This is a genomic window from Marinobacter algicola DG893 (assembly GCF_000170835.1).
Classification (GTDB): domain Bacteria; phylum Pseudomonadota; class Gammaproteobacteria; order Pseudomonadales; family Oleiphilaceae; genus Marinobacter; species Marinobacter algicola.
In genome coordinates this window covers 1-57,671 of record NZ_ABCP01000006.1, presented here as the reverse complement: position 1 = coordinate 57,671, position 57,671 = coordinate 1, and the positions used below count along the sequence as shown (strand labels likewise).

Sequence of the window (57,671 nt, the reverse complement as noted above, 5' to 3'; positions counted from 1 at the left end):
GGGTTTATGAAAGCTGCAGTACCCGGCGCATTCTTACCATGGAGCGCTTCCACGGCGTACCTCTGACGGATCTCGAAAGCATCCGGGGTTACGCGCGGGATCCGGAGCGCACGCTGATTACCGCGATGAACACCTGGTTTTCCAGTCTTACCCAGTGTGAGTTTTTCCACGCCGACGTGCATGCGGGCAATCTGATGGTGTTGAAAGATGGCCGGGTTGGTTTTATTGATTTCGGTATTGTGGGACGGATCCGTCCGGATACCTGGCAGGCCGTCAGTGATTTTATATCAACGGTCATGGTAGGCAATTTTGAAGGCATGGCCGACGCCATGATTCGTATCGGTATCACCCACCAAAAGGTTCAGGTTGCGGAGCTGGCAGCCGACTTGCGACGCCTTTATCAGCAAATGGATACCATGGTGCCGGATGAAGCTCCCTATCAGGCGGAACAAGCCGAGGATGATGTGAACAACATCCTGATGGATATGGTACGAATTGGTGAGGGCCACGGGCTGCATTTTCCAAGGGAATTCGCGCTGTTGCTCAAGCAGTTCCTGTACTTTGATCGCTACGTTCACATATTGGCACCGGAGATGGATGTATTTATGGATGAGCGCCTCAACATGTTGCATTAATCGCGTTCACCCACAAGGTTTTGTACACTGGGGCAGCGTTGTCGATATGGGCACGCTGCCTTTTTTGTTTCCCGTCCCTTGCAGGTTGAAAACCTATCGTGACCTATGGCGCTCGTTAAACTTCAATCGGAAAATTTCCGCAATCTCTCCCCTGCGCCGGTCAGTTTCTCACCTTCCATAAACTTGTTGTATGGCGCCAACGGCAGCGGAAAAACCAGTGTGCTGGAAGCCATTGGTTATCTCGGGCTTGGCCGTTCATTCCGAGTGAGTCGTCATCAAGCAGTCGTCAGTCACGGTCAACACAAGTTGACGGTATTCGGCGGTCTGGATCAGGGAATGTCCGGAGCGGAACAAAAACCATCATCCGGGGAGCTGAATCATCGCGTCGGTATCTCCAGGGATGTGACCGCTAAGGAAACCACTCTCCGGGTCGACGGTGAAGCGGTTCGCAACCTGTCTTCTCTCGCCCGGCATCTTCCCGTATCGGTTATTGACCCTGGTGTGTTTGATATTGTTGCGGGCGGGCCCGGCAAACGCAGGCAGTTTCTCGATTGGGCAGTGTTCCACGTGGAACCTTCATTTGCGTCGGTGTGGCAGCAGTGTCAAAGAGTGACGTCACAGCGGAATCAGATCCTGAGAAATGGTAGAATAGACGACGCTCTGATGAAGGTCTGGGATTCTCAGTACACGGAGTTGGCGGAGCGCCTGACGCAAGCCCGGAACGAAACCTTTCGGCTCTTTACCAAGGCTTTCCACAGTTTACTCGGTGAGATCGACGCGCCCTGGGTTGATGGATTAAAGCTCGACTATTATGTCGGCTGGGACGCCAGCCAATCCCTGGTTGAGGTGCTGCGCTCGCACCGGGAGCAGGAACAGAAAATGGGCCATACCCTGTACGGACCCAATCGGGCGGACATCCGCTTGCGATACCAGGGAAGGCCGGTGGCAGAAACCTTCTCCCGGGGCCAGCAAAAGACTCTGGTCATTTTGATGAAGATCGCACAAGGCATGGTACTAAGCGATCTGGGAAAGCAGGTTACGTTTTTGCTGGACGATATCAATGCGGAGTTGGATGTGGTCCATAGGGCCATGCTGGCCCAAAAGCTTCATGAATTACGGTGTCAGGTGTTTGTAACATCGATAGAGGCACCCAGACCGGATGAATTATGGCGGCACACCATGCCGGAATACAGATTGTTCCACGTGGAACATGGCAAATTGACGGAAGAACAGGAACCCGGATGATCCACTTTCATCGTGCTGTATTAGCAGCGGCAATGGCGTCACGCCGGGAAATCACCCTTCAGGAGTACCCTAATGAGTGAATCGAACTACAACTCCTCAAGCATCAAGGTATTGAAAGGACTGGATGCCGTTCGAAAGCGGCCCGGTATGTACATCGGTGACACTGACGATGGCACCGGCCTGCATCACATGGTCTTCGAGTTGGTGGACAACTCCATTGACGAGGCGTTGGCAGGGCACTGTTCTGAAATTGGTGTGATCATTCATCCGGATGAATCGGTTACGGTCAGGGATAATGGCCGTGGCATTCCGGTCGACCTTCACAAGGAGGAAGGTGTCTCCGCAGCGGAAGTCATCATGACGGTTCTCCATGCCGGCGGTAAGTTTGATGACAACAGCTATAAGGTCTCCGGTGGGCTTCACGGCGTTGGGGTGTCGGTGGTCAATGCCCTCTCCTCCTCACTTACGTTGACCATTCGACGTGATGGCAAGGTTTATGAGCAAACCTACAACAACGGCGTGCCAAAAGCGCCGCTCGACGTGGTTGGCGACACCGACGCCAGTGGTACGAAGGTTCACTTCATTCCTTCCCCGGAGACGTTTACCAGCATTGAGTTTCACTGGGATATTCTGGCCAAGCGCCTGCGGGAACTGGCGTTCCTGAACAGCGGTGTACGTATCCGCCTGCAGGATGAGCGTAGTGGCAAGGAAGAGGTGTTTGAATACGAGGGCGGCCTACGTGCCTTTGTTGAGCACCTGAACTCCAACAAGACACCGATCAACCGTGTGTTCCATTTCATCAAGGAACGTGAAGACGGTATCGCGGTGGAAGTGGCCATGCAGTGGAACGATGCTTTCCAGGAAAACATCTACACCTTTACCAACAATATCCCGCAGCGCGACGGTGGTACCCACCTTGCTGGTTTCCGTGCGGCCCTGACCCGTTCGCTCAACAACTATATTGAGCATGAAGGCCTGGGCAAAAAGGCCAAGGTCAGCACGTCCGGCGACGACGCCCGGGAAGGTCTGACGGCTATTATCAGCGTGAAGGTTCCTGACCCAAAGTTCTCGTCCCAGACTAAGGACAAGTTGGTTTCTTCCGAGGTCAAAACCGCGGTTGAGCAGGAGCTGTATCAATCCTTTGCGGACTTCCTGCAGGAGCAACCCAGCGAGGCTAAGTTGATCGTCAACAAGATGATTGAAGCCGCCCGCGCTCGTGAAGCAGCTCGCAAGGCCCGTGACATGACGCGCCGCAAGGGAGCACTGGATATCGCCGGTCTGCCGGGTAAGTTGGCGGACTGTCAGGAAAAAGATCCCGCGCTTTCCGAACTGTTCATTGTGGAGGGTGATTCCGCTGGCGGGAGTGCCAAACAGGGGCGTGACCGGAAGACACAGGCCATCCTGCCCCTCAAAGGTAAGATCCTGAACGTGGAGAAGGCCCGCTTCGACAAGATGTTGTCCTCGGCGGAAGTGGGTACGCTCATTACTGCGCTGGGCTGCGGCATCGGGCGAGAGGAATTCAATCCGGAAAAACTCCGCTACCACTCCCTGATTATCATGACCGATGCGGACGTGGACGGTTCTCACATCCGTACGCTGCTACTCACCTTCCTGTTCCGTCAGATGCGTGAAATCATTGAGCGTGGCCATGTGTTCATTGCCATGCCGCCGCTGTACAAGGTCAAGCGTGGCAAGCAGGAGCAGTACCTGAAAGATGAAAAAGCCAAGGAAGCCTACCTGACACAGACCGCCCTGGAAGGCGCTCAACTCTATGTCAATCCGGAAGCGCCGGCTATCAAGGATTCCGCTCTGGAAACCATGGTGAAGGACTACCAGGCGGTGATGGCGATGATTGATCGTCTGTCCCGCGCCTACCCGGCCAAGGTACTCCAGCAAATGTTGGACAACGTGACCCTGAAACCAGAGCACCTGAAGGAAGAGGCGGAAGTGGCTCGCTGGGTTGCCCGCCTGGGTGACGGTTTGCAGCTGGATACCCGCACCGGCACCAAGTACACCTTCTCGGTGGAAAAGGACACTGAACGCAATCTCTACCTGCCGAAGGTAGTGATTTACGTGCACGGTATTCCCCATGACCACGTGTTCAGCCATGAGTTTTTCGAGTCGTCCTCCTACGCGGCCATCGCGAGAATGGGTGAGACGCTGGACGGTTTGATCGAAGACGGTGCTTACATCCAGCGTGGCGAGCGTAAGCAAGCCGTGCTGTCGTACGAGGGCGCTCTGGACTGGCTGATGAAGGAAGCTCAGCGTGGCCTGAACATCCAGCGCTATAAGGGGCTGGGCGAAATGAATCCGGAGCAGTTGTGGGAAACCACCATGGATCCGGAGACTCGCCGCATGATGAAGGTCACCATCGAGGACGCCATTGCGGCAGACCAGATCTTCACCACCCTGATGGGCGATGACGTCGAACCACGGCGCTTGTTTATCCAGAGTAACGCGCTTGAAGTGACTAACCTGGACGTGTGATCGCGGCGGGTTTGTGATCGGCCCCGAGGTTTATCCGGGGACATGAAAAAGGCGACCTTGTGGTCGCCTTTTTTCTTTGTAATTCAGATATTTAAATGGATTTTCCAGGGCTGTCCGGAGTCAGCCACCGTTACCCGTGGATGTGTCAGAAGACTTGCCGTCGTGCTGGGCCGCAAGGTGTGGCGCCATGACATCTTCAAGGGTATAGCCGGTCAGTCGGCGAATGGAGCGCCAAAGGTAGTAGAAGATGGCGATCATCATGATCATCGAGGGAATAGCGATCATGGGATAACTCACCAGAGTCATCCTGCCCAGTTCCTCATTGAACGCCTGGGTTCCGGACGGGCTGGTGACAATCCACTTGGCCAACACGAAATTCATGATGGAGGAGAACAGAAAGGTCAGGCTGAAGAAATAGCTGGCCTTGAGAAGGCGGGCTTCGAATTCTCCTTCACTTCCGTTTTCCTTCAGCACCGCCTGAATCTTGTCGACGTTCAGTACGGACGGGTTGTACAGCAGTGTTCTAACCAGTGGATAGCGTGTACGGGTTGAAACGAGCACGGCAATACCGATGACGGCGGGAACCGCAGCTTCCTTGATTGCCAGCCAGCCGGCATCCAGTTCCATCAGGCCGATACCTCCGGTCAGGCCTACGCTGACAATGCCGAGCACGGCTATAAAGTTGTACTTGCGATAGCGCACCAACTCGAACAGTCCCCATCCGAGGGGGAACGCAAGACCAATGACCAGGGCCATGACACTGCCCAGATATTCATCCCCGCTCAACTTCATCAGAATGACGGAGGGAATGATGATACTGACGAGTAGATCAACCCAGGGCCTTGGCTTGTGGGTCGGTGGTGATTGGGTTTCCGGGTCGGTCATAAATCAGCCTGATCGTTCGGGGAAGTGATGCCGGTGGAATCCAGCATACCGAATAAGTCGTCAGGCAGTATACGATGAAACCGTGAGTGTGAGTAACCGAGGTCGGCGATACCGACCCGCTGACGCGGGCCGGTTGTCAGTGGGTGGTAGTGGCAGGTCCGTTCTAGAACGAACCGGAAGTGGAACTGCTGGTGCCCTCTCCTCCGGTCTGGACCTGGTTATTGCCACCTGACTGCCACTGTTGCTGCGCGCCGGGATCGGTTTCGCTGCGCTTGAGGCATTTCCACTCGATGGAGGTCTGCGCTGGCAGATCGATAGACCCAGTCCAGGTTGGGTAGGCTGTTGGATCCAGTTTTACCGCATCGGCGGGCGACCAGTTCCCCAGTGCGCTATCGTTGCCGGTGACGTACACGCTTTGCCCCATGGTGGTAGTGCCGTTCTGGCACTGGAAGGTGACGGTTGCCGTTCCTGCCGTTGGCGGGTTGGGATCGCCTCCATCACAGGGGGCTCCGGTATGAAGTGCGGCCGCTTCCATCGACGGTACCGTCAATGCCACCTGGCCATTCCGCACCGTCACGCAGGCACCGTTGCCAGCCACATTGCGATAGTCACCATCGGCCAGTCCGGTGTTAAAGGTCCGCGACAGAGCGCCCCCTTCACGATTGATGGCGACGAACCCCTTGTTGCCACGACTGAACGCAATCTGGTTATTGCCGTTGTCCCACCAGTTGTTCACGCCCTGGCCGTCGGTCTCGGCCCGGAAGGCAACCATGTTGGCAATAGAGTCCCAGCGATGTTCGCATACCCAGGCGGAGCCGCACTGAGCAGTCCCGTTCTGGTAGACGTTTTGGGCTGGAGGGCCCTGGTCACCGTTGGAAAATGCGTAACTCGACATTACCTTGGGGTAGCCATAGGGCCAGCCCAGCATGAACACGTTGGCCAGGTTGTAAAGAGCACCATCTTTGTAGGTCAACACATTGCTGCCACCGGCTCCATGGCCACGCTGGTTGTCATGGTTGTCGGTGAATACCACGGCATCACCGCCGGACAGGAATCCCCAGCTCTCGCCAAAGGCGTTGAGATTGGCCAGTTGTTGGTTCTTGAAGACGTTGCCAATGGACGCGCTGTAGCGGAACTCGGTGACGTCTGACGTCCCGGTGTATTCGGTGGCACTGACGGCTTCACCACCCAGGTCGATCACCTCCTGGAATACGTACAGTGGGCCGTTGGCCTGATTGATGATGGCGCCGATATCACCGGGTGACATATGTTTGGCGGCATCCACCCGAATACCCTTTACACCCAGCGAAGTGAGTTGATTGAGGTAGCCGGCCAGAGTGTTGCGCACATAGCTGCTTCCGGTATCCAGATCCGGTAAGCCGACGAGGCGGCAATTGCGCACGCGCCAGGCATCCGAACTGTAATCCGAGCCGTTGATACTGCATTCGGCGTGGAAATCGTTGCCACTGTAGATGGGATACGTCAGGGAATCGCTACTGTAAGAGGACCCAGCCGTACCGGTTCCCGTACCATTGGCGGTATGGTTGATCACCGCATCGACATAAACATCGACCCCGGCCGTGTTGCAGCGCGACACCATGTCGGCGAACTGGCTGGCGTTGCCACTGCGGCTCTGGAGCTGGTAGCTGACCGGTTGGTAGCGCGTCCACCAGGCGCCGCCCTGAATGTGTTCCTGGGGCGGTGACACCTGTACGGCGCTGTAACCCTTGGGACCAAGAAACTGTTCACATTCGGTAGCGACATCGCTCCACTTCCATTCGAACAGATGGACAAAGGTACCGGCATGGGCAGTATTGATGGGCAACGCAAGTGTCAGGCCGAGACTGACACCGGTTACCAGGCGTTGTATGGAGATCATTGTGTGCTCCTGTGTTGTATTTGTTGTGGAGACGATCCAATGGCCAATGCCGCCTGTTGACGGCAGTTGTGGATGTCCATTATCAACATGAAGTGTTCAATCGTTAGCCAAAACATCCTTTCAGGCAGTTTGCGGGGAGTAGTCAGGGGGAGGAGTTGCGAAATTTACGTAGCTTCCGGATACGTGTCACTAAACTGAAACACACCTGCCAGAGGGATCGGTTAAGCTTGCAGCCGGTGTTTTGACGGGGCTTTAGGAGGAAGCATGAAGATCATTGCGTTTTACAGTCTTAAAGGCGGTGTCGGTAAAACCGCTGCGGCTGTAAACATCGCCTACCTGGCCAGCCAGGCTGGCATTCCCACCCTGTTGTGGGATCTCGACCCTCAGGGGGCGGCCAGCTGGTACCTGTCGGGAACCGACGAGATTAAGGGTCGGAAACTGGCCGCACTGATGGATGGCAAGACCCCCATCGGCAAATTTATTCGTGCCAGTGCCTACCCTGACCTCGATTTTATTCCGGCCCATAACAGTTTTCGCAATCTTGATGTTCGGCTGGACAAGGACGACAGCGCCAATACCCTCAAAAACTGGCTGGCGCCGCTATCGGAGGAAACCAGCCTGGTCGTACTGGATTGCCCGCCCTCGATGTCGCGGTTGTCCGAGCAGGTGTTGAAAACCGCTGATGGCGTGTTTGTGCCGGTGGTTCCGACCTGGCTTGCCCTGAATAGCTGGCAACAGCTCCAGGCATTCGCCAGGGACAAGAAGCTCAAACCCGGTCGTTTGCACCCGTTTTTCTCCATCGTGGACCGCCGCAAGAATCTGCATCGCGAGATGGTGATCCATCGCAAACAGCGCCTCGAGAGTGGGCTGAACGCACTGATTCCCAATGCCAGTGTGGTGGAGAAGATGGGCGAGAGTGGCCAGCCGGTGGAATTGATGGACCGGTCATCCGCGGCTGCCGATGCCTACCGGCGCTTGTGGAAGGAAATCAGGAAGTTGATCTAGAACGGTTAGAACCCATAAAAAAACGCTGGTCAGCTTCTCACTGACCAGCGTTCCGGCACATAGGGGCAGGTGTGTTAATGACCCTGCCTGAGGGCGTTTCAGCCCACCTCTTTCAGTGCCTGCTCAACGATCGCCAGGCCTTCCTCAAGAATATTATCCTCGATGGTGACCGGCATCAGGAAACGCAAGGTATTGCCGTACATGCCGCAGCTAAGCAGGATCAGGCCATTTTCCTTGGCTTTCTTGGTAACGGCCGCCGCCAGGTCTGCCCTGGGTTCTTTGCTGGTCTTGTCGGTGACCAGTTCAATGGCTGCCATGGGCCCGAGGTTACGCACGTTGTCCACGTGGGGGAACTGTTCCTGCCACTGATCAAAACGTTTGCGCAGCGTGTCACCCAGGCGCTGACTCTTACCCAGAATGTCTTCTTCCTTGAACACGTCAAATACTGCCAGGGCTGCCGCACAGGCCGTCGGGCTGCCAGTGTAGGTGCCGCCGAGGGAGTTCGGGCCGGACGAGTCCATAACCTTGTCGGTACCGACAATGGCTGAGATCGGCATGCCATCGGCCATACTCTTGGCCATGGTCATCATGTCAGGCTCGACACCACTGTGCTCGATGGCGAACATCTTACCGGTCCGGCCAAAGCCGCTCTGAACCTCATCCGCGATCATCAGGATGCCGTTTTCATCGCAGATCTTGCGAATCTCTTTGAGGAAGCTGGCTGGTGCGGCGTAGAAACCGCCCTCACCCAATACCGGCTCTATCACGATGGCGGCGGTGTCACTGGCGGGTGAATCAGCTTTCATGGCCATCTTCAGGCCACGGAGCGCTTCGTCTTCACTGACGCCGTGATAGGGAACTGGATAGGGTGCGCGGAAAACGGTACCCGGCATCGGGCCGAAATCGGTCTGGTAAGGCGCGGCTTTGCCGTTCATGGCCATGGTGTAGAAGGTACGGCCGTGATAACCGCCGTCAAAGCAGATCACGTTGGTTTTTCCGGTCGCCGCGCGGGCGATTTTCATGGCGTTTTCCAGAGCTTCTGCGCCGGAGTTGGCCAGCATGACCTTGGCGTGGCCCTTGACCGGAACCACTTCACTGAGCTTCTGTGCCAGCTTCACATAGCCCTCGTAGGGCATGACGGTCTGGCAGGTATGCATCAGCTTGTCCAACTGCGCCTTCACCGCTTCAACCACTTTGGGGTGACGATGGCCGATATTCAGTACACCAATGCCGCCGGCGAAGTCGATCATACGCTTGCCATCGGCATCCCAGAGCTCGGCATTGGTCGCATGGTCGGCAAACTGCTCGTTGGGGCTGGCAGCACCGGCCGCGACATAACGTTCTTTGAGTGCCTGCAATTCTTTGTTCGTCACTTTGCCTCTCCTCGAATTCGGTTTGGTACTGTCAGCATACACGAAATGATGGCCCGGTTTGAAAACCCGGCCCTGTTGTTTCTACGTACTGCGGCCGCCAATGTCTTCCCGGAACTGAAGTTCCGAAAGTCTCCGGTACAGCGGATTCCGTTCGACAAGTTCATCGTGGTTGCCGATATCCTGAATAATTCCGGCGTCCATCACAATGATACGATTGGCGTGCCTGACGGTGGCCAGCCGGTGTGCGATGACCAATGTCGTGCGGTTGGACATCAGCCCCGGCATGGCTTGTTGGATCAGGTGTTCGCTTTCTGCATCCAGTGCGCTGGTGGCCTCATCCAATAACAGTATAGGCGCATCCGCAAGCAGTGCGCGGGCAATCGCCAACCGCTGTTTCTGCCCACCTGATAGCCCGAGACCCGTATCGCCCAGTGGCGTTTCATATCCCTTTGGCAGTTTGCGGATAAACTCATCGGCATGGGCAATCCTGGCGGCCTCCACCATGGCAGTGTCGCTGGCCTCAGGTCGGGCGTAGCGGATGTTATCGGCAATGGTGCCGTGAAACAGCGCGGGATTTTGTGGCACCAGCGCAAAGCATTGGCGCAGGTCTGTGAGCACTAACTTACGACTATCAATGCCGTCGATGAGGATCTGCCCCGTATCTGGGTCATAGAACCTCAAGAGCAGGTCGAACAGCGTAGACTTCCCGGCACCAGAGGGACCAACCAGGGCCACGGTTTCGCCTGCCTGGATGCGAAGTGAAAGGCTTTGCAGAACCTTGATATCGCGACGAGCCGGATAAGAAAAGGTTAAATGGCGGATCTCGATATCGCCGCGAAGCGTGTCGGGCAGAGCCTGGGTCGCGTTTGCCTCACTGTGGATTTCACTGGGTGTCTGCAGCAGCTCGAAAATCCGCGCCGCTGCCCCGGCTGCGCGCTGCAACTCACCAATTACCTCACTAATGGCCCCGGCGGCGAGTCCCACCAGCAGGCTGTAGAACACAAATGCCGCCAGCTCGCCCGGGCTGGTACGACCAGAGATCACATCCAGCCCGCCTATCCAGATAACGACGCCAATGGCTCCCATGACCAGGGTAATGGCGATGGTGGTCAGCCAGGCCCGCTGGCGAATCCTCACACGGGCAATCTCGAAGGCATTCTCCGCCACCTGTGAGAAAAACCGGCGGTCATGGGGCTGATGGTTGAACGCCTGCACCGTCTTGATCTGGGTGAGGTTCTCTCCCACGTAACTGCCCACTTCCGCGACCCGGTCCTGGCTCAGCCTGGACAGCTGGCGGACGCGGCGCCCGTAAACCAGGATGGGAATAATCACCAGCGGAAAGCCGAGGATGATGATGCTGGCAAGTTTGGCATTGGTCACGAACAGCAGGATCAGCCCGCCCACCAGCATCAGGGTGTTGCGCAGCGCGATGGAGACGGTGGAGCCAATGACGGATTGCAGTACGGTGGTATCGGCGGTGAACCGCGACTGTATTTCCAGGCTTCGGTTTTTCTCGTAGAAGCCAGGGTGAAGGTCGATCAGATGGTTAAACACCTGCTTTCGAATATCGGCCACCACCCGTTCGCCAATCCAGGATACGAGATAGAAACGGGCAAAAGAGCCGATGGCCAGGCCGATTACCAGTACAAAAAACAGCCCTACCGCTTTGGACAACATCGCGGGAGACTGCGTGGCGAGGCCCTGGTCCACCAGAATTCGTAGGCCCTGACCAAGTGCAAGCGTGATGCCGGCGGTAATAACAAGAGCCACGAGAGCGCCGGCAACGGCTCTTTTGTAGGGGCTGATGAAATCGACAACCAGCTTCAGGGCTTTTCGATGACGGGTGTTAATGATGTGCCTCCTGACTTCGGGGTGCTGTAAACTCTGGCAACAATACGGTTTCTACTCCTAACAGGACCTATCATACATGCGGGCAGAGCACGCGTGGGTGGCAGGGTCTTCCGGGACACGCTGTAAATACGTCCCTGTACGCTCGACAAAAGCCATCCCTGGCTTTTGACGGTCCCGGAAGACCCTGCCACCCACGCGCGCTCCCTAACCTTGGAGTTATTTTCGACAGTGAGAGCCTACGCCGATAACGATTACCCCGCTGATCACAAACCGGATTGGAAAGTCATTGCTGGCCTATGGCCCTATCTGGCCGAATTTCGTGGTCGAGTCATGCTGGCACTGGGATTTCTGGTTTTCTCCAAACTGGCAACGGTCGCCACACCTTTCGCTCTGAAATACATCGTCGATTACCTGGACCAGAACCGAAGTGGTGACATTCTGACTTGGATTCCAGTGCTTCTGGTCGTTGCCTATGGCCTGCTTCGTTTTGGCAGCACGCTGTTCAGTGAACTGCGGGACGCGGTGTTCGCCCGAGTTGCGGAACGGGCAATGCGACGCGTGTCGCTGCGGGTTTTCGAACATCTGCACAACCGGGAGCTGGCTTTCCACCTGGACCGGAAAACCGGCGGACTGGCCCGGGACATTGAACGGGGCACCAACGGTATCAGCTTTCTGCTGCGCTTCACCCTCTTCAACATTGTACCCACCCTCCTCGAAATCCTGCTGGTGGCCGGCATTCTCTTCGTGGTGTTCAACGTGGGTTATGTGCTGGCGATTTTGGTGGCGGTGGTGGTGTATGTGGTGTTTTCCATCAAGGTCACCGAGTGGCGCACGAAATACGTGCGGGAAGCCAATGCCCGCGACAACCAGTCCAATTCCCGGGCGGTGGACAGCCTGCTCAACTACGAGACCGTAAAGTATTTCAATAACGAACGCTTCGAAGCAGAGCTCTACGACCAGGACCTGGATGATTGGGAACAGGCACGGCTCAAAAACCGGCTGTCGCTGGCCGCCCTGAACTCGGGCCAGGCCCTGATTATCGGCGCGGCGATGATCGTCATCATGGCTATGGCAGTGCAGGAAGTGGCCAGTGGTGAGATTACCCTGGGGGATTTCACCATGATCAACGCCTACCTGCTGCAGCTGTTTATCCCTCTGAACGCCCTGGGGTTTGTTTACCGCGAAATCCGTCAGGCGCTGGTGAATGTGGAGAGGCTGTTCGGTTTGCTCGGCGACGAACCGGTCATCGAGGACGCACCGAGCGCCAAAGCGCTGGTGGTGGAGAAAGGCGACGTTCGTTTCGATCATGTTCACTTTGGCTATCGCCCGAACCGACAGATTCTCCGGAACGTGAGTTTCTCTATTCCCGCAGGGCACACCGTCGCCGTCGTGGGCGCCAGTGGTGCGGGGAAGTCGACGCTCGCCCGCCTGCTTTTCCGGTTCTACGATGTGAATCAGGGCAGTATCACGATTGATGGTCAGGATATCCGTGAGGTTACCCAGGATAGCCTGCGGTCTGCCATTGGCGTGGTGCCCCAGGATACGGTGCTGTTTAACGATACGCTTTTTCGCAACCTGGCCTACGGTCGGCCTGATGCCAGTGAGGAAGAGGTATACCAGGCGGCCCGAATGGCGCACCTGGAACAGTTTATCCACAGCCTGCCCGATGGCTACAACACACAGGTCGGTGAACGGGGATTGAAACTTTCCGGCGGCGAGAAACAGCGGGTGGCGATTGCCCGGGTGATTCTCAAGAATCCACCGCTGCTGATTCTGGATGAAGCCACTTCATCCCTGGATTCGCTGTCTGAACAGGCGATCCTGGGGGCCTTGAAGGAAGTCAGCCGCCAGCGCACCTCCCTGGTTATCGCTCATCGGCTGTCGACGACGCGGGATGCGGATACCATTCTGGTGATGGAAGGCGGCCGTATTGTTGAGAGTGGCAACCATGTCGAGCTGCTGGGCCAGAAGGGGCATTACGCCAGGCTCTGGGAACAGCAGCATCGGATTGGTGATGATGTTGTCAGGCAAGCCCCTGATCACGGGCCATGGCCATAGCCGCTTTTGGCCCTGTCCAAAGGGATGGCAGTATGACAAAGGAGACCGGTATGGCGGTTATCACAATGAACTGCTGAAGCACGCCAATCTGGCCTGAACCCATATACAACAGAATCGCGGCCATCAGGGCCATGGCGCCGCCCCAGAATACCCGGATCCAAGGATTTGGCTCATCATGGCCCGCGCCCACCATGGCGATGGAATAACTCATGGAGTCACCGGTGGTGGCGACAAAAATGGTAGTGAGCAGCAGTATCGCGGCGGCCATCCAGGTACCCCCTGGCAGCGCCTGGGCCACGGTCAGTGTGGCGACGTCAAAACGGAAATTGTTCAACGCTTCGGTCAGGTCAAAGGTGCCGGCCAGCTGATGATAGATCCCCGAGCCACCCAACAGCGTAAACCAGATTGTGGTGGCAATGGGTGCCAGTACGGCAACCGCGAGGATCATTTCACGAACCGTGCGTCCGCGGGAAATTCGCGAAACAAACACTGCCATCAATGGTGTGTAACCGATAAACCAGGCAAAGAAAAACACCGTCCACCATTTCATCCACCAGTCCGGTGCCGTTTCAGCGGTCATCGTCGACATCGCCATGAAAGACGTCAGGTACTCGCCGAACGACTGAGTAAAGGTGTTGGTTAGAAACAGTGTGGGACCGAACAGGAAAATCACCGCGGCGATGGCCAGGGCGAGGAGCACGTTGAACCGGCTGAGCAGCTGAATGCCTTTGTGCAGGCCGGTCATGGCGGAGGTCATGTACACCCCGGCCAGAATGATCAGTACTGCGAGCTGGGTGCCATAGCCATCGGTGGTGCCAAACAGCTCATGCAAGCCAAAACTCACCTGGGTGGCCAGGAAACCAATAGGGCCCACAGTACCTGCCACTACGGCAATGACACAGAGGGCATCAATCACTCCACCGAGCTTGCCTCGAACAGCGTTCTCACCAAACACCGGGTACAACAGGGTTCGCGGCTGCAGCGGTTTGCCCTGATCATAGTGAGCCCTGCTGAGAACCAGTGCGGTCAGCGAGCCGAGAACGGCCCAGGCAAGGAAGCCCCAGTGAGTGAACGACTGCGCCATGGCGGGAGCAGTGGCCGCAGCAGTCCCGGCTTCGGTATCAAACGCCGGTGGTGTTACCACGAAGTGATAGACCGGTTCCCCAGCGGCGAAAAACACCCCTCCTCCGGCCAGCAGCGTACACATGATCATTGAAAGCCAACGAAAACGGCTGATTTCCGGCTCGTCCAGGCCACCAATCCTTGCATTGCCCGCCTTGCTGACTGCTGTTCCGAGTGAGATGAAAAAAGTTGCCAGCAGGAGTAATTGGAAGAACGACCCCAGGTACTTTGCCGTCCAGGTGAATCCGGCGCCAATCGCTGTAGCGACGGCGCTGCTGTCAATAATGGAAGCGCCAACGAACAGCAGGATGAAGCCAATCGTAAGAGTCAGAACGATCGGGTCGCTATCGGAGAAAGCGCCCGACCGTTCAGAGGTAGCCAGGGAGTCTGTCTGGGAGGTCATGGTTGTTCCTTTCGCGAAGAGCCGCGCAGGGTACAGAAAAGTTCAGACCTCTGCATTCCTTTGTGGAGGTAGCCGCCCTCCCAGGCATTGGTAAGCTCGTCAGGATTCCGGAAATGCCGTCCAGTCGTCCAGCCAGGTTGATGTGGCCCTGGGGTTGATTGCGCCCTGGTACATCGCCGACTCATCAAAGAATTCGGCTTTCGGAGGCCGTTTGGCGGTCATGGCGCGCACTGAGCTTCTGGGGCGGAAATGCGGCGAAGACTCACTGGTGACAGAAGGCTGCAAGCCGGTTTCAACCTGAACGGTGTTCTGCAGTTCGGGGCTTCGTATCCACAGTTCTTCGTTGAACCCGAAGTCATCGTCGTCCGACTCGTTGACAATGTTGAGGTTGCCCAGCCTACCGTTGTTGGCAAGCAGGTTGTGGCTGAACGTCAGGGCTTTCATGCCGACCAGCGCGGTCACTTCGTCCCGTGTATCCAAGGCTTCAATAGCGTAACTGTCGATGATCATATTGTGGAAGTGGCCGCCGGAGCCTTCCCTCAGCAGAATGGCCCGATGTTCCTTCGCGGAACGGCCGCTGCCATAAAGGGTGACGTTATAGAACGTGGGTTCGGACTGCGGCTGGGCCGAGTGGCTGGAGCCATTGTTGTCGCCCTCAAAGGCGTTGTCGCCAACGCCCCGGTACTGCTGGACAATGGCAAACTGTACCCGGCCTCGCCAGCCCCAGTCCCAGTCGATGCTGTCATCGGCAGCGCCGGTCACCAGGATGTTTTTCAGGTCGACGGTGCCACCGAACATTTCGATGCCGTCGTCCAGCGCGCGGTGAACCTGAACATTCTGGATAATGGTGTTGGAGCCACAGCCACCCAGGGTTAAGCCGTTCAGTTCGTTGTTCTGGTAGACCTCGAAACCGGCGAACTCGATGCGGGTGTATTGCACCACGCCGCAGCTGTGTTGCGTGTCGCTGCCACCGAATTGCCCACGGGTGTCGTTTTCCGGTACGCCTTCAATTCGCGCATTCAGCTCGTTCACGGGCGCCTTTCCAAGAAGCACAACGCCACCCCAGTCCCCGCGAGCCCGTTGCCCCGGTTCCTTACTGCTGGTGAAGACCACCGGTTGGTTCCGGCTGCCACGGGCAAACAGTTTGGCACTGGGCGTTACGATCAGTGCGGAACCGGGTTCACCCTCGACGGTTACGCCGGGTTCGATGGTCAGGTTCGCGCCCTCCACAAAGACGGTGTTCTCAAGGGTGTATCGATGCCCGCTTTCCCAGACGGTGTCTGTGGTAATGTCATCGCTGATGCGTACGTTGCGATTCTCAAATGCGGTAAAGCCGGCGACCGTGGCGACAACAGCGCCAATTACGGGCACCAGCACCAGTGCGTGACGGGCAAACCAACTGCGTGTCTTTTGGGGGGTGACGGGATTGGCTTGAAGTTTCTGGTTCGACGATTTAGCCATCAGCGGACGGCCATCATCATTGGCCATGATCTCGCGCGCCAGCGCCTGAAGTTCAGGTGTGCCATTGGCTTCCACGCGCATCAGAACGTCATTGCGATAGTTGGGCTCTCTCAGCAAGACGTTGAGATGGACAAAGTCGACGCTCGGGCACTGGCCCTTATCGATACGGCGTTTGAGGCGCCAGAGCTTCTCTACCAAAAGGGAGGATTGGTCGGACATTACTGCTGCTCCGTTGGGATGAGAGCACCGTTGTACCTGTCCTTTGTTAAAGCTTTATGTCAATTGCAGGAAAACTATCGGGTATCCAGGGAAATTGTTGCGAGGAAAGGGTGTAAAAGGCGGGAAAATGGTCGGCGTGGCAGGATTCGAACCTGCGACCCCTTCGTCCCGAACGAAGTGCGCTACCAAGCTGCGCCACACGCCGATCAACGGCCGGTATTATACGGATTGGCTGGTTATTTACCAGCCCCCGTATGATTTTCACTGCCCACTGGCAGTGGGCAAAACCGAGATATCCGCCACCCGCAGGAACAGGTTTCTCAGCAGGTTGAGCATGGCCAGGCGGTTATTGCGAACGGCCTCGTCGTCGGCCATCACCATGACCTCATCAAAGAAGTTATCCACCGGCTCCCGCAGGCTGGCCAGGGAACTCAGGGCGGTGGCGTAATCGCCTTTCTCGAACAGCGGCAATGCCTTATCGGCCTGCTGGCGGATTTGGTCGGCCAGTGTTATTTCAGCCTTGTCCTGTAACAATTCGCTGTCGATGCTTTCACCAATGCTGTCGCCACCCTGTTTGGTAAGGATGTTCGACACCCGCTTGTTGGCGCCGGCCAGGGCGAGGGCTTCCGGCAGCTGGCGGAAGGCTTCCACGGCTTTCACCCGGCGGTCAAAGTCCAGCGGGCGTGTGGGACGGCGGGCGTGCACGGCGAGGTAGACTTCGGCACTGATGCCCTGCTCTTCATAATGCGCGCGGAAACGCTCGAGCATGTAGTCCACCACCGTGTTGGCCACTTTCGGTTCGGTGAAGCTGTTGTGTTGCTCCACCGCCCATTCGCACAGGGTTTGCAGGTCCAGCGGCAGCTCCCGCTCGATGATGATGCGCAATACGCCCAGTGAAGCTCGACGCAGCCCAAACGGGTCACGGGTACCGGACGGTGGCTGGTTGATACCGAACAGCCCCACCAGGGAATCGATGCGGTCGGCAATAGCCACGGCGCAGCCCGTCAGGGTTGCGGGCAGGTCGTCACCGGCAAAGCGGGGCATGTACTGCTCGTTCAGGGCGCTGGCCACGTCTTCGTTTTCGCCGTCGTTGGCGGCGTAGTACTGGCCCATGATGCCCTGCAGGTCAGTGAACTCCAGCACCATCTCGGTGACCAGGTCGGTCTTGGCGAGCATGGCGGCGCGCTCGGCCAGAACGGGGTCGCTGCCAATGGCGTCGGCGATCTTCTTCGCCAGTGCGGCCACCCGCACGGACTTGTCGTAAATGCTGCCCAACTTGTCCTGGAACACGATCGGCTTGAGTTGGTCGATGCGGTCTTCCAGCCGGGTTTTGCGGTCAGTGTCATAGAAGAACGCCGCATCGGACAGGCGTGGGCGAATGACCTTTTCGTTGCCGGAAATGACCTGCTGCGGGTCCTTGCTTTCCAGGTTGGCGACGGTGATGAAAAGCGGCAGCATCCGGCCGTCGGCGGAAACCACGTGAAAGTACTTCTGGTGTTCCTTCATGGAGGAAATCAGTGCCTCGGCGGGAACTTCCAGGAAACGTTCCTCGAAACGGCCCATGAGCGGAACGGGCCACTCGTTGAGGGCGGTGACTTCGTCCAGCAGGTCTTCATCGATAACCGCCTGGCCGCCTGCTTCCTTCTTGGCGATGGCGGTGACGCCATCACGGATCTGCTCGCGGCGTTCGGCGAAGTCAGCGATCACATACCCTTCCTGGCGCAGCACCACTTCGTAGTCGCCGGGCGTGGGCACGATCAACGATTTCGGGCAGTGGAACCGGTGGCCACGGGTTTTGTTGCCCGGGGTCAGCCCCATAATCGGGGTGTCGATCACCTTGTTGCCGAACAGGAGGATGGCCCAGTGTACTGGACGTACGAACTCGGTTCTGTGCGCGCCCCAGCGCATGCGCTTGGGGATGGGCAGTGCGGCCAGGGACTGATCCACCAGTTCCGGCATCAGTTCAACGGTGGGACGGCCTTTCTCGATGGTGCGATAGACCACCCAGGCGCCCTTGTCGGTTTCCAGGGTGTCGAGCTGGTCTGGTGTCACGCCCAGGGAAGTGGCGAAGCCGGTCAGTGCCCGGGTGGGGTTGCCGGAATCGTCGAACGCAGCTTTCACGGCCGGGCCGCGTTTTTCCACCGGTTTGTCCGGTTGAGCGTCTTCCAGGTCCCTTACCCTGACGGCAAGCCGGCGTGGAGCGGCAAACGCTTCCACCTTGCCGAATTGAATGCCGGCCTCTTCCAGGCCATGGGTAATGCCACGGGTAAACGCGTCCGACAGTGGCTTGAGGGCCTTGGGAGGCAGCTCTTCAGTGCCCAGTTCGACCAGAAAATCCTGTGTTGCCATGATTATGCGTTCCCCTGTTCCTGCTGAGCCTTGTTCGCTTTCTTTCCCTTCTTGCCATTCGCCTTTTCGGCGGCGGCCTCGGTGGCAGCCAATACCTCTTTGCGCAGGGCGTCCGGTGCCAGCGGGAAGCCAAGCTTGCGGCGGCTGTCGAAATACGCCTGGGCAACGGCCCGGGCCAGGGTGCGAACCCGCAGGATAAAACGTTGGCGCTCGGTCACGGAGATGGCGTGCCGGGCGTCAAGCAGATTGAAAGTGTGTGATGCCTTGAGCACTTGCTCATAAGCGGGCAATGCCAGGCCTGCTTCGATCAGGCGCGCGCTTTCGCGTTCGTGCACGTCGAAGCTGTGAAACAGGAACTCGGTGTCGGCATGCTCGAAGTTGTAGGTGGACATCTCCACCTCCTGCTGGTGGAACACGTCGCCGTAGGTGACCACACCATCCGGGCCTTCGGTCCACACCAGATCGTAGACACTGTCCACGCCCTGCAGGTACATGGCAATGCGCTCAAGCCCGTAGGTGAGCTCGCCAGTGACCGGGTAGCATTCGAGGCCGCCCACTTGCTGGAAGTAGGTGAACTGGGTCACTTCCATGCCGTTCAGCCAGATTTCCCAACCCAGGCCCCAGGCGCCGAGGGTGGGTGATTCCCAGTTGTCCTCGACAAAACGGATGTCGTGTACCAGCGGGTCCAGCCCAAGAGCCTTCAGGGAATCCAGGTACAACTCCTGAATGTTGTCCGGAGACGGTTTCAGCACCACCTGGAACTGGTAGTAGTGTTGCAGGCGGTTGGGGTTCTCACCGTAGCGGCCATCGGTGGGGCGACGGCTGGGCTGAACGTAGGCGGCGTTCCAGGTTTCCGGGCCGATGGAGCGCAGGAAGGTGGCCGGGTGGAAGGTGCCGGCACCCACTTCCATATCCAGGGGCTGAAGGACTACGCAGCCGTGCTGCGCCCAGAAATTCTGCAGGGCGAGAATCAGGCCCTGGAAGGTTTTGATATCCGGCGTGTTTGCGGAAGTTGCCTTGTCTGTCACGACGTTTGCCTGCTGGTCAGTCTGTGTGTGGCGCCCGGGCATTCGGCCGGGGCACTCCGAAAAAAGGGGCATTATACGCCTGCCAATCGCGTATTTCTAAGTTAGGTTCAGACGATTGATTTTGCGCTAGAAGAACGTCAGTCCCACCTGGAACAGTTTCTCCACATCGCGTACCCGCGACTTGTCCACCAGGAACAGGATAACGTGGTCATCCGGTTGTACCCGCAGGTGGTCGTGGGCGATGAGGACCTCGCTGTGGCGGACAATAGCGCCGATGGTGGTGCCTTCCGGCAGGTTGATTTCGTCAAGCCGCTTACCCACTACCCGGGAGGACCGGTGGTCGCCATGAGCAATGGCCTCAATGGCTTCGGCAGCGCCCCTACGGAGTGAGTGAACGTTTACTACGTCCCCGCGGCGGATGTGGGTAAGCAGGCTGCCAATGGTGGTTTGCTGGGGCGAAATAGCGACATCAATGTCGCCGCCCTGGATCAGGTCAACATAGTCCGGGTTGTTGATCAGGGTCAGTACCTTGCGGGCGCCCAGGCGTTTGGCCAGCAGTGACGCCATGATGTTGGCTTCGTCATCGTTGGTGACCGCACAGAAGACATCGGTATTTTCGATGTTCTCTTCCAGCAGAATGTCCTTGTTGGCGGCGTTGCCCTCCAGCACCACGGTTTTGCGAAGGTTTTCCGACAGCATGACGCACCGTTCGTGATCCCGTTCCAGAAGTTTCACCTGGTAGCGGGATTCGAGGGTATGGGCCAGGCGTTGGCCAATGTTGCCACCGCCACAGATGAAGATTCGCTTGTAGGGTTTCTCCAGCGGCTGCAACTCGCTCATCACCGAGCGAATATGGTCGGAGGCAGCGATGAAGAAAACCTCGTCGCCGTCTTCGATCACCGTATCCCCCTGAGGCATAATCGCCCGATCCTTCCGGAAAATGGCGGCGACCCGTGTTTCGATTTTGGGCATATGGCTGCGCAGGTACGACAACTCATGGCCAACCAGTGGGCCGCCTTCCGTCGCCCGGATGGCGACCAGCTGCACAAGGCCCTTGGAAAACTCCAGTACCTGCAGGGCGCCGGGGTATTCGATCAGTCGAGTAATGTGCTTGGTGACCAGGTGCTCCGGGCTGATCAGAACATCTATCGGGAAGCCCCGCAGGCTGTCCAGATCCTTTTTCTGATCCCGCTGGTAGAACAGTTCTGGTTTTGCCAGATAGGCGTTGGCCCTGACCCGGCAGATGGTTGTCGGGGTCTTGTACAACAGCTTGGCGACCTGACAGGCCACCATGTTGACCTCATCACTGTTGGTCACGGCGATGACCATGTCGCCATCTTCAGCGCCCGCCTGACGCAGAACCGTGGGGAAGGAGGCCATGCCCTGGACCGTCCGAATATCCAGGCGATCCTGAAGCTCCCGCAGGCGGGTACTGTCACTGTCGATCACGGTGATGTCGTTGGCTTCGTTGGCAAGGTTTTCTGCCAGGGTCCCGCCCACCTGGCCGGCACCGAGAATCAGGATTTTCATGGTTCGGGTTTCTCCAGTACAGCGTAGAAAAATCCATCGTGGCTTTCGGGAACGGGCAGCATCTGGCGGCCGGTTTCCATATCGCGCCCCCAAAGGACGTCAGGTTCCACCAGCGCAGCGTTGTCCTGCTGTTTCAGGAATCGACGAATTATACGGTGATTCTCCTGCGGAAACACCGAACAGGTGGCATAGACCAGGCGCCCTCCGGGCGCGAGCACTTGCCACATCGACTCCAGCAGGCCCAACTGAATGCTGGCGAGCGGGACAATGTCCGATTCCCGGCGCAGCAGCTTGATGTCCGGATGGCGGCGAATCACACCGGTGGCGCTGCAGGGCACGTCGAGCAGGATGCGATCGAACGGCTTCCGGTCCCACCACTGATCAATATCTGCGGCATCGGCCTGTTTCAGTGTCGCCATCAGGTCCAGCCGTTCCAGGTTTTCCTGCACCCGTGGCAGTCGATCAGCGGATTCGTCGATAGCGACCACTTCTTCAAGTTCCCCGCAGCTTTCAAGGATAGCGCAGGTTTTTCCTCCTGGTGCGGCGCAGGCATCCAGTACCCGCTGGCCGGGCGCCAGGTCCATCAGGGTGGTACAGAGCTGGGCTGCTTCATCCTGCACACTGACCGCGCCTTCGGAAAACCAGGGCAGGAGGTCTACCGGCACCGGGGCGGTCAGTTGGATGCCGTGGGGCGCAAACAGGGTGGCTTTGGCGTCGATGCCGGCATCGGACAGCAGCTGCAGGTAGTCGTCGCGGCTGAAGCGCAGGGCGTTCACCCGCAGGGTCATGGGGGCCTGGGTGTTATTGGTTTCGAGAATGGCCTGCCAGTCGTGGGGCCAGTTATGGCGCAGCTTTTCAAGCATCCAGAGGGGATGGCTGAAACGACCCGCTTCGTCGGCAAGGGGCGGCTCCCCTTCCCGCTCCGCAGCCCGCAGAACGCCGTTCACCAGCCCTGTCAGATGCGGTTTGTCGAGGGCGCGGCAGGCTTCCACGGTTTCATTCAGAATCGCGTAGGTGGCCTGCTGGCTGAAGCGAAGCTGGAACAGTGCCACCAGCATCAGGTGATGGACCACCCGGTTGGATTTGCGCAGCGGTTTATTCAGGCGCGCCTGTAGTTCGCCATCAAGCCGGTGAAACCAGCGGCAGGTTCCATAACACAGTGCCTGTAGTGGTGGTCGTTCGTTGTCTGCCACATCACCCATGGCGTGGGGCAGGCATTGGGACAGCGACTGGCCGTTCTCAACGGATTGCATAACTCGGGCAGCAACCGCCCGCAGTGGCTGGCCCAGCTGGCTCATTCAGTTCAGCTCCTGGCCGGGCATCAGTATGTCCTTGCCGCCGTTGATCAGGTCGTTCACCGATTGTGGCCGCGAGCCGGACAACTGCAAACGGGTGATCCTCAGGGATTCCAGGCCGCAGGCAATGTCGATCCCTGTACGATCACGGCGGATCACCGTACCCGGGTGTTTATCGCTGGTGTCGTCCAGAATCTCCGCCTGATGAATGCGGATGCGCAGATCCTCCAGATCGGTGTAGGTGCCCGGCCAGGGATTAAAGGCACGAATCAGCCGGCTGATGGCGGGGGCGTCCCGGGTCCAGTCGATGTGCCCTTCTTCCTTGCTGAGTTTACGGGCATAGCAGGCCCGGGCCTCGTCCTGGATCTCGCCCTGCAGCTCGCCTTTCTCAAGCTGTTCCAGTGCTTTAACGATGGCTTCGCCACCGAGGCCTGCCAGGCGGTCATGAAGGCTGCCGCCGGTGTCGGCCTCTTCGATCGGGGTAATGGCTTTCAGCAACATTGCGCCGGTGTCCAGGCCAGCGTCCATCTGCATGATGGTAATGCCGGTTTCCCGGTCACCCGCCGCAATCGCGCGCTGAATAGGAGCGGCACCGCGCCAGCGAGGCAGCAACGAGGCATGGATGTTCAGGCAGCCGTGACGAGGAAGGTCCAGCACCACCTGCGGCAGAATCAGGCCGTAGGCCGCGACGATCATCACGTCTGCGTTAAGGCTGCGGAGCTCGTCTTGTGCTTCGGGCGATTTCAGGGACTCTGGTTGGAACACAGGAATGCCCGCCTCAACAGCAACCTGTTTGACCGGGCTGGGTGTCAGTTTGCGGCCACGGCCTGCGGGTCGGTCGGGTTGGGAGTACACGCCAACCACATGGTGATGGGTCGTGAGCAGTGATTTCAGCGCGGTGGCTGCAAATTCCGGGGTGCCGGCAAAAACAAGTCGCACGGGTATCGCTTCCTGGTCCGTTGAATACGAAAAGACCGGGTTTTCACCCGGTCCCGATTTACGCTGTTTTGGCGGCTTCAGGCGCTTTTCTTGTGAAGCTTTTCCAGTTTCTTGCGAATACGGGTGCGCTTCAGTGAACTCAGGTAGTCCACAAACAGCTTGCCGTTGAGGTGATCCATCTCATGTTGGATACACACCGCCAACAGGCCACGAGCCTCGATTTCAAACGGCTTGCCGTCACGGCCAATGGCCCTGATCATGCAGTGTTCAATACGGGAGACGTCCTCGTAGAAACCCGGTACCGACAGGCAGCCTTCCTGCATCTCCTCAAGCTCACCCTCAAGCACTTCCACTTCCGGGTTGATGAATACCCGCGGTTCACTTTTGTCCTCGGACAGATCCATAACGATGATTTGCTTGTGCACGTTGACCTGGGTGGCGGCGAGGCCAATGCCGGGCGCATCGTACATGGTCTCGAACATGTCGTCGATCAGCTTGCGGGTCTCGTCTGTCACCTCGTCCACGGGCTTGGCAATGGTGCGCAAGCGGGGATCCGGGTATTCGAGAATATCTAGTATCATGGCGCTCGTACTTTTGGTGTCTGAATCTGGCTTTCACCGTTATCTTTTGTAACGGTGTGAATACTGTCTCCGAAATGCGACAGCGTACTGCGCATTTTTCCATCCCGTGACTATTATGATCGGGATGAAAGAGCCGGTTTCAACGGGTTGTTGCCGTTTATGGTGCTATTATCCCTCAACTCGCTCATTGAGTACAAACTGATCAGTTGATAGTCAAAAGCTTTCGGCTCTAGCGTAGAATTTACTGGAAGAACAAAAGATAACATCACAATTTGCGAGACATCTTCTATAGTAGTGGTATAAAAGGCAGAGTACCGGCTGCATACCAAGAACAGAATCTATCGATTCAAGGCACGCGATCAAGGACTTAAACAATGAGGAAACTGCTGTACGCTCTGGCAGCAAGCATGCTGCTGCTAACCTCCTGGGCCCACGCCGCCCCGGAACTGAGGTCCGATCATCCCGAGCGTTACACTGTCGTGAAGGGTGACACCCTGTGGGATATTTCCGCCCGCTTCCTGAATAACCCCTGGTACTGGCCGGAAATCTGGCACGTGAATCCACAGGTTGCAAACCCGCACCTTATCTATCCGGGTGACGAGCTGGCACTGGTCTATATCGACGGTAAGCCCCGTGTTACCAAGGTTTCCAGTGACCGGGTGGTGAAGCTGTCACCAAAAGTGCGTTCTGAGCCCATCGACACGCCGATTCCCGCCATTCCCCTGGATGCGATCAGCAGTTTCCTGACCGAAACCCGTATTGTTGACGTTGAAGAGCTCAATGGAGCGCCTTACGTGCTGGAGGGTGAGGACGGCCGGATTATTACCGGCGCGGGTGATCGAATCTACGCTCGCGGTGAGAAGCCGGCCGACAATGTGGGCGTATTCCGCCGCAGCAAGGAATTCCGTGACCCGGAAACCGGTGAATTCCTCGGTCTTGAAGCCCGAAGTATCGCCCGTGGTGAAGTCATTGCCGAGAATAAAGACGTTCTGACACTCCGACTGAAGCAATCCAACGAGGAAGTTCGCATCGGGGACCGTCTGTTGGTTGGCGAAGAGCGTCGCATCACCACCAGTTTTGTGCCCAGCTCTCCCGACAGTGACATCGAGGCCCAGATGATTTCGGTCGATGGTGGTGTCAGCCAGATCGGGCAGTTCGACGTGGTGGCCATCAACCGCGGTGAGCGGGAAGGACTGAAGCCGGGTAATGTCATGGCGGTGCTGAAAAGTGGCAACCTGGTTCGGGACCCGATCACCAATGAAACCATTGAACTGCCCTCCGAGCGCGCCGGGCTGATGATGGTGTTCCAGACCTACGAGAAAATGAGCTATGGCCTGATCCTGCAGGCTACCCGTCCGTTGTCGGTGGGTGACAAGGTCACCAACCCCTGAGCTGATAACAACGTAAAAAGGTCCGTAGAAAAGGAGCCCATCGCCGGCTCCTTTTTTTATGGCATAATTCACCTGCGGCCTGCCAGGATGGCAAGCCCCGATACCCAACCCTGATCCACGGAAGGATGCCATGCCTCTCTCTACCGACCCCCTGTCTGTCCCGAACCTGTACCAGTCGGAACACGGATTCTGGATATTCCTGTCCTGTCTGCCGAAATTCGGAGCCCGTCGTCAGCAAGCGATCCTCGAACAACTTCCGGAGTTCGAGCAACTACTGATCCACAATGCAGCCACGCTGAAAGCACTGGGTTTGGCGGCGGAAACGATCGATGCTCTTGAGGCATGGCGCCGCCAGGATAGCGCTCACCCTGTGGTCGCCAGCGCCGATGGCATATACCGGAATTGCCTGAGGACCGGCACGGCCATCGTGACTATGGCCGATGCCGACTACCCCGAGCCCCTCAGGCATATTCACGACGGGCCACTGGTGCTCTATGTGCGCGGCGATCGCTCCCTGCTGGGGCGCGAGCAGATCGGTATTGTGGGTAGCCGCAATGCCACCCGGGCCGGGTTGGAGCACGCCCGTTGCTTTGCTGCGGCGCTGGGTCAGAAAGGCTTGTTGGTAACCAGCGGGTTGGCTCTGGGGGTGGACGGCGCCGCCCATGCCGGCGCCCTGGATGCCGGCTTCCCGACCGTTGCGGTAATTGGCAACGGTGTTGATAAGCCCTACCCCTATCGTCATCGCACGCTCAGTGAGCGTATTGCCGGTGAGGGGGTGATTGTGTCCGAATACCCGCCGGGCACGTCCGCCAAGGCGGGCCACTTCCCCCGCCGAAACCGGATTATCAGCGGCCTTAGTCGCGGTATCCTGGTGGTAGAGGCGGGACTGAAAAGCGGTTCCCTTATCACCGCCCGCCTGGCGCTGGAGCAGGGGCGGGAGGTGTTTGCCATTCCTGGCTCGGTCCACAATCCCCTGGCCCGTGGTTGCCATCACCTGATACGCCAGGGTGCGAAGCTGGTGGAAACCGTGGACGATATCTGTGAGGAACTGGGCGGCTGGTGGACGGGCCAGAACGAGGGCGATCCCTCTTCGGTGGTCATGAAAAGGCCAGCGATCGAAGGCCTGGACTCTCGGGAAATCGCGGTGCTGGAGGCTTTAGGGTATGATCCGCAATCAACCGATGATCTGTGTTCAGTGACCGGCCTTCCCGCCGATCAGTTGATGCAGTCGCTGCTTCTCCTGGAGTTACAGGGGTTGGTGGATTCTGCACCGGGAGGGTTTCAACGGATTGGCTGAGCCACGTATAAAGACTTGAAGACTTCATGAAATCACCACAACAACCTTTGTCTGACTGGCACCTTCATTGCGCCCGCCGCACCGTTTTGGGTGGCGGTGTTATTGCCTATCCCACGGAAGCCGTTTGGGGGCTGGGTTGTGATCCCTGGGATCAGGAAGCCGTTGAACGAGTCCTGTCGCTCAAGCAGCGTCCGATGGAGAAAGGACTGATCCTTGTGGCGGCGTCTGTCGATCAGATACGGTTCCTGCTCGACCCGTTGCCGAAGGAGCAACAGCGCCAGGCGATGAGTCATTGGCCCGGCCCGGTTACCTGTCTTCTGCCGGATGTTCGCCAGCAAATCCCACAACAGGTTCGGGGGCGTCACAGCTCCATTGCCGTCAGGGTCAGTGACCATCCGGTTGTGCGCGCCCTGTGCGAGGCGGCCGGCTTTCCCCTGGTCTCAACCTCCTGTAATCCGGCAGGACGCCAGCCGGCCCGGACTTCCTGGCAGGTGCGTCGTTACTTCGAGGGCGAACTGGACTGGTTGGTGCCGGGAGAACTGGGCGGTAACCGTCAACCCAGCCGTATCATCGATATCGTCAGCGGAAAGCAACTGCGCTAGGAGTTCCCATGTCTCAACATCCTATTCAGCACCCCGAACCCCATGCCGTGAAGCAGTACCTGCTTGGCCTGCAGGATCGGATCTGCGAACGGCTGGCAGCGGTCGATGGCAGGGGCGTTTTTGAAACCGATACCTGGGACCGGCCCGAAGGCGGGGGCGGCATCAGCCGGGTGATCAGCGACGGTGGGGTGTTCGAGAAAGGCGGTGTAAACTTCTCCCATGTGATGGGCGAGACCATGCCCGCGTCAGCCACCGCGCATCGGCCCCACCTGGCGGGTGCGCCCTGGCAAGCCATGGGGGTGTCTTTGGTTATGCACCCTTCGAACCCCTACGTACCCACGTCCCACGCCAACGTCCGTTTCTTCGTTGCGACCCCCGAGGATGCAGAGCCGGTCTATTGGTTTGGCGGGGGCTATGATCTTACGCCCTATTACGGCTTCGACGAGGATTGCGTCCATTGGCACCGGGTCGCGAAAGCCGCCTGTGATCCTTTCGGCGACCAACTCTATCGTGAGTACAAGCACTGGTGTGACAACTATTTTTACCTCAAACACCGGGACGAGCCCCGGGGCGTGGGAGGGTTGTTCTTTGACGACCACAATACCGGGGACTTTGGTCGTGATTTTGCCTTGATGCAGTCCGTTGGCGACAGCTTCATCGAGGCCTATGAGCCCATTGTCGCGCGCCGAAAAGCGATGGACTGGGGCGAGCGTGAGCGTGATTTCCAGCTATATCGCCGCGGCCGTTACGTGGAGTTCAACCTGGTGTACGACCGGGGCACCCTGTTTGGCCTGCAGTCCGGTGGCCGTACCGAATCCATCCTGATGTCGCTGCCTCCGCTGGTGCGCTGGGAGTATGCCTTCGTGCCTGAGACTGGCTCGGAAGAGGCCCGGCTGACGGACTATTTTCTTACTGGACGGGATTGGCTGGAGAATGTCGATGCATAACGATCTTTACGCCGTAGTGGGCAATCCGATCAGTCACAGCAAATCCCCCCGCATTCATAGCCTGTTTGCCCGCCAGACCGGCGAGCAGCTGGAATACACGGCCATACAGGCGCCAGAAGACGATTTCGAGGGTACCGTCAAAGGCTTTTTCGAACGCGGTGGCAAGGGGTTGAATATCACCGTGCCTTTCAAGGAGCAGGCCTGGCAGCTCGCGGACCTGCGAACCCAGCGCGCCGAGCGAGCAGGTGCGGCGAATACGCTCTACAAAGACAGTAAAGGCTCACTTACCGCTGATAACACCGATGGTAAAGGACTGGTTACCGACCTGATGGTTAACCATGGCGTTCGCCTGGCGGGTAAACGCCTGCTGGTACTGGGCGCAGGCGGGGCGGTTCGTGGTGTTCTGGGGCCGATTCTTGCTGAAGAACCCGCCGCCCTGACGATAGCCAACCGCACCCTGGTAAAAGCCGAGGGCCTGGTCAGTTTCTTTGAATCCGTGGCCGGCGATACGCACCTGGAGGCCTGTGGGTTTGAGCAGCCCGCCGACGCTTTCGACGTTATCATCAACGGCACCAGCGCCAGCCTGCAGGGAGATTTGCCACCGGTTTCCGCAACTGTGATCGGTGCCGACACGGTGATCTACGACATGATGTATTCTCTGCAGACCACCACGTTCAACCAGTGGGCACTGGACCAGGGAGCCACCCGGGTGTTCGACGGCCTGGGCATGCTGGTGGAACAGGCGGCGGAGTCGTTCCGGATATGGCGTGGAAAAACCCCGGACACCCGCCCGGTGATTGAAAAATTGCGAAACGGCTGAGCCCAACCCGGACGAATGGGCTATGCTTCGCAGGTGTAAACGGTTCCCGAAGATCGTTGATTAATCGCTGATTTAAGGTCTCTGATGGATATACTCACCCTTGTCGGGCTGGTGGCAGGTGTACTGATTGTATTACTTGCGATGCTGGCCAACGCGTCGATACTGACCTTTTTCAACCTTCCGGGGCTGGCGATTGTGCTGGGTGGCACTTTTGCCGTCACCCTGATCAAGTTCCGTCTGCCTTCGGTGATGAGTGCTTTCAGGCTGGCGTTTTCAGCGGCATTCAAGGATCGCGTCGAACGGCCGGCGGAGTTGATCCGCGAAGTTGGCACATTGGCTCTTGTCGTTCGCAAGGAAGGTATTCTGGGCCTGGAAAACCACACCACCAATAACGAGTTCCTTCAGAAAGCCATCAATCTGTGCGTGGACGGCCACCCGCCGGAGCTGGTTGAAGAAGCTCTGGCCCAGGAAACCCAGCAGACTGCCGAACGTTACGAAGTCTCCGAACGGGTATTTCGCGGTATTGGTGAATCCGCCCCGGCCATCGGTATGCTGGGCACACTCGTGGGCCTGGTGCAGATGCTCAACACCCTCGATGATCCGTCCTCCATTGGCCCGGCCATGGCGATCGCCCTGCTGACCACGCTTTATGGCGCCTTCATCGCCCAGCTGATTGCCCTGCCCCTGGCCGACAAGCTGCAGCTCAAGGCCGAAGATGAGGCGCGCAACCAGGTTCTGATCACCACGTCGATGCGCACGATCATGCGCGGCGAGAATCCCCGGGTGATGACCGAACTGCTGTCTTCCTTTGTAACGCCGGAGCATCGCAATGGTCTTGCGCCGGAGCGGGAGGCATAGGTTTTGGTGGTTCGCCAGCCCGTCAAAAAGAAGAAGCATGGCCGTGGCTCCCCGGCCTGGATCGTCACCTTTGCCGATCTGGCCACCCTGCTGCTGACCTTTTTTATCCTGTTGCTGTCCTTCGCGGAAATGGATGTTGAGAAGTACCGTGCCATGGCCAATTCCATGGCGGTGGCTTTCGGCAGCAACCAGGTGCTTGGTGATGCTGTGGGGGGCTCGCCGCTGACACTGATTGAGTCGGATACGGTTTCCCTTCCGGAGCCAATGGAGACCGCGGCCGACGAGCCCGAATTTATTGATGAACGCGCGGAAGCGGATGCCCCGACCAAAATTCCGGCGGGTGTGATCGATCTGGCCAGCCGAATGATCCAAGAGCTTGAACCGGAAGTGGCTTCGGAGGCACTGAGCGTCAACTACGATGAAAGCCGGGTGGTGATCCGGTTTTCGGAGGAAGCCACGTTCCGCTCCGGAGAAGCGGCGATCAAGCCGGGAATGGTGCCGATCATTGAGCGGGTGGTAGAGGTCCTGTCTGGTTGTACCGGTGACGTTCTGGTCGCGGGTTACACCGACGACCGCCCGATAGCCAGTGGCCGCTATCGCTCCAACTGGGACCTGTCTGCTGCACGTGCCGTGTCGGTGGTTCACGAGCTGGTAATGAATCGTCAGGTGCCGGCGGAGCGGGTCGTCGCGGCGGGCCGGGCGGAAACCAACCCGCTGGTGCCCAACGACAGCCCGGAGAACCGGGCCAAGAACCGGAGGGTGGAGATCGCCATCCGCAACCCGCAATGTGACGACAGCGTGGAAACGGACCAGTTACCGGTGGAAATTAACCCGTGACGTTCGCATATGCCTGCCGGGAAGCTCCTCATAGTCAATTTATATAACCCCGACGCTTTTAGATCTTTATACTGTGCAGCCCAACGCAAACACATTTGTCGTAACTATTTGCTGTAAAAAGCTGTAACGAAAAGGCCAGAGAGATTATGAGCGGACCTGACAAACCGAAAGTGATTGGCGAGGAATGGAGTGATGAGCGGGTAAAGAGCTTCCTGGCCATTACGCCCTACGACAGCAACATCAATCCTGACTTCAACGCGCTGATCAAGGCCTACCAGGCGATGATTGCCGAAGACTTTGACCGTTTCGTCGGCTTCTTCGTGGAAGCGGGCCGAGACCTCAATGCAGTTGATGAAAACGGTGAAACCATCCTGGACCTGGTGTCGCGGCACCGTCGTAGCACCGCATACGCAGAGACACTTCGGAAAGCCGGCGCAAAAACAACGGCAGAGGCCGGGAGCTGAGCCCCGGCTCTGCCATTGGCGGCCCGACGGTTTACTGGACGTCCACCTCAATAGCCTTGGGTTCGGCAGGCTCGGCCTTGGTTAACGTCAGCGAAAGGATGCCATCCTTGAAGTTGGCCCGGATACTGTTTTCATCCACATTCTCCGGCAGGGTGAACCGGCGCAGGAAGCTGCCATAGATTCGCTCCACGCGGTGGTGTTTGCTGTCGTTGGTTTCTTCCTCTTGCTTGCGCTCACCCCGGATGCTCAACACGCCATCCTGCACGGTGACTTTTACATCATCCTTTGACATGCCCGGCAGTTCCGCCTCAATGCGGAACGCTTCCGGTGTTTCCCGGATATCTACAGCCGGTGCCCAGTCGCTGCGGCTGAACAGGTCTTTCCCCTCACGCTCGCCATTGCCACGGGCAAGGCCGAAGTAGCGGTTGTAGCGGTTAATCAGGTCTTCGAACTCGTTGACCGGATTCCAGCGAGTAATGTTGGTCATATGAAACCCCTCCTACGAATCTGAAATCACACGTTGATGTCAGCTTCGCTCGCGGAACAGCTCCATACCGGTGGCGCCAGCCGGATGGTTTTCCGTGAACCTCTGCTATTTTCGAATGTAGGATCGATCGCTTATTTTTCAATAGTGTCTGAAGCAGAAATTTTTACCGGGATGCGGGGCGGGCTGTAGGCCTGATGAAGAAAGGGTCTGAAGCTGGCCATTGAAGGTCCCTGCTGATCCGAGTGAGGGTGCGCGCCCCAACGGAATCCGCGTAGGCCTTCCTGATCACCGCCGCCAACAAACGGCGCCAGCATTGTGGGGTCGGCGCTGATCACATGAACAATGACGTCGCGGCTGGCGTCGTCGCCGGTGATCAAAGGGGCCGCCTGATGGTCGCCTGTCAGCACCAGCAGGGTTTTGTTATCCACATGGCGTTTGGCGTATTCAGTGGCCACGTTCAGCGCATAGTCCAGCGAGCGGGCATAGTGATCGCGCACGCGCTCGGGGTCCCGCCACAGGCTGGCGGGTGCTTCGCCGGCACCTTTCCAGCGGTTAAAGGTTTCTCCGTCACCAATGCTGTCCCAATCGTCCAGAACCGGGAGTATCGGGACCCATGGCGCGTGGCTGCTGATCAGGGCCACTTCAGCGAACACCGGGGTGTGATCGGCGCGCTCCCGAATCTGGCGCTGGAACCATGACCAGGTGTACTGGTCCGGCATGGTGACCCAGTTCAGAGCTGGCCCGCGGTAGTCCATGGTGGTGGAGTGGTATATTCGGTTGTAGCCAAAGGCACGGCCTTCTGGCCAATCGCTGGTGATAGCGGGCATAACCGCGACGGTATCGTGCCCGGTAGCGCCCAGGTCATCAATCAGCGTGGGGTAATCACTGGCGAGAAAGATGTCGTAGTCAAGTTGGGTATCGATCCATTGCCCGCTGAGCAACGTGGTGTGAGCCAGCCAGGATTGGCCACCCTGTACCGGGGAGCGCAAGCGGCCCGTGACGATGTGAAGACCGGCGTCAGCCAGTGTCTGTTCCATTTGCGTCAGACGAGGTCGGATCAACGGACCGTAACGAGTGTCAGCAACCGCGGAAATGCCATAGGATTCAATGAAACCCAGTATGACGTCGGTTTCCCCCAACCCTGCCAGCGGTGTGGACTGGACAGCGGCCGAATTGTCCTCCAGATGTTGGCGGAACGATGCTGTCGACTGGTGGGTGTCAATGGCCAGCCTGACCTGGTGAGCTGCGGTGCGGGCGGCACTCAGGCCCGCGAACGGCTGCGAGATGAGAGAGATACCCAATGTGACGACACCCAGGGCGGTAAGTGTCATTGCCGCGCCGCGTGGGACGCCGGACCCTGTACGGAGCAACAATCGGCTGACACAGATTGCCAGTCCCAAAAACGTCGCCAGGAGCAGAGCGACGAGCGTCAACGACAGTGGGATCCCCAAGTTGCCGTGCATCTGGTCGAAAACCGGGCCCGCCACGCCGAGTTCGAGATAGAGGTTGAAAGGCCGTCCAAGGCTTTCACGGACCACAAGGTCGCTCAGCGCAAAGAATGCCAGCATGCCGTAAAGCCCACCGACAACTGCCGCACAGAGACGCTTTCCGGTGCCATCTGGCAGTATTGCGAATAGCCCGCACAACAAAACAGCCTCAGCCGCAATCCACGGGATCCATGGGTAATAAGGCATCAGTAACGCCAGAAACAGGGCGTTAAGCAGAACCGTCGTGAACAGGAGTCGCGTCAAGCACAGATCCCTTCTAAGGGGTGACCAATAGCCGCCACTCTTCAGGACATGGCGTCGTCACTGTTAGATACGTCGGCGCTGGCGGCTTCGGATCGGAGCACCGGATTAAACCTCATACAGGTAGTCGTCCTTGAGTTTGACGTAATTGGCCGCGGTGTACTTGAAGAAGGTCTTTTCCTGATCCGACAACGCCCGGGCCTGTTTGCAGGGTGAGCCTACATACAGGTAACCGGACTCCAGCGTCTTGCCTGGCGGCACCAGGCAGCCAGCGGCGACAATCACCTCGTCCTCCACCACGGCGCCATCCATGATGATGCAGCCCATGCCCACCAGCACCCGGTTGCCAATCGTACAGCCATGCAGCAGCGCCTTGTGGCCAACGGTTACGTCATCCCCGATCAGAAGTGGATAGCCACCGGGGTTATAGTCACTGGCATGAGTGATATGCAGCACCGACCCATCCTGGATGCTGCAGCGGTTGCCGATGCGGATTTTGTGCATGTCACCGCGCACGACTGTCATTGGCCAGATGGAAACATCGTCTCCGGTCTGGACATCCCCGATGACCACCGCACTGGGATCAATCCAGGCGCGTTCTCCAAATTGTGGCGTGTTACCCTTGTGTGTTCGTACATTCGACATTACATATACCTATATAGCGTTTACCCGAAGGCTCGGGGCACCTGTGGGGAGGCCTTTCCAAAACTGTACGGACCCATGGATGGCGGAGTCCAAACGTCACATGGATGTGCCGAAGGAGCGTGTTTTGGAAAGGCCTCCCCACAGGTGCCTTATCCCGATGTTGAATACTCGAAGCTACCTGACAAATTAAAGGCTGAGAAGGGGACTTATGAATAACCCGTTATTGACCGACGACCTGTTGCCCAAGTTTGACCATGTTCGCACCGAGCACATGGAACCGGCAATCGACCAGATTCTCAGCGAGAACCGCGTGAAAATCTCACAGCTGGCGCAACAGGACGAACCTTCGTGGGAAACCCTGGCGCAACCGATGCAGGCAACCGAAGACCGGCTGGAAAGAGCCTGGTCCGTGATTTCCCACCTGAACGGCGTGATGAACAGTGACGACCTGCGCAAGGTGTACAAGAACTGCCTGGAAAAGCTCACCGAGTACAGTACCGAGCTGAGCCAGAACGCTGAACTCTGCGAGGCTTACAAGAAGCTGGCAGCAAGTGACCAGTTCAACGAACTCAGCGAAGCCCAGCGTAAATCCGTGGACAACACCCTGCGGGACTTCCACCTCGGTGGTGTCGATCTGCCCCAGGAAAAGAAGGAGCAGTACGCCAACTTGTCGATGGAGCTGTCAGAACTGTCCAACCGCTTCAGCGATAACGTTCTGGATGCCACCCAACACTGGTACAAACACATCACCGATGTGGATGAGCTGGCGGGCGTTCCTGAGACCGCGCTCGATGGCGCCAAGCAGGCAGCGCAACAGAGGGATCTGGACGGCTATGTGATCACCCTGGATTTTCCCAGTTTTTACCCGGTGATGACCTACGGTAACAACCGCGACCTGCGTCGTGAGGTCTACGAAGCCTTTGTGACCCGTGCGTCCGACATGGGCCCGGACGCCGGCACCTGGGACAACACGCCAGTGATGGCGGAGATCCTCAAGCGTCGTCACGCCATGGCTCAGTTGCTCGGATTCGACAACTACGCCGAGCGTTCTCTGGCCACCAAGATGGCCCGCAATGTCGACGAAGTGCTGGACTTCCTGAACCAGCTGGCAGCCAAGTCCAAACCCATTGCCGAGCGGGAATTTGCCGAGTTGAAGGCGTTCGCCAAAGACACCCACGGTGTTGACGACCTGCAGGCCTGGGACATCGGCTACTACAGCGAAAAACTGCGCCAGGAAAGGTATGACATCTCACCGGAAACCTTGCGTCCCTGGTTCCCGGTGAACAAAGTGGTGCCCGGCTTGTTCGCCGTGGCCGAGAAACTGTTTGACGTTCAGATTGAAGCCAAACCGGACGTGGAAACCTGGCATCCGGATGCCACGGCCTATTGCATCAGCCGCAATGGCGAGCCCCTGGCCTGGTTCTACCTGGACCTGTACGCTCGCCAGGGCAAGCGTGGCGGCGCCTGGATGGCGGACTGCCGGATGCGTTGGCGCAACCTGCGTGGCCAGCTGCAACTGCCAGTGGCCTTCCTGACCTGTAACTTCACGCCGCCGGTGAACGGCAAGCCGTCGCTGCTGACCCACGACGAGGTCACCACGCTGTTCCACGAGTTCGGCCACGGCCTGCACCACATGCTCACTCAGGTGGATGTGCTGGACGTTTCCGGCATTAATGGCGTTGCCTGGGACGCCGTTGAGCTGCCCAGCCAGTTTCTGGAAAACTGGTGCTGGAATCCAGAGTCCCTGGCCCTGATCGCCTCGCACCATGAAACCGGTGAACCGCTGCCAGACGACCTGCTGCAAAAACTTCTGGCCGCCAAGAACTTCCAGTCCGGCATGGCGATGGTGCGACAGCTGGAGTTCTCGTTGTTCGACTTCCGCCTGCACGCGGAATTCACCCCGGACGCCCCCACCAACCCGCTGGACATGCATCGTACGGTACGGAGCGAAATCGCTGTGGTGGAAGCACCGTCATTCAACCGTTTCCCCAACAGCTTCTCCCATATCTTCGCTGGCGGTTACGCCGCGGGCTATTACAGCTACAAATGGGCCGAGGTGCTGGCAGCGGACGCGTTTTCGCTGTTCGAGGAGAAGGGTATCTTCGATCCGCAAACCGGCAAGGCGTTCCTGCAGAACATCCTTGAAAAGGGCGGCTCCCAGGAGCCGATGGAACTGTTCAAGGCGTTCCGTGGTCGTGAACCGGAGGTGGGTGCCCTGCTGAAACAGACGGGTATCACCGAAGACGCGGCTTAAGCCGATATCACCCGGTCAGTGTTGTGGCTGGCCGGGTTCTGGAATTGTTGGAGTTTCAACCATGGCGACCCCCAAACGTTTTATCGCCGGCGCTGTCTGTCCCCGCTGTGCGGAGATGGACAAAATCATGATGTTTACCACCGACGACGATGATCAGGTTCGCGAGTGCGTGGCCTGCGGTTTCACGGATGCGGTGTCAGATACCCCGGAGCCGACTAATCCCGAACTGGAAACCCGGGTGAACAAGCTCGGCAACGAAGACGATCATACCGTTAAGCAGGTGGTGTTCTTTTCTTCCAAGGACGACTGACGGACGGGAGTTTGCCCTCTTTTTGTAGCCTGCTGGTTTGTGGGGGCCTGGACGGCGTCGTGGTGCTTTCTTCTGGGAAAAAGAACTCGCTGCGCTCAGACACCTTTTTCCCGGCAGAAAGCACCCCAACACCCTCCGGTTTAAACCACAGAGGTATCGCATGGAAAAACAATCAAGTGTTGTGTGTACTCGGCGATACTCTGGTGGTTCCTTCGTGAGGGGGTAGGGGGATTTTTACTCGCCAGAAATGGGTGTCTGAGCGAAGCGAGTTCCATTTCAAGAGTGAAAACTCCCCCTGCCCCCTCGCAGCCCCAATCCAAGCAGGCTACAAAAAGCAGATAACTCCAAATCCTAAAGAACCATAGCCGCCAACCACCCAAAGCCCAACAACGGCAGGTTGTAGTGCAGGAACGTCGGCACCACCGTATCCCAGATGTGGTTGTGCTGGCCGTCGACATTCAGGCCGGCGGTGGGGCCGAGGGTGGAGTCCGATGCCGGGGAGCCGGCATCGCCCAGGGCACCGGCAGTGCCCACCAGGGCCACGATGGCCAGGGGGCTGAAGCCCAGTTCCAGGGCCAGCGGCACATACAGGGCGGCGATGATGGGAATGGTGGAGAACGACGAGCCAATGCCCATGGTGATCAGCAGGCCCACCACCAGCATCAGCAGCGCGGCGAGGGCCTTGTTGTCGCCGATGGCGGACACGGAGCCTTCCACCAGGGTGGCGATGTCGCCGGTTTCACGCATGACTTCCGCAAAGCCCGAAGCGGCGATCATGATGAAGCCGATCATTGCCAGCATCTTCATGCCTTCGGTGAACAGGTCGTCGGCTTCCTTCCATTTCACCACCCCGGACAGGTTGAACAGTACAAAGCCAGCCAGCGCCCCGAGGATCATCGAACCCAACCACAGTTGAACCACGAACGCCGCCACGATGGCGACCAGGGCCATGAGCAGCGTGCCGCCGTTGTAGGTCACATCCACCCGCTCGGTGCGGGCAATGGCGTCCAGGTTGTAGTGACGCTCGCCGCGGTAGCTGAAAAAGACGGCAACGAGAAGACCACAGAGCATGCCAAGTGCGGGCAGGGCCATGGCGGACATGACATTGAGATCCGTGGCGTCGATGCCGTTCTCACCGACATTCGCCAGCAGGATTTCATTCAGGTAGATACCGCCAAAGCCTACAGGGAGGAACATGTAGGGTGTGATCAGGCCGAACGTCAGCACGCAGGCCACCAGACGTCGGTCCATGTTCAGTTTGGCCATCACATACAGCAGCGGGGGCACCACCAATGGGATGAAAGCGATGTGAATCGGCAGGATATTCTGGGACGACATGGCGATGGCCAGCAGCAGGCCAACGATCAGCAGGCGGATTCCGCCAGCGGCCTTGCCGTCATCCTGCCGGCCCACCAGGTTCAGGGCTTTGTCGGCCAGGGCATGGGCAAGGCCGGATTTGCCGATGGCAACGGCGAAGGCACCGAGGGTGGCGTAGGACAGGGCGACGGTGGCGCCGCCCCCCAGGCCCTCGTTAAACGCGGCAATGGTGGCGTCCAGCGACAGGCCGCTGATCAGTCCGCCGGCGACGGCACCGATGATCAGGGCAACAACAACGTGGATGCGGCACAAGCTCAGCACGAGCATGATTACTACCGCAGCAACAACGGCATTCATGGCAAACTCCGGGATGTCGGGGATGGCTTTCAGCGCCCCTGAGGTGGGGCGGTTCAGGAAAGCGCGCTAATGTGCCGGAAACGCGTGCTGCAGTCAAAAATCGTGCTTACCGGTGATCGTCCGCCACGTAGGTAAACCGGGGAACATCCTCGCCAGCAACTTCCACCGTTTCCTGGAACATCGCCAATGGTCGTACCCATAGGCTGTAGTCACCGTACAGGCAGCGGTAAACGACCATCGGTTCCTCGGTTTCGCTATGATGGGCCACACCGATGACGTCATAATCCCTGCCTTTGTAGTGGCGGTAACGGCCGGGGCGTAGTTCTGGTTTTTTATCGGTCATCGTGTTCTCTCCATACGTATTTGATTGCTACGCATTTTTTGGGGCGGACTTACTCCCTATAAAGGTCTAGACTGTCAGGAAGTAAGTGCAGGGAGGCATTGGGACTGACTGTTGGAATCGACAGTTTAGTTGAGTTTTCTTGTTCCGGGTAACACGGCCACTATGAGAGTTCTTTCTGCTTGCCGGCTGGTGTGGGTGCTGTTGCTGGCGCTGACCATGGCGGCTGGCCCGGCCTATGGTGAAAACGCGTCGTTTGCCTGGTTTGAAACGTCAGGCCCGGATACTGATGTGGAGGATATCCGTGGTCTGGCGGAAGCGCAATGGCAGCCGGCCGCCCTTAACCAAACCCTGAATTTTGGTTTCAGCAAAAGCACCTACTGGCTGCGGGTAGAGGTGCCTGCAGAGCCGGTTAACCGGGTGCTGGAAATTGGCTATCCCCTGTTGGACGATGTGCGGGTCTACTGGTTCGTCGGGGGTGAGCAGGTGGAAAGCCACACTACCGGGGACAGTCGTGAGTTCGGCTCCCGCCCGATCCAGCATCGTAATTTCGTTTTTCCCGTGCCCTCAAACAGCGAGCCTGCCACGGCGTATGTCCGTGTCCGGAGCGAGGGCGCGGTACAGATTCCCGCCCGGGTGATCGAGTCGGCGAATTTTCTGGCGCGTGAGCAGTTGGACTACGGCTGGCAGGCGGTTTTCCTGGGCATCATGATCGCCATGGCCCTGTATAACCTGTTCGTGTTCGTTATCGTCCGTCAGCAGGCTTATCTGTGGTACGTGTTGACCGTGGTTGCTTCCGCACTGGTGTTGTTGAATTTCAACGGCCTGGTGTTCCAGTGGCTCTGGCCGGATTTTCCGATTCTGAACCGTTACTTCACGGCACCGGCCATATCGGCCAATATCCTGTTTGCGGTCATGTTTGCGCTAAACTTTCTGGCTGTCAGGAAATACAGCCGGGCGTCCTACCGCTTGTTGCAACTGGTTGCGCTGATCAGTGGGTGTAGTTTTATCTATGGTCTTTTCGGGTCGTACCAGAGTTCGACGGCCATCGTCAGCGTATTCGCGGCGGTGATCACGCCCCTGACCTGGATTCTTGGACTGATCATCTGGCGCAAGGGCCAGGTATTGGCGGGGTTCTACGTGGTGGCATGGACCCCATTGCTGCTCGGGCATCTGGTAATGTCGATCAGCAAGATCGGCCTTATTCCCACCAGCGCTGCAACAGAGCTTGCGCCCCAGACCGGCGTGGCGTTGGAGGTCATTCTGATGTCGTTTGCCCTGGCATATAGGATTAACCTTGAACGCCAACTCAGGATTGAGGCCCAGGACCATGCTCTGGATATCCAACGGCAGGCCAACCAGACGTTGGAAGCCCGTGTCCAGGCACGCACGGAAGAGCTGGAGCAAGCCAATGAACAACTCAAGGCTGTATCCATTACCGATGGACTGACCGGGGTTGCCAATCGCCGCCAGTTTGACGAAAAACTGGCGGCAGAATGGCAACGTGCCCTGCGCCATGGACATCCCCTGAGCCTGGTCTTGTTGGATATTGATTACTTCAAACGGGTGAACGACAACTTCGGCCATCTGGCTGGAGATGATTGCCTGGTCAGTGTTGCGTGGGTCTGTGCCTCCGAAATCCAGCGTTCAGGAGATTTACTGGCGCGATACGGAGGTGAGGAATTCAGTGTGCTACTGCCAGCGACACCGGAAGCCGGGGCCGCCAGCGTTGCCGAACGTCTGCGAGTGGCGGTGGCGGGTACATCGGTTTATGTTGGTGACCACGTCAGCCCGCTGAATCTGTCGGTGAGTGCGGGGGTGGCTACCATCTTGCCGGAAGCGGGTAGCCGGCCCTCAGAACTCATCAGCAGGGCCGATGAGGCACTGTACGCCGCTAAGGGCGCCGGACGTAACCAGGTGATGGTATTCCGGGAATCCGGCGCCCAGGTCATCGCCAGTTCATAGCGTCAGTTTTTCAGTTTGTAGCGGCCGGGACCGAGGAACACAACGGCCACCGCAATGAACAGGAAGAAACCCTGAAGCTCGAGTGCCCAGCCGCCACTGCCACCCAGCGACAACAGTTCGTGGCTGTGTACCAGCGCAATGGCCACCAGCATGTTGAAGGCGATGAGCAAGGCGCCGATGCGGGTCTGGTAGCCCAGGATCACCATCAGCGGTGCCAGCAACTCACCGATGAACACGCCCCACGCGAAAAAGGCGGGAATCCCGTGGCTGGCCAGTTGACCTTCGATGAAGCCCACGCCATGGAACAGCTTGGCAATGCCGTGAAACAGCAATAGTCCGCCGAGGGTCAGTCGAACAATCAGTTTTCCCAGATCCGCGTTGTCGAGCAAGGTCTATCTCCCGTCAGGAAAGGTTTATTGGCCAGCGAGCAAGCTTAACCGGTTTGTCGCCTGACTCAAAGGTTGCGGATCTGAGGGTACAGTGGCACCAGTTTTTTGATGAGCCGGTTCTGCGCGCCCGTGGGTATGCCGTTTTCTTCCATGGCCAGGATAAGGTTCTCAGCCAGAGCATTGAACTGGGTGTCAGTCACATTCATATCAGCATGGCTTTCGCGCATTCCGCGTCCGGAATAAGTGCAGGGGCCACCACTGAGTTCACACAGTTGGTCCGTCAGGTTGGTGTGGAACTGGCGTACGTCAATGCCACGAAACTGGTCGTTGATACGCTCGTCCTCGACAATCCGGTAGAGCAGATCCTCGACGATATCGGCAATGCCGGAACGCTCCCCAAGCTGTTGATAGAGAGACGCGTTCTGCTGGTTGGATTCAACCATGGACTGGCAACCGGTGAGGACCAGCAGGGGCAACAGAACCATGATGATGACGGAATGTTTCATTGTATCCTCCCGGGTTGTCAGAAACTGGCCTGCAGTGACAGATAAGCGCCACGCTGGTCTTCCAGGGTGGCAACGTCACCAAGATTGACCAGGGCAGCCGTGATCGACAAGCGCCGATCGGGTACCCAGGCAACGAAGACATCCCACCAGTCGTCCTCGGTGGCGAAACCCAGATTGTCCGGCTTCTGGCGGTATTCGGTACCCACCAGCCACTGGCGGGTCACAAACAACCCGACGCTGCCTTCAAACATCGCCTCGTAGCTATCGTTGCGGTCGCCACCAAAACCCAGGAGACCGCCCTGATTGGCTTTAGTCCCGCGGACGGTGGCATTGACCAGCAGATTGCGATCCATCACCGCCGCGAAGAACAGTTTGCTGCCACCGACGTAGATATCGGTGCCGCTGTCGTCTTCGGCGCCGATGGCGTCGGGCACGGTGAACTCGCGGTTGCGTTTGTGCAGAAGGCCGGCTGACCATTGCCCCCAGGGACTATAAAGGGCGTCGCCGGCGAGCCTCACCTTGAGGCCGAAAACGTCCTGCACCAGTTCGTCCTCTTCAAGTCCAAAGCCGTTTTTCAGGGTGAACACCAGGCTGTCCAGGTCCAGGGTCTGGCGTGCCAGGGTGAGCTCGATACGATTGTTCCAGGTGACACCGGCCCCAACCACCGACAGGGTATAGTCGTCGGTTGCGGCGCGGGAGAGGGTCAGCGTGCCCCCCCACTCTTCATCGCTGGCATAGCCGCCAAGCAGGGCCCAGGGTGACAGACCGCCCCCGGCGGCGCCTCCGACGGAGGTCACCCCTCCGGTGGCCCAGAGCCTGCTGCCCGTGTCTGCAGACAGGCTCGCCGATGCCGTTAATGCCAGTAAACCGGTGCTGAGTAACGTGGCAAAGCGTGTCATGACGTGGTTTCTCCTGCATATCTGAGTTCCGGCTGACGGTCCGTCAGCGACTGTTCTGTCTCCTTCAGGTCGCCTGCGGCGACGGGGCGGCTGAGGAAGAACCCCTGCCCGATCTCGCAGCCCCAGTCCCGCAGCAGCGCCCAGCTTTCAGCATTCTCGATCCCTTCCGCGACAACCCTCAACCCCAGGCCATGAGCCATATCGATGGTGGAGCGAACGATGAGCTGGTCCTGGGGTTCGGTGTTCAGGCGCAGGACGAAGGATTTGTCGATTTTGAGTTCCTGCACCGGCAGCTTGCGTAATTGCGACAGCGAGGAATAACCCGTGCCAAAATCATCCACCGACAGCGTGACGCCGAGTTGGCGCAAGCGCCTCAGGGTTTCAAAGGCCGTTTCGGGCTCCTCCATCAGCGCGCTTTCGGTCACCTCCAGGGTGATACTGGACATGGGTAGCTGCCACTGGGAAAACGCATCGGCAACTTCCCTGGCCAGTTCCGGGCGGGTCAGGTCGAGGGCCGACAGGTTGATGGCAACACCGATCTTCAGGCCCGCGGCGTGCCACTTGCCTGCGTCGTTGGCAACGCGGCGGAGGATATGTCGGGTCAGGTCGGTGATCTGGCCGGATTGCTCCGCCAGGAAAATGAACTCTTCCGGCGAGATGAACCCAAGGTCCGGGTGAATCCATCGCACCAGTGCTTCGGCTTGATGAAAGCTGGCAGACGCCATATCGAGCTTGGGCTGGTAGTTCATATGCAAGCCGTTGCTGGCAATGGCGTGGTGCAGATCGGAGATCAACTGAAGCTCCCTCAGGTGGTTCTCATCCTGACCTGGCTGATAATGTGTGACGGGCAGCCGGCTTTTCTGTGCCTGCTCAAACGTCAGGTTCAGTCGCCTGCGAACCTGATCGGTGTCGATGGCGTCCTGGGGCAGCTGCAGCGTCACCATGGTGCAACGAAGGGAGAACGGAGTGTTGTCGATGAACAACGGTGACTCCACAATTTCGCTGATCCTGGTGGCAAGCTTGTCGAGCTCGGGTTGTGTCTGGGGGCCTGTCATCATCAGGAATTCGGCGCCGCCGGTCCTGGCCAATGCCGAGCTGCCAGGCAGTGCTTCTTCCAGCCTGGCCGACACCGCCCGTAGAACCTTGTCCCCGAACTCGAGCCCAAGGGTGTCATTGACGTCAGAAATGTCATTGAGGCGCAGGCCCATCACACTGCAGGGGCGGTGGTTGTTGAACTGATCCCGCAGGCGCGACAGGAAGGCGTTGCGATTAGGGAGCCCGGTAATTTCATCGTGGCTGGCGGCGTAGTGTATCTGTTCTTCGCGGTCCCGTAGCTTGCTCAGCATGTCGCCGAGCGCCCTGCGCAATTGAGCCAGTTCACCGCCGGCGCGAATGCGGGGAGGTGTGGGTGTATCACCATCGCCGATCGCCTTTGCATAGTCTGCCAATTCCAGTACCGGTCGTCCCATGTTGCGAGCGATAATGAGCGCAATCAGGGCTGCCAGAACAAGAACGGCACTGACCAGAGTCAGAATTTCCAAAGCACGCTCATAGTAGTTGCTGAGACGGGCCTCGCGGTTGATCAGTAGGAGCAGCTGGAGAGCCGGCGTTTCGTCTCCGGTCAGGCTTATGATGCGGGTAAAATAGTGTGTACTCTCGAGAAACCGGTCCTCGCCGGAGGTCCTGGCCATGGCGTTGTTCAGTTCATCCAGCCTGGATGCGTTGATAGCACCCGGATTGGTAAGAATCTGATAGCCACCGCCCTCGCTGGAGGAGGCCCTGAATAGCACCTCGGTCCCGCTGAGTCGACCGATAATGTCGGTCAGATCATTATTGATGTTGAAACCGGCAATCAGCCATGCCCTTAATCCGGGCGCTTCCACCGGAATGGTGAGCAGTTCAAAGCCGTCGGCACCGAAAACGCTCATCTGGCGGGAAAAGCCGGATTGTCGAGCTTTGGTCACCAGTTCCGTTGTCAGCGGGCTACTGGTTAGCGATTCAGGTAGCCTATCGGTGTCGGCAAGGACTCGGCCGTCACTGGCAAGCAAGACGGCGAAATCAGCGTTTACCCGTCCTGCCTGATTGGTCAGCGCACTGTCTGTGGTGGCGCGATCACCACTGGCGACGGCAGAGCGAAAGCCGAAATCACGGACCACAACGTCCAGCCGGGAAAGAATCAGGCTGGTACGACGCTCCAGCACCTCCTCTGCAACGCGCTCACCGAGGCTCAGTTGCTCAAGTGCACGTGCTTTTTCATCTTCGAACAGGTAGAGCATCAACAGTGCGCCAATGCTGAGACTGACGATGGCAACCATGGTGACCATGACCGTCACCAAACGCCCACGAAACCCTATTCGGCTAGCGACCGCCATCAAAGCTCCCGGAAACGTTCTTGCAGGCCATCCAGTGGGTCATCACTTGTGGGTTCCGGGGACAATTCCACCGACAGTTCGAGCGATTCCGGATAGGGTTTCCCAACGGTGAATCGGGCCATACGGGTATTGTCTGTCAGTCGCGGGTGCCAGACCAGCAACCCGGTCTGTGTACCGGAATCACTGTCAGCCGGCGGTGGAATCTCAACCGTCAATCGGCCCTGTTCATCGGTTCGGCCGGAGGGTGCACTGTCGGTGACCAGGATAAATGCCTGCATGTGGTCATGAATGTTGCAGCCAATTTCCACCACACCGGTCTTGTCAAAGACAACCGGCTCTGTCGGTCGTCCGGCGTATAGCTCAATGTTGAATGCCTTGGCAGGTGAGAACGAGTAGACGTGGTGCTGAGTATTGTCCTGGTTGGGAAAATCCACTCTGGAATACTTGGGTATGATCAACGTATGGGGGTGAAAGTTGCGGTTTTTCTGAACAATCTCAGCCTCCACGGGGGATTCGGAGGGGCCGTTTTCCAGAATCACCACGGCATTCGCGACCGGCGTTCCTGACAGGCTATCGGTCAGTTGAAGAGGTATCGTGTTGGTCTCGGCACCGTCGCAGAGAGAGCCTCCAAGCAACAGAAACAAGGTAACGGTTAGCTTGTACATCGATGTTGTTCATCCGTATTTTCTACAGGCCCGCTCCCAACGACAAACGTATGTGGTTACGGACCAGCAGGTTTTCCCAATAGTGTCTCATCCAGTCCCATGCAACGTTCCTTGTCTGTTCTACGAATGGATCCAGATTCAGTTCGTAATAGTCCGGTGAGCCGGCAATCTGTAACACGGTGACGGTGATGGACTGGTCCAGTTCGTTGGCGAACGGTTCGCCGATCAACTGATGCGCCAGCAGGTTTGCCCGTGTTGCTTCCACGTCCACCAGCTCACTGGCGCGGGTGGAGCGATTGTTTTCGTACATTTCCTCCATCAATCGGTGACAGAGATAGGCTCGTATAAGAAGCCCGTCAAGGCCATCATAACGTACCAGAAGAACAGACGGTTGGGTAAAATAACCGATGGCGGCCTCTACAAAAGGTGCAAACAGCTCGGCCTTGCCGGCTTCTTTTGCGCAGGCTTCCACGCATTCAATCAGTCGCGGCGCCATTTCGATGTACTCAATGGCAAACTGGAACAGACAGGTCGCCGGCTGGTAACCGTCAATGGTGATAGTGGCAGGCAGCGTCGACGCCCTCTCCCGCAGTTGCTTGAGAAAGGTGCCGGAACGGGCTTCCTGCCTTCGGGCCTGATCAATGATGTCGAGAACTACCTTTGGTGTCATTTCAGGAGATGCCGGTCTCTGAACGGAATGGGGTCGCAAGGCGCCTCCCGTTATACGCATGGGATCGTCAGGGGCATGGGGAAGCGGCTGGCTACCGCAACATGCCTGCCTTTTCTCACAAGTGTAGACGAGATTTAACAGGCTGCTGTGGTGTGTGCATTAAACCTGAACGTGTTGTCCATGGATTGGCTCCAAGCTTCTTCACTGTTCTGAAAACCAGCGATCATGCCGCGAATGGCTCACAAACAGCCAACCCATGGAAATCGCCCGTGCCAGCATCAGGCAGATCAGCGAGAACCACAGCCCATGATTACCCCATCCGGTCGTCAGCCACCAGACCGGCAGGAAGACCGCCAGCGCCGAAAACAGCATGGTATTCTGCATGTCCCGCGTTCGGGTTGCGCCGATAAACACACCATCCAGAAGGAAGCCCCACACCGACGCCAGCGGCAGCATCCACAGCCAGGGCAGGTAGTCCCAGGCGGTTGTACGCACTTCCTCAATGCCGGTCAGCAGGCCGATGAGAAAGCGCCCACCAAGGACAAAGGCGACCGTAAACAGCACGGAACCCCACAAAGACCATCGGAACGCCACCTTGAATACTTTCCGGAACTGATGCCGGCTGTCGCTGCCGACGGCTTCGCCAATCAGTGCTTCGGCGGCATTGGCGAAGCCGTCAAGGCCATTGGAGATGATCAGTAGAAAGGTTATCAACACCGCATTGGCCGCCAGTATGGTATCGCCCTGCCGTGCGCCCTGTGCGGTGAAGAAGGCCAGCACCAGAAGCAGGGCAACGGTGCGCACCATGATGTACCGGTTGACCTGTAATATCCTGAGGTAGTCCTGCACTTGCCCGAACAGCGCCCGCTCGAACCCCTGGCCGTCCGGCATTCGTTTCAGCACCATGTAGAAGCCGATGGCCGCCGCCGAATATTCTGCCATGACGGTGGCCATGGCAACGCCCCGGCTGTTCCAGCCAAAACCGGTGACAAAGAGCACATCGAGAAAAATATTGAGCCCGTTGGCTACAATCAGCATGACCATGGGCCCCCGTGCATACTGCGTCCCTATCAGCCAGCCCACCAGTGTGTACTGGCAGAGCACGGCCGGTGCGCTCCAGATACGGATGCTGGCATACTCAGCGGCCAGCGCAGCAACACGTTCGCTGGGGTTCATCAGAGTCAGGCCCAGTTTGATTAGGGGCTGATGAAACAGGATCAGCAGCAGGCCGATACCGATCGCCAGCAGCACGGAGCGCAGCAACAGGGCGATCTGTGCGAATTCATCGCGTTTTCCCCAGGCCTGGGCGGCCAGCCCCGTTGTACCCATGCGCATAAAACCAAAGGTCCAGTAGAGGATGCTGAACAGGTTTGCGCCCACCGCGACAGCACCCAGGTATTCCGGTGTGTCGAGATGCCCCAGTACGGCGGTATCCACAAGCCCCAGAAGCGGCACTGTGAGATTGGTGAGCATCAGTGGCCAGGCCAGCGCCCAGAGCCTGCGGTCGGTGGTGGCGAGTTGCGGAGCGGATTTTATGGGAATGAGCAGCCTTCCTTCTTTAGTACATTTATGGGCGGACGGACTTTCGCATTTTTTTGATCTGTGTCTATACTGGGTTGTGTATTATCCATAGCAGACTTCCACCCTGATTTGGACAGTGTGTGCGAGCACAGTCAGGAACAGGGGGATTGGACGCAAAATCCGACAAGAATAACACTCTGTGGAGACACAGTATTATGCGCGTGCACGCTAAGCGGGCAGGTGTCCTCTTGGGCGGGCTTATGACGCCAGCGTTGTCCATGGCGGACTGGACGCTGAACATGAGTCCCGGGGTCACCGGTACCAGTAATGAAATTTTCAGCCTTCACATGACGATCCTCTGGATCTGCGTTGCCATCGGCATCGTGGTGTTCGGGGTCATGTTCTGGTCCATCTTCGCTCATCGCAAGTCCCCGGGCCGGAAACCGGCAAACTTTCACGAGAATACCCTGGTCGAGATCCTCTGGACCATCATCCCCCTCGTGATTCTCGTTGTGATGGCCATTCCCGCGACAGCAACACTGGTGGATATGTACGACACCAGCGAGGCGGATGTCGACATCAAGGTCACTGGCTATCAGTGGCGCTGGAAGTACGACTACATCGACGAGGAGTTTGGCTATTTTTCGAACATCACCACCAGCGATGACGAAATCTACAACCGCACCGAGAAAACCGAGAACTACCTGCTGGAAGTCGACAACCCGATGGTAGTGCCCGTTGGGGCAAAAATCCGCCTGTTGGTCACCGCCAATGATGTTATCCACTCCTGGTGGGTGCCTGCCTTCGGCGTGAAAAAGGACGCCATTCCCGGCTTTGTGAACGAAACCTGGACCAGGGTCGACGAGCCCGGTATCTATCGTGGTCAATGCACCGAGCTGTGTGGCGTAAAACACGGTTTCATGCCTGTGGTGGTCAAGGCGGTGCCTCAGGACGAATACGATGCCTGGGTGGCTGAGCAGAAGGAGGCGGCCCAGCGTGAGCGTGAGCTGACCGAGAAAGACTGGACCCTGGAAGAGCTGATGGCACGTGGTGAAAAAGCCTACGCCAGCGCGTGTGCTGCCTGCCACCAGGCAGATGGTAGCGGTGCGCCGCCAGCGTTCCCGGCCCTGAAAGGCAGCAAAGTCACGACCGAAGACATGCAGGCGCATCTGGACATTGTTGTAAACGGCGTTTCCGGCACCGCCATGCAGGCGTTTGGCGGTCAACTGAGCGAAGTCGACCTCGCTGCGGTCATCACCTATGAGCGGAATGCCTGGGGTAATGACACCGGTGAAATGGTGACGCCAAAAGAAGTCTTTGAGTTCAAGAATCAGGAATGATGAACCGGGTGGGCTGCAGCGAAGGCTTCAGTCCACCCTATCCAATGACGCCAGATCAATGACATCACCAGCCTGAATATACGGCGGTAACGGGGGTTTTTCATGAGTGCGGTTGCAGATACCCACGCCCAGGACGATCATCACCACGGCCCCGCAAAGGGCTTTTCTCGGTGGCTGCTGACGACCAACCACAAAGATATCGGGACCATGTACCTGATATTCAGTTTCACGATGTTCCTGCTCGGCGGAACCATGGCCATGGTGATCCGGGCGGAACTGTTCCAGCCGGGTCTTCAGATTGTTGAGCCGGAATTTTTCAACCAAATGACCACCATGCACGGTCTTATCATGGTGTTTGGCGCGGTGATGCCGGCCTTTGTTGGCCTGGCCAACTGGATGATTCCTCTAATGGTGGGCGCCCCGGACATGGCGCTGCCGCGAATGAACAACTGGAGCTTCTGGCTCCTGCCCTGCGCCTTCCTGATTCTGGTGTCCACGCTGTTTATGGAAGGGGGCGCACCCAACTTTGGCTGGACCTTCTACGCGCCATTATCCACGACCTATGGCCCACCGAGCACCACGTTCTTTATCTTCGCCGTTCACATCATGGGTGTGTCGTCGATCATGGGCGCGATTAACGTGATCGCCACCATCCTGAACATGCGGGCGCCGGGCATGACGCTGATGAAAATGCCCCTGTTCGTCTGGACCTGGCTGATCACCGCATTCCTGTTGATTGCGGTTATGCCGGTGCTGGCGGGTGTGGTCACCATGATGTTGATGGACATCAACTTCGGCACCAGTTTCTTTGATGCCTCCGGTGGCGGTGATCCGGTGCTGTTCCAGCATGTGTTCTGGTTCTTTGGACACCCCGAGGTCTACATCATGATCCTGCCTGCGTTCGGCGCGGTGTCCCACATTATTCCGGCGTTCTCCCGCAAACCGCTGTTTGGCTACGCCTCCATGGTGTATGCGGTGGGTGCCATCGCCCTGCTGTCATTCGTGGTCTGGGCTCACCACATGTTCACCGTCGGCATTCCCATCGCCGGGCAGTTGTTCTTCATGTACGCCACCATGCTGATTGCCGTGCCCACCGGCGTGAAGGTGTTCAACTGGGTGGCGACCATGTTCCGGGGGTCTCTGACCTTCGAGGCGCCAATGCTGTTTGCGGTGGCCTTCGTCATTCTGTTCACTATTGGCGGTTTCTCCGGCCTGATGCTGGCCATTGCACCGGCGGACTTCCAGTATCACGACACCTACTTCGTGGTTGCACACTTCCACTACGTGCTGGTACCGGGTGCCATCTTCGGCATCTTTGCCTCGGCGTATTTCTGGCTGCCCAAGTGGACCGGCCATATGTACGACGAAACATTGGGTAAGACGCATTTCTGGCTGTCGTTCATCGGTATGAATCTGGCCTTCTTCCCGATGCACTTCCTCGGTTTGGCGGGTATGCCGCGGCGTATTCCGGATTACGCGCTGCAGTTTGCCGACTTCAACATGGTGTCCAGCATTGGCGCATTCATGTTTGGTGCCAGTCAGATCCTGTTTCTGGTGATTGTGGTCAAGTGTGTGAAAGGCGGTGAAAAGGCCTCTGCCCAGCCGTGGGATGGTGCCGAAGGCCTTGAATGGACGGTGCCTTCTCCGGCGCCCTACCACACCTTTGCCACGCCGCCGGAAGTGAAGTGAAACAAAGGCTGACTGGCGCCCACAACAACAAACGATAACGGATAAGCCATCGGAGATTGTCATGGCGGAAAACCAGACGTACTACGTTCCGGAACAGAGCAAGTGGCCGATTGTGGCCACCGTCGGGCTGGGGGTTACCCTCTACGGCGCGGCGGCCATTATGGTGAACGGCCAGCAGGGTGAGAGCACCACCGGCTCCTGGGTGATGTTCTTGATCGGTTCCCTGATCATGGCCTACATGCTGTTCGGATGGTTCGGCACGGTCATCAAGGAAAGCCGGTCAGGCCTGTACAGCCCTCAGATGGATCGGTCCTTCCGCTGGGGTATGAGCTGGTTCATTTTTTCCGAGGTTATGTTCTTCGCGGCATTCTTCGGTGCCCTGTTCTACACCCGGATGTTCGCGGTGCCCTGGCTTGGCGGCGAAGGCGACCGCGGCAGCTCCAACATTCTCTGGGAAGGTTTCCAGGCGACATGGCCGCTGATCAACAATCCCGATCCCGACGCCTACCCGGCACCGGAAGGCATTATCGGCCCCTGGGGTTTGCCACTGATTAACACCATCCTGCTGGTAACGTCGTCCTTCACGGTCACGGTGGCCCACCATGCCCTCAAGGAGGACAACCGCAAAAAGGTCAAGCTCTGGCTGGGTGCCACTATTGCGCTGGCGCTGGTCTTTGTGTGTGTTCAGGGTTATGAATACGCTCACGCCTATCAGGATCTGAACCTTACCCTGCAGTCGGGTATTTATGGCAGCACCTTCTTCATGCTGACCGGCTTTCACGGCGCTCACGTGATACTGGGTACGCTGATGCTCACGATCATGTTGATCCGCATACACAAGGGTCATTTCACCGGCGATTATCACTTCGGATTTGAAGCATCAGCCTGGTATTGGCACTTCGTGGATGTGGTCTGGCTTGGGCTGTTCGTCTTCGTTTACGTGCTCTGACGACGCGCATTAGGGGGTCGGATTCAGGGTCAGGCCCCCTTGCCATACCGAAATCAGAATGACGGCCAGCAGCAGTACGCTGAGGGCGACCCGCAACGCCAGGGAATTCAGGACACGGTTCGTTTTCCCGCCATCCCGGATCAGGAAGAACAGACCGCTGAACAGGCTCACCAGAACGGCCAGCATGAGTACGACAATGAGAATCTTCAGCATGGGAAATCCTGTAAACGGGAATGTAGATCCAGAGCCCACTATAGCAGAGCATGTCTGATCCGACCGATCGTTCTCGCCGCCAATGGCACTTTGATTGGCGCCTGTTGGTATTCGCCGGCTTCTTTCTGCCGGTACTGGTGGGCCTGGGTATCTGGCAGCTGGAGCGGGCTGGAGAGAAGCAGGCCCAGCTTGAACAGTGGCAGCAACAGGCCGGAAATCTGAACTGGCCGCAACATCTGGCGGCGGGCCTCGAAGCTGGGCAACCGGTGACATTGTCAGGCCGTTACAGCGAGGTATCCTGGCTTCTCGATAACCGCACACGCGATGGCGCGCCGGGCTATGAGGTACTGACCCTTTTTCACCCGGTTCAGGGTCGCGCCGTGGTTGTGAATCGCGGTTGGGTGCAAGCCCCGCGGCGACGTGATCAGCTGCCCGATGTCAGCCAACCGTCCGGGGAGCTTAGTGTCAAGGGGCGGTTGAGTGAGTTTCCGGAGCCCCCGGTGCTCAAGTCCGTGCCATCCGATAAGGCCGGCTGGCCGAAGCGAACGCAGTCCCTGTCCCACGGGCAGGCTCAGGAAATTGAGGATGATGTTGCCAGCCTGGTGCTCAGGCTGTCCGGGCCGGAACAACCGGGCGCCTACCGCGCCGACTGGGCTCCGGACCGGATGGGACCACAAACTCATTATGGATATGCGGTGCAATGGTTTTCACTGGCCATCGCGCTGGTTATATTGACGGTCGTAGCGAGCTATCGCAAAACAGGAGTCCGTAATCACAATGACAACGGCTGAGCGCATGGACCAGAAAGATCAGGACGACAACGTCTCCCCCGAGCAGGTACGTCGCGGCAGGCGAACCGCCCTTTTGCTGTTTGCTATCGGTTTCGGCCCGATGATTTTCGCCACCATCATGTACTACACCGGTTGGCTGAATCCTGCCGGCAATAGCAATCATGGCGAGCTGATCCAGCCGCCGGCGCCTCTGGCCGAAATACAGCTTCAGGGAGCCAGCGGCAACCCGCTTGTCGACCGCTTTGGCCCCGACAAACCCGACGCCGAATGGATGATGGTGGTGGTTTCGGAGCAATGTGCCTCGGAGTGTGAAGATCTTCTGTATCTGGCGCGCCAGGTCAATATTGCCCTGGGCAAGAATGCTAACCGGGTAAATCGTTCGGCCTGGCTCGGTAGTGTTCCTGATGACCTTTCGGCCCGCTGGAGCGACGAATACAGCTCCATGGAACGGCTGAGTATCCTGGAGGGCCGCGCTCCGAAATGGCCGCCCGGCATCAATCCGGAACACCAGCCACGGATTCTGCTGGTGGACCCCTTCGGTAACGTGATCATGCACTACGGCACCGAACACACGGGAAAGGATATGTTGAAGGATCTGAAACACCTGTTGAAGCTGTCACAGATCGGCTGACCATCAGTAACCGGAGATGCCCCGTTGAACACCACCCAACCCCGTCTTTCCCACTCGGCCCACCTCATGGCGCGCTGGTCGCTACTGGCGACCCTGCTGGCGGTGGTCGTCATCATGCTTGGGGCCTGGACCCGATTGGTGGACGCGGGCCTCGGCTGTCCGGACTGGCCCGGTTGTTACGGGTTTCTGACGGTGCCCCATGATGAGTCGCGGATGGCCATCGCCAACGCGCGCTTCCCCGACACGCCGGTCGACGTGGAGAAAGGCTGGCCTGAGATGATCCACCGTTACGCTGCCGGCACGCTGGGGCTGGTGGTGTTTGGCCTCGCGGTCTACGCGTTCCGGCATCGTCGTGAGGGCGTACCGCTTCGGCTGCCACTGTTTATCGCCGCCTTCATTCTGCTCCAGGGCGCCTTTGGCATGTGGACCGTGACCCTCAAGCTTTGGCCGCAGGTGGTTGCCCTGCACCTGTTAGGAGGGTTTACCACCTTGAGCCTGCTGACGCTGCTCACGCTTCGGCTGCGCGATATACGACGATCTGGCGGAGCCGTATCCGGTGCGGACCGGCCCACCGGGTTGCGCCGTTTCCGGCCATGGCTATACGGTGGTCTGGCGCTGGTTGTCATGCAGATTGCCCTGGGGGCCTGGACGGCGGCCAATTACGCCGCTGTGGCCTGTACCGACCTGCCCACCTGCCAGGGTGAATGGTGGCCGGCGGACATGGACTTTCAGCATGGGTTCGATGTGACTCAGCATGTGGGGCCGAATTACCTGGGTGGGCAGCTAACGGCGGACGGTCGTGTCGCCATCCATGTCAGTCACCGGCTGGGAGCGATGATAGTGCTTGCGTACTTCACGGTTTTTCTGGCATTACTGTGGCGCAGGACAAAGCGAACACCATTGGCGTGGCATGTGCAGCTGGTCGCCATCGCCCTGGTTGCTCAGATCGCGCTGGGCCTGGCCAACATCGCGTTTAACATACCTCTGTCGGTGGCGGTGGCACATAACGCGATGGGCGCAGGGCTTTTGCTGACAGTGATCAATCTGCTCTGGCGATTTCACCAACAGGCCCTGCCAGAGGCAGCGACAATACAACCTACAACAACAATCGAGCGAGAGGTGACGGCATGAGCGAGCACGTAAAGGCATTGCCGGCGCAGGGAACAACCAACGAGTCCGCTGCAGCGGACATTTCCTGGCGGGACTTTCTGGAGCTGACCAAGCCCACTGTGGTGGCGATGATGATCCTCACCTCAGTCATTGGTATGCTGCTGGCCACGCCGGGAGTGCCGGGTTGGGAGGTTATGCTCTACGGTAACCTGGGCATCGCCCTGCTGGCGGGCGCTGCGGCCGTGGTCAATCACGTGGTGGATCAGAAAATCGACACCGTTATGGCCCGTACCCGCAAACGACCCGTTGCCACCGGAAAAATCTCGCCGCTGGACGCGCTGCTGTTTGCAACAGTGCTGGCAGTTGCCGGTATGGTCATTCTGGTATGGCAGGTAAATACGCTGACAGCCTGGCTGACCCTGGCTTCTCTGGTCGGATACGCGGGCGTCTACACTCTGTTTCTCAAGCGTATGACCCCGCAGAACATTGTTATCGGTGGCCTGGCCGGTGCTATGCCGCCCTTGCTTGGTTGGACCGCAGTGACCGGTCAGGTGGAAGGCCACGCCTTGCTGCTGGTGTTGATCATCTTCGCCTGGACGCCGCCGCACTTCTGGGCACTGGCCATCCATCGCAAGGAAGAATACGCCAAGGCCGGTATTCCCATGCTGCCCGTCACCCATGGCAACAAGTACACCGAGTTGCACATACTGCTCTACACCTTAATGCTGCTCGCCGTCAGTTTGCTGCCGTTCGTCACCGGCATGTCCGGCATTATCTATCTGGCAGGGGCACTGGCCCTCGGCCTGCGTTTCCTGCAATATGCGGTACGTTTGCTCAGGGGGGATGACCGCCGTGTGGCGCTCAATACCTTTAAGTATTCCATCACTTATCTGATGGCCCTGTTCGTGGTGCTGCTGGTCGACCACTTTGTGTTTTTCTGAATGCTGATTTACCGGAGATTTCATGGACCGTTCGATTCGCCTGACGCTGATCCTGCTGCTATTGGTTGTCGTGCTGATCTTCGGGCTGGTGGTTGGACGGCAGGTGTTGCTGGTTGGAAATGACCAGCCTTCACCCCCACCGGAACTCAGCAGTATCAATGCCTACGTGTACGAAAACAGTCGTAAACTTGCGGAGTTTGAGCTACTTAACGAACAGGGCGAAACGGTCACCCGGAACAGCCTGCAGGGCAAATGGACGTTTGCCTTCGTTGGCTATACCAATTGCCCCGACATCTGCCCGGCTGCCATGGCAACCCTGCGCAAAACCGACAAAATACTGCCGGAGGAGCTACCGCAGCCTGAGTTCCTGCTAATTTCTGCCGACCCGGAACACGATACGCCCCAGAGACTGAAAGACTATGTGGGCTTTTTCGGCGACGACTTTCACGGCCTGACTGGGGACATTGAGACACTGAGAGCGCTTGCCAGAAGCATGAACGCGGTTTTCTCCCATCGTCAGGTGGATGGTGAACGGCTGGTGGAACACAGCGGGCATTTCACGCTGATCAATCCAGATGGCGAAATGATCGCCGTGCTTCAGCCACCCCACAATCCGGAAGACCTGGCTGAGGCCTATCGTGAGATCTACGAGTGGGCCCGGGAGAACCATCCGCGGGCGTCCCAGTCATGACCTTGTACTCCTCGCCTTGCGTCGGCTGACCTCCTTGCCCGCACTAACTTAGACGGCCTACCGGCTTTCCCCTGGGGTTCTGTGATGCCAAATTCCCATCCTTCCTGCACACCGCCGCGGGATCTTTATCTGGTCGTGGTAGCAGGTGCCATCCTGTTGCTGGTCACTCACGGCCTCGGCCGTTTCATCTATACGCCGCTACTGCCGTATCTGGTGGGCGATGGCCAGATCACCGCCGGGCAGGGAGCCGCTGTGGCGACCTGGAACTACCTTGGCTACTTGCTGGGTGCTTTGCTGGCCATCCGCTGGCACACCATCAGCCACATTCGCATGCTGTTGCCGGTTTCCCTTGCGGTTCACCTGTTGACCACCCTCGCCATGACGCAGACTGACCACCTTGTCGCCATGTCCGCCGCCCGCCTGTTCAACGGCATCGCCAACGGGGTTGTCTTTGTCCAGGCTCCGGCATTGATCCTGGAATGGCTGGTGCTTCGCAACCGCGCCACCCTGAGCGGGCATCTTTACATCGGTGTAGGGCTGGGGCTCCTGGTATCAAGCGGCCTGGTCAGCTCCAGCGCCAACTGGCTTGAAGGGACTGAACGCTGGTGGCCCGCCGTCGCACTGTCCATCCCACTGGCCTGGTGGGCCACGGCACGGCTGCTCCGGCTGGACGTACCGGTGAGGGCGCAAAGCGACGGCGAAACACTGCCGGGAAAATCGCCCCTGTTCGACCGGGCAAGTGTGCCCTTGTTTCTCTCTTACGCCGGCGCCGGTCTCGGCTACATACTGCCGATGACGTTCCTGCCATTGCTGGCCAAGGATCAGTTACCGGCTGACCACTGGCTACTGGATGGCGCCTGGTTCCTGGCGGCTCTGGCGACGATCCTGTCGCCCTCGATCTGGAACTATCTTGGCGCAAAAATCGGCGATCTTCCCGCATTACGCATGAACTTCATAGTGCAGCTTACCGGCGTACTGGCCGCAGTGATCTTGCCCGGTGCCTTGGGCCTGGCGGTTTGTGCCGCCCTGGTGGGCAGCACGTTCGTGGGTACGGTGATGCTCACCCAACGCATCGGCCGGGCGCTTCATCCGCACCAGGGGCCGCGACTGTCAGCGGCAATGGTGTCGGTCTACGGCTTCACCCAGATGGCCGGCCCCTGGCTCACCAAGCAATGGCTGGAAGCCGGTGGTACCCTGACCACGGCCTTTGGCATCGGGGTGGTGGCGTTGGCTCTTGGAGCGGTGTTTGCGTTTTTTGTGCCTTTACCTGGGGGGGCTGGCAGGACTGATCGTTAGGGGGCATGAGCGGG

50 protein-coding genes and 1 tRNA gene (1 of these 51 running past the window's edge) are annotated in these 57,671 nt (G+C 58.2%); 25 read left to right on the top strand and 26 right to left on the bottom strand.

The features are described from left to right. The 3 genes from MDG893_RS06695 to gyrB all read left to right on the top strand — a co-directional run. Positions 1 to 635: the end of an ABC1 kinase family protein gene (locus MDG893_RS06695; protein ID WP_007152982.1), read on the top strand. It extends 637 nt beyond the left edge of the window; only the last 635 of its 1,272 coding nucleotides appear in the window; the start codon falls outside the window, past its left edge; it ends in the stop codon at positions 633 to 635. A 105-nt stretch (positions 636 to 740) separates the two neighbouring features. Then, a complete protein-coding gene (gene recF, locus MDG893_RS06690) occupies positions 741 to 1,880 on the top strand; it encodes a DNA replication/repair protein RecF (RefSeq protein ID WP_007152981.1) in 1,140 nt (379 codons plus the stop codon). A gap of 72 nt (positions 1,881 to 1,952) precedes the next feature. Beyond that, entirely contained in the window at positions 1,953 to 4,367 is a 2,415-nt protein-coding gene (gene gyrB / locus MDG893_RS06685; RefSeq protein WP_007152980.1) for a DNA topoisomerase (ATP-hydrolyzing) subunit B, read from the top strand. 120 nt (positions 4,368 to 4,487) lie between these two features. Here gyrB and MDG893_RS06680 read toward each other — a convergent pair whose 3' ends face one another. Both MDG893_RS06680 and MDG893_RS06675 read right to left on the bottom strand, forming a co-directional pair. Next, positions 4,488 to 5,252 (bottom strand): VC0807 family protein, encoded by a 765-nt coding sequence (locus tag MDG893_RS06680; protein WP_007152979.1) that lies wholly within the window; start codon positions 5,250 to 5,252, stop codon positions 4,488 to 4,490. Between the two features lie 163 nt (positions 5,253 to 5,415). Then, positions 5,416 to 7,131, bottom strand: coding sequence for a carbohydrate-binding module family 20 domain-containing protein (locus MDG893_RS06675; RefSeq protein ID WP_007152978.1), 1,716 nt, complete (start codon positions 7,129 to 7,131; stop codon positions 5,416 to 5,418). Positions 7,132 to 7,395: 264 nt separating this feature from the next. Here MDG893_RS06675 and MDG893_RS06670 point away from each other — a divergent pair, with 264 nt between their 5' ends. After that, entirely contained in the window at positions 7,396 to 8,136 is a 741-nt protein-coding gene (locus MDG893_RS06670; protein ID WP_007152977.1) for a ParA family protein, read from the top strand. Positions 8,137 to 8,234: 98 nt separating this feature from the next. Here MDG893_RS06670 and gabT read toward each other — a convergent pair whose 3' ends face one another. Both gabT and MDG893_RS06660 read right to left on the bottom strand, forming a co-directional pair. Then, positions 8,235 to 9,509 (bottom strand): 4-aminobutyrate--2-oxoglutarate transaminase, encoded by a 1,275-nt coding sequence (gene gabT / locus MDG893_RS06665; protein WP_007152976.1) that lies wholly within the window; start codon positions 9,507 to 9,509, stop codon positions 8,235 to 8,237. 81 nt (positions 9,510 to 9,590) lie between these two features. Beyond that, the gene (locus tag MDG893_RS06660; protein ID WP_040474376.1) at positions 9,591 to 11,336 is read right to left on the bottom strand and encodes an ABC transporter transmembrane domain-containing protein; all 1,746 of its coding nucleotides are present in this window, start codon (positions 11,334 to 11,336) and stop codon (positions 9,591 to 9,593) included. Positions 11,337 to 11,588: 252 nt separating this feature from the next. On the opposite strand from MDG893_RS06660, the gene MDG893_RS06655 reads away from it, so the two are divergent. Beyond that, the gene (locus tag MDG893_RS06655) at positions 11,589 to 13,418 is read left to right on the top strand and encodes an ABCB family ABC transporter ATP-binding protein/permease (protein ID WP_007152974.1); all 1,830 of its coding nucleotides are present in this window, start codon (positions 11,589 to 11,591) and stop codon (positions 13,416 to 13,418) included. Here the strand turns inward: MDG893_RS06655 and MDG893_RS06650 are convergent. The 9 genes from MDG893_RS06650 to def form a co-directional block, all read right to left on the bottom strand. Next, complete coding sequence (locus tag MDG893_RS06650) at positions 13,384 to 14,943, bottom strand: BCCT family transporter (RefSeq protein WP_007152973.1); 1,560 nt, start codon at positions 14,941 to 14,943, stop codon at positions 13,384 to 13,386. The two genes, MDG893_RS06655 and MDG893_RS06650, sit on opposite strands and share 35 nt — an antisense overlap. 99 nt (positions 14,944 to 15,042) lie before the next feature. Then, the gene (locus MDG893_RS06645; protein WP_007152972.1) at positions 15,043 to 16,623 is read right to left on the bottom strand and encodes a hypothetical protein; all 1,581 of its coding nucleotides are present in this window, start codon (positions 16,621 to 16,623) and stop codon (positions 15,043 to 15,045) included. A gap of 128 nt (positions 16,624 to 16,751) precedes the next feature. Then, positions 16,752 to 16,828 (bottom strand) — tRNA-Pro (locus MDG893_RS06640). Positions 16,829 to 16,884: 56 nt separating this feature from the next. Further along, positions 16,885 to 18,972, bottom strand: coding sequence for a glycine--tRNA ligase subunit beta (glyS, locus tag MDG893_RS06635; RefSeq protein ID WP_007152971.1), 2,088 nt, complete (start codon positions 18,970 to 18,972; stop codon positions 16,885 to 16,887). A gap of 2 nt (positions 18,973 to 18,974) precedes the next feature. Further along, the gene (glyQ, locus tag MDG893_RS06630; protein WP_040474388.1) at positions 18,975 to 20,000 is read right to left on the bottom strand and encodes a glycine--tRNA ligase subunit alpha; all 1,026 of its coding nucleotides are present in this window, start codon (positions 19,998 to 20,000) and stop codon (positions 18,975 to 18,977) included. Between the two features lie 126 nt (positions 20,001 to 20,126). Beyond that, on the bottom strand, positions 20,127 to 21,530 hold the full coding sequence (gene trkA, locus MDG893_RS06625) for a Trk system potassium transporter TrkA (protein ID WP_007152969.1): 1,404 nt from the start codon (positions 21,528 to 21,530) through the stop codon (positions 20,127 to 20,129). Beyond that, complete coding sequence (gene rsmB / locus MDG893_RS06620) at positions 21,527 to 22,828, bottom strand: 16S rRNA (cytosine(967)-C(5))-methyltransferase RsmB (protein ID WP_007152968.1); 1,302 nt, start codon at positions 22,826 to 22,828, stop codon at positions 21,527 to 21,529. The genes trkA and rsmB overlap by 4 nt, the downstream gene beginning before the upstream one ends. After that, the gene (fmt, locus tag MDG893_RS06615) at positions 22,829 to 23,764 is read right to left on the bottom strand and encodes a methionyl-tRNA formyltransferase (protein WP_007152967.1); all 936 of its coding nucleotides are present in this window, start codon (positions 23,762 to 23,764) and stop codon (positions 22,829 to 22,831) included. It lies immediately after the preceding gene. A 77-nt stretch (positions 23,765 to 23,841) separates the two neighbouring features. Further along, positions 23,842 to 24,345 (bottom strand): peptide deformylase, encoded by a 504-nt coding sequence (gene def, locus MDG893_RS06610; protein WP_007152966.1) that lies wholly within the window; start codon positions 24,343 to 24,345, stop codon positions 23,842 to 23,844. A 374-nt stretch (positions 24,346 to 24,719) separates the two neighbouring features. Between def and MDG893_RS06605 the strand changes: the two genes are divergently transcribed. The 8 genes from MDG893_RS06605 (at position 24,720) to MDG893_RS06570 (ending at position 31,561) form a co-directional block, all read left to right on the top strand. Further along, on the top strand, positions 24,720 to 25,736 hold the full coding sequence (locus tag MDG893_RS06605; protein WP_007152965.1) for a LysM peptidoglycan-binding domain-containing protein: 1,017 nt from the start codon (positions 24,720 to 24,722) through the stop codon (positions 25,734 to 25,736). Between the two features lie 130 nt (positions 25,737 to 25,866). Then, positions 25,867 to 27,033: a DNA-processing protein DprA gene (dprA, locus tag MDG893_RS06600; RefSeq protein ID WP_007152964.1), complete on the top strand. Its 1,167-nt coding sequence runs from the start codon at positions 25,867 to 25,869 to the stop codon at positions 27,031 to 27,033. A 26-nt stretch (positions 27,034 to 27,059) separates the two neighbouring features. After that, the gene (gene tsaC / locus MDG893_RS06595; RefSeq protein WP_007152963.1) at positions 27,060 to 27,635 is read left to right on the top strand and encodes an L-threonylcarbamoyladenylate synthase type 1 TsaC; all 576 of its coding nucleotides are present in this window, start codon (positions 27,060 to 27,062) and stop codon (positions 27,633 to 27,635) included. 8 nt (positions 27,636 to 27,643) lie between these two features. Then, positions 27,644 to 28,582, top strand: coding sequence for an oxygen-dependent coproporphyrinogen oxidase (gene hemF / locus MDG893_RS06590; protein WP_007152962.1), 939 nt, complete (start codon positions 27,644 to 27,646; stop codon positions 28,580 to 28,582). Then, the gene (gene aroE / locus MDG893_RS06585) at positions 28,575 to 29,402 is read left to right on the top strand and encodes a shikimate dehydrogenase (RefSeq protein WP_007152961.1); all 828 of its coding nucleotides are present in this window, start codon (positions 28,575 to 28,577) and stop codon (positions 29,400 to 29,402) included. Before hemF ends, aroE begins: the two co-directional genes overlap by 8 nt. Positions 29,403 to 29,486: 84 nt before the next feature. After that, the gene (locus MDG893_RS06580; RefSeq protein WP_007152960.1) at positions 29,487 to 30,260 is read left to right on the top strand and encodes a motility protein A; all 774 of its coding nucleotides are present in this window, start codon (positions 29,487 to 29,489) and stop codon (positions 30,258 to 30,260) included. 3 nt (positions 30,261 to 30,263) lie between these two features. Next, entirely contained in the window at positions 30,264 to 31,097 is an 834-nt protein-coding gene (locus MDG893_RS06575) for a flagellar motor protein MotB (RefSeq protein WP_007152959.1), read from the top strand. A 146-nt stretch (positions 31,098 to 31,243) separates the two neighbouring features. Continuing rightward, positions 31,244 to 31,561 carry a PA4642 family protein gene (locus tag MDG893_RS06570; RefSeq protein WP_007152958.1) on the top strand — a complete coding sequence of 106 codons (318 nt, stop codon included), beginning with the start codon at positions 31,244 to 31,246 and terminating at the stop codon, positions 31,559 to 31,561. A gap of 31 nt (positions 31,562 to 31,592) precedes the next feature. Here MDG893_RS06570 and MDG893_RS06565 read toward each other — a convergent pair whose 3' ends face one another. From MDG893_RS06565 to MDG893_RS06555, 3 genes are all read right to left on the bottom strand, one after another. After that, positions 31,593 to 32,048: an Hsp20/alpha crystallin family protein gene (locus MDG893_RS06565; protein ID WP_007152957.1), complete on the bottom strand. Its 456-nt coding sequence runs from the start codon at positions 32,046 to 32,048 to the stop codon at positions 31,593 to 31,595. A 131-nt stretch (positions 32,049 to 32,179) separates the two neighbouring features. Beyond that, positions 32,180 to 33,799 (bottom strand): alkaline phosphatase family protein, encoded by a 1,620-nt coding sequence (locus MDG893_RS06560; RefSeq protein ID WP_007152956.1) that lies wholly within the window; start codon positions 33,797 to 33,799, stop codon positions 32,180 to 32,182. 105 nt (positions 33,800 to 33,904) lie between these two features. After that, complete coding sequence (locus MDG893_RS06555) at positions 33,905 to 34,441, bottom strand: gamma carbonic anhydrase family protein (protein WP_007152955.1); 537 nt, start codon at positions 34,439 to 34,441, stop codon at positions 33,905 to 33,907. Positions 34,442 to 34,649: 208 nt separating this feature from the next. Between MDG893_RS06555 and prlC the strand changes: the two genes are divergently transcribed. Both prlC and MDG893_RS06545 read left to right on the top strand, forming a co-directional pair. Continuing rightward, positions 34,650 to 36,695 carry an oligopeptidase A gene (prlC, locus tag MDG893_RS06550; RefSeq protein ID WP_007152954.1) on the top strand — a complete coding sequence of 682 codons (2,046 nt, stop codon included), beginning with the start codon at positions 34,650 to 34,652 and terminating at the stop codon, positions 36,693 to 36,695. A 61-nt stretch (positions 36,696 to 36,756) separates the two neighbouring features. Next, positions 36,757 to 37,005 carry a YheV family putative zinc ribbon protein gene (locus MDG893_RS06545; RefSeq protein WP_007152953.1) on the top strand — a complete coding sequence of 83 codons (249 nt, stop codon included), beginning with the start codon at positions 36,757 to 36,759 and terminating at the stop codon, positions 37,003 to 37,005. Between the two features lie 351 nt (positions 37,006 to 37,356). Here MDG893_RS06545 and MDG893_RS06540 read toward each other — a convergent pair whose 3' ends face one another. Continuing rightward, positions 37,357 to 38,679: a Na+/H+ antiporter family protein gene (locus MDG893_RS06540; protein WP_007152952.1), complete on the bottom strand. Its 1,323-nt coding sequence runs from the start codon at positions 38,677 to 38,679 to the stop codon at positions 37,357 to 37,359. Positions 38,680 to 38,785: 106 nt separating this feature from the next. After that, on the bottom strand, positions 38,786 to 39,022 hold the full coding sequence (locus tag MDG893_RS06535; protein WP_007152951.1) for a DUF1653 domain-containing protein: 237 nt from the start codon (positions 39,020 to 39,022) through the stop codon (positions 38,786 to 38,788). Positions 39,023 to 39,184: 162 nt separating this feature from the next. Here MDG893_RS06535 and MDG893_RS06530 point away from each other — a divergent pair, with 162 nt between their 5' ends. Further along, positions 39,185 to 40,984 carry a sensor domain-containing diguanylate cyclase gene (locus tag MDG893_RS06530; RefSeq protein WP_244264397.1) on the top strand — a complete coding sequence of 600 codons (1,800 nt, stop codon included), beginning with the start codon at positions 39,185 to 39,187 and terminating at the stop codon, positions 40,982 to 40,984. Positions 40,985 to 40,986: 2 nt separating this feature from the next. On the opposite strand, the gene MDG893_RS06525 is transcribed toward MDG893_RS06530, so the two are convergent. The 7 genes from MDG893_RS06525 to MDG893_RS06495 all read right to left on the bottom strand — a co-directional run bounded on the left by MDG893_RS06525 (position 40,987) and on the right by MDG893_RS06495 (position 47,958). After that, on the bottom strand, positions 40,987 to 41,373 hold the full coding sequence (locus tag MDG893_RS06525; RefSeq protein ID WP_007152949.1) for a DoxX family protein: 387 nt from the start codon (positions 41,371 to 41,373) through the stop codon (positions 40,987 to 40,989). Positions 41,374 to 41,438: 65 nt separating this feature from the next. After that, positions 41,439 to 41,879, bottom strand: coding sequence for a group I truncated hemoglobin (locus MDG893_RS06520; RefSeq protein ID WP_007152948.1), 441 nt, complete (start codon positions 41,877 to 41,879; stop codon positions 41,439 to 41,441). 17 nt (positions 41,880 to 41,896) lie between these two features. Then, positions 41,897 to 42,778, bottom strand: coding sequence for a DUF3034 family protein (locus MDG893_RS06515; RefSeq protein ID WP_007152947.1), 882 nt, complete (start codon positions 42,776 to 42,778; stop codon positions 41,897 to 41,899). Continuing rightward, complete coding sequence (locus MDG893_RS06510; RefSeq protein WP_007152946.1) at positions 42,775 to 45,150, bottom strand: putative bifunctional diguanylate cyclase/phosphodiesterase; 2,376 nt, start codon at positions 45,148 to 45,150, stop codon at positions 42,775 to 42,777. Before MDG893_RS06510 ends, MDG893_RS06515 begins: the two co-directional genes overlap by 4 nt. Further along, positions 45,150 to 45,815 carry a methylamine utilization protein gene (locus tag MDG893_RS06505; RefSeq protein ID WP_007152945.1) on the bottom strand — a complete coding sequence of 222 codons (666 nt, stop codon included), beginning with the start codon at positions 45,813 to 45,815 and terminating at the stop codon, positions 45,150 to 45,152. Before MDG893_RS06505 ends, MDG893_RS06510 begins: the two co-directional genes overlap by 1 nt. 22 nt (positions 45,816 to 45,837) lie before the next feature. Beyond that, positions 45,838 to 46,485 carry a hypothetical protein gene (locus MDG893_RS06500; protein ID WP_007152944.1) on the bottom strand — a complete coding sequence of 216 codons (648 nt, stop codon included), beginning with the start codon at positions 46,483 to 46,485 and terminating at the stop codon, positions 45,838 to 45,840. 201 nt (positions 46,486 to 46,686) lie between these two features. Next, positions 46,687 to 47,958: an MATE family efflux transporter gene (locus MDG893_RS06495; RefSeq protein ID WP_007152943.1), complete on the bottom strand. Its 1,272-nt coding sequence runs from the start codon at positions 47,956 to 47,958 to the stop codon at positions 46,687 to 46,689. 263 nt (positions 47,959 to 48,221) lie between these two features. Between MDG893_RS06495 and coxB the strand changes: the two genes are divergently transcribed. The 3 genes from coxB to MDG893_RS06480 all read left to right on the top strand — a co-directional run bounded on the left by coxB (position 48,222) and on the right by MDG893_RS06480 (position 51,984). Beyond that, the gene (coxB, locus tag MDG893_RS06490) at positions 48,222 to 49,346 is read left to right on the top strand and encodes a cytochrome c oxidase subunit II (protein ID WP_040474374.1); all 1,125 of its coding nucleotides are present in this window, start codon (positions 48,222 to 48,224) and stop codon (positions 49,344 to 49,346) included. Positions 49,347 to 49,448: 102 nt separating this feature from the next. Then, a complete protein-coding gene (gene ctaD, locus MDG893_RS06485) occupies positions 49,449 to 51,035 on the top strand; it encodes a cytochrome c oxidase subunit I (RefSeq protein WP_007152940.1) in 1,587 nt (528 codons plus the stop codon). A gap of 61 nt (positions 51,036 to 51,096) precedes the next feature. After that, positions 51,097 to 51,984 (top strand): cytochrome c oxidase subunit 3, encoded by an 888-nt coding sequence (locus MDG893_RS06480; protein WP_007152939.1) that lies wholly within the window; start codon positions 51,097 to 51,099, stop codon positions 51,982 to 51,984. A gap of 9 nt (positions 51,985 to 51,993) precedes the next feature. On the opposite strand, the gene MDG893_RS06475 is transcribed toward MDG893_RS06480, so the two are convergent. After that, positions 51,994 to 52,197, bottom strand: a complete 204-nt coding sequence (locus tag MDG893_RS06475; RefSeq protein WP_007152938.1) for a twin transmembrane helix small protein — start codon at positions 52,195 to 52,197, stop codon at positions 51,994 to 51,996. A 50-nt stretch (positions 52,198 to 52,247) separates the two neighbouring features. On the opposite strand from MDG893_RS06475, the gene MDG893_RS06470 reads away from it, so the two are divergent. The 6 genes from MDG893_RS06470 (at position 52,248) to MDG893_RS06445 (ending at position 57,657) form a co-directional block, all read left to right on the top strand. Continuing rightward, positions 52,248 to 52,988, top strand: a complete 741-nt coding sequence (locus tag MDG893_RS06470; RefSeq protein ID WP_007152937.1) for an SURF1 family protein — start codon at positions 52,248 to 52,250, stop codon at positions 52,986 to 52,988. Beyond that, positions 52,975 to 53,619: a hypothetical protein gene (locus MDG893_RS06465; protein ID WP_007152936.1), complete on the top strand. Its 645-nt coding sequence runs from the start codon at positions 52,975 to 52,977 to the stop codon at positions 53,617 to 53,619. Before MDG893_RS06470 ends, MDG893_RS06465 begins: the two co-directional genes overlap by 14 nt. Before the next feature lie 24 nt (positions 53,620 to 53,643). Further along, positions 53,644 to 54,750, top strand: a complete 1,107-nt coding sequence (locus MDG893_RS06460; protein WP_007152935.1) for a COX15/CtaA family protein — start codon at positions 53,644 to 53,646, stop codon at positions 54,748 to 54,750. After that, positions 54,747 to 55,670, top strand: a complete 924-nt coding sequence (gene cyoE / locus MDG893_RS06455; protein ID WP_007152934.1) for a heme o synthase — start codon at positions 54,747 to 54,749, stop codon at positions 55,668 to 55,670. The genes MDG893_RS06460 and cyoE overlap by 4 nt, the downstream gene beginning before the upstream one ends. 22 nt (positions 55,671 to 55,692) lie before the next feature. Then, entirely contained in the window at positions 55,693 to 56,361 is a 669-nt protein-coding gene (locus MDG893_RS06450; RefSeq protein WP_007152933.1) for an SCO family protein, read from the top strand. Positions 56,362 to 56,445: 84 nt separating this feature from the next. After that, positions 56,446 to 57,657, top strand: a complete 1,212-nt coding sequence (locus MDG893_RS06445) for a YbfB/YjiJ family MFS transporter (protein ID WP_007152932.1) — start codon at positions 56,446 to 56,448, stop codon at positions 57,655 to 57,657. The last annotated feature ends 14 nt before the right edge of the window (positions 57,658 to 57,671 follow it).

What these genes read in the sequence shown, in the direction of transcription:
- MDG893_RS06445 (WP_007152932.1), top strand. Translation starts at nt 56,446, where the DNA reads ATGCCAAATTCCCATCCTTCCTGCACACCGCCGCGGGATCTTTATCTG.
- MDG893_RS06555 (WP_007152955.1), bottom strand. Translation starts at nt 34,441, where the DNA reads ATGTCGAATGTACGAACACACAAGGGTAACACGCCACAATTTGGAGAA.
- MDG893_RS06530 (WP_244264397.1), top strand. Translation starts at nt 39,185, where the DNA reads ATGAGAGTTCTTTCTGCTTGCCGGCTGGTGTGGGTGCTGTTGCTGGCG.
- MDG893_RS06535 (WP_007152951.1), bottom strand. Translation starts at nt 39,022, where the DNA reads ATGACCGATAAAAAACCAGAACTACGCCCCGGCCGTTACCGCCACTAC.
- MDG893_RS06500 (WP_007152944.1), bottom strand. Translation starts at nt 46,485, where the DNA reads ATGACACCAAAGGTAGTTCTCGACATCATTGATCAGGCCCGAAGGCAG.
- MDG893_RS06545 (WP_007152953.1), top strand. Translation starts at nt 36,757, where the DNA reads ATGGCGACCCCCAAACGTTTTATCGCCGGCGCTGTCTGTCCCCGCTGT.
- coxB (WP_040474374.1), top strand. Translation starts at nt 48,222, where the DNA reads ATGCGCGTGCACGCTAAGCGGGCAGGTGTCCTCTTGGGCGGGCTTATG.
- MDG893_RS06475 (WP_007152938.1), bottom strand. Translation starts at nt 52,197, where the DNA reads ATGCTGAAGATTCTCATTGTCGTACTCATGCTGGCCGTTCTGGTGAGC.
- MDG893_RS06465 (WP_007152936.1), top strand. Translation starts at nt 52,975, where the DNA reads ATGACAACGGCTGAGCGCATGGACCAGAAAGATCAGGACGACAACGTC.
- tsaC (WP_007152963.1), top strand. Translation starts at nt 27,060, where the DNA reads ATGAAATCACCACAACAACCTTTGTCTGACTGGCACCTTCATTGCGCC.
- trkA (WP_007152969.1), bottom strand. Translation starts at nt 21,530, where the DNA reads ATGAAAATCCTGATTCTCGGTGCCGGCCAGGTGGGCGGGACCCTGGCA.
- MDG893_RS06670 (WP_007152977.1), top strand. Translation starts at nt 7,396, where the DNA reads ATGAAGATCATTGCGTTTTACAGTCTTAAAGGCGGTGTCGGTAAAACC.
- dprA (WP_007152964.1), top strand. Translation starts at nt 25,867, where the DNA reads ATGCCTCTCTCTACCGACCCCCTGTCTGTCCCGAACCTGTACCAGTCG.
- MDG893_RS06605 (WP_007152965.1), top strand. Translation starts at nt 24,720, where the DNA reads ATGAGGAAACTGCTGTACGCTCTGGCAGCAAGCATGCTGCTGCTAACC.
- recF (WP_007152981.1), top strand. Translation starts at nt 741, where the DNA reads ATGGCGCTCGTTAAACTTCAATCGGAAAATTTCCGCAATCTCTCCCCT.
- hemF (WP_007152962.1), top strand. Translation starts at nt 27,644, where the DNA reads ATGTCTCAACATCCTATTCAGCACCCCGAACCCCATGCCGTGAAGCAG.
- MDG893_RS06510 (WP_007152946.1), bottom strand. Translation starts at nt 45,150, where the DNA reads ATGGCGGTCGCTAGCCGAATAGGGTTTCGTGGGCGTTTGGTGACGGTC.
- MDG893_RS06565 (WP_007152957.1), bottom strand. Translation starts at nt 32,048, where the DNA reads ATGACCAACATTACTCGCTGGAATCCGGTCAACGAGTTCGAAGACCTG.
- def (WP_007152966.1), bottom strand. Translation starts at nt 24,345, where the DNA reads ATGATACTAGATATTCTCGAATACCCGGATCCCCGCTTGCGCACCATT.
- MDG893_RS06680 (WP_007152979.1), bottom strand. Translation starts at nt 5,252, where the DNA reads ATGACCGACCCGGAAACCCAATCACCACCGACCCACAAGCCAAGGCCC.
- aroE (WP_007152961.1), top strand. Translation starts at nt 28,575, where the DNA reads ATGCATAACGATCTTTACGCCGTAGTGGGCAATCCGATCAGTCACAGC.
- MDG893_RS06650 (WP_007152973.1), bottom strand. Translation starts at nt 14,943, where the DNA reads ATGACCTCCCAGACAGACTCCCTGGCTACCTCTGAACGGTCGGGCGCT.
- MDG893_RS06480 (WP_007152939.1), top strand. Translation starts at nt 51,097, where the DNA reads ATGGCGGAAAACCAGACGTACTACGTTCCGGAACAGAGCAAGTGGCCG.
- MDG893_RS06540 (WP_007152952.1), bottom strand. Translation starts at nt 38,679, where the DNA reads ATGAATGCCGTTGTTGCTGCGGTAGTAATCATGCTCGTGCTGAGCTTG.
- rsmB (WP_007152968.1), bottom strand. Translation starts at nt 22,828, where the DNA reads ATGAGCCAGCTGGGCCAGCCACTGCGGGCGGTTGCTGCCCGAGTTATG.
- glyS (WP_007152971.1), bottom strand. Translation starts at nt 18,972, where the DNA reads ATGGCAACACAGGATTTTCTGGTCGAACTGGGCACTGAAGAGCTGCCT.
- MDG893_RS06450 (WP_007152933.1), top strand. Translation starts at nt 55,693, where the DNA reads ATGGACCGTTCGATTCGCCTGACGCTGATCCTGCTGCTATTGGTTGTC.
- MDG893_RS06520 (WP_007152948.1), bottom strand. Translation starts at nt 41,879, where the DNA reads ATGAAACATTCCGTCATCATCATGGTTCTGTTGCCCCTGCTGGTCCTC.
- MDG893_RS06580 (WP_007152960.1), top strand. Translation starts at nt 29,487, where the DNA reads ATGGATATACTCACCCTTGTCGGGCTGGTGGCAGGTGTACTGATTGTA.
- MDG893_RS06470 (WP_007152937.1), top strand. Translation starts at nt 52,248, where the DNA reads ATGTCTGATCCGACCGATCGTTCTCGCCGCCAATGGCACTTTGATTGG.
- MDG893_RS06675 (WP_007152978.1), bottom strand. Translation starts at nt 7,131, where the DNA reads ATGATCTCCATACAACGCCTGGTAACCGGTGTCAGTCTCGGCCTGACA.
- MDG893_RS06515 (WP_007152947.1), bottom strand. Translation starts at nt 42,778, where the DNA reads ATGACACGCTTTGCCACGTTACTCAGCACCGGTTTACTGGCATTAACG.
- ctaD (WP_007152940.1), top strand. Translation starts at nt 49,449, where the DNA reads ATGAGTGCGGTTGCAGATACCCACGCCCAGGACGATCATCACCACGGC.
- gyrB (WP_007152980.1), top strand. Translation starts at nt 1,953, where the DNA reads ATGAGTGAATCGAACTACAACTCCTCAAGCATCAAGGTATTGAAAGGA.
- MDG893_RS06505 (WP_007152945.1), bottom strand. Translation starts at nt 45,815, where the DNA reads ATGTACAAGCTAACCGTTACCTTGTTTCTGTTGCTTGGAGGCTCTCTC.
- cyoE (WP_007152934.1), top strand. Translation starts at nt 54,747, where the DNA reads ATGAGCGAGCACGTAAAGGCATTGCCGGCGCAGGGAACAACCAACGAG.
- MDG893_RS06645 (WP_007152972.1), bottom strand. Translation starts at nt 16,623, where the DNA reads ATGTCCGACCAATCCTCCCTTTTGGTAGAGAAGCTCTGGCGCCTCAAA.
- MDG893_RS06570 (WP_007152958.1), top strand. Translation starts at nt 31,244, where the DNA reads ATGAGCGGACCTGACAAACCGAAAGTGATTGGCGAGGAATGGAGTGAT.
- prlC (WP_007152954.1), top strand. Translation starts at nt 34,650, where the DNA reads ATGAATAACCCGTTATTGACCGACGACCTGTTGCCCAAGTTTGACCAT.
- MDG893_RS06495 (WP_007152943.1), bottom strand. Translation starts at nt 47,958, where the DNA reads ATGCTCACCAATCTCACAGTGCCGCTTCTGGGGCTTGTGGATACCGCC.